At 62.6% G+C, this 57,671-nt stretch carries 48 protein-coding genes, 1 tRNA gene and 1 pseudogene (2 of these 50 only partly in view); 30 read left to right on the forward strand and 20 right to left on the reverse strand.

The features are described 5' to 3' along the window. The 3 genes in view from NKH04_RS16790 to NKH04_RS16800 are tightly spaced (each overlapping or abutting the next) and all read left to right on the forward strand, a layout consistent with a single transcriptional unit that may run on beyond the window. A protein-coding gene (locus tag NKH04_RS16790; protein ID WP_353044611.1) for a sugar ABC transporter ATP-binding protein crosses the window boundary here: on the forward strand, nucleotides 1-951 show its 3' portion. Its footprint begins 558 nt before the window's first position; 951 of the gene's 1,509 nt are visible here — the last part of the coding sequence; the start codon falls outside the window, past its left edge; its stop codon occupies nucleotides 949-951. Beyond that, entirely contained in the window at nucleotides 948-1,913 is a 966-nt protein-coding gene (locus NKH04_RS16795) for an ABC transporter permease (protein WP_352503472.1), read from the forward strand. The genes NKH04_RS16790 and NKH04_RS16795 overlap by 4 nt, the downstream gene beginning before the upstream one ends. Further along, nucleotides 1,910-2,881: an ABC transporter permease gene (locus tag NKH04_RS16800; protein WP_352470930.1), complete on the forward strand. Its 972-nt coding sequence runs from the start codon at nucleotides 1,910-1,912 to the stop codon at nucleotides 2,879-2,881. The genes NKH04_RS16795 and NKH04_RS16800 overlap by 4 nt, the downstream gene beginning before the upstream one ends. Here the strand turns inward: NKH04_RS16800 and NKH04_RS16805 are convergent. Continuing rightward, nucleotides 2,855-3,796, reverse strand: coding sequence for an amidohydrolase family protein (locus tag NKH04_RS16805; RefSeq protein WP_352503470.1), 942 nt, complete (start codon nucleotides 3,794-3,796; stop codon nucleotides 2,855-2,857). The genes NKH04_RS16800 and NKH04_RS16805 overlap by 27 nt on opposite strands. A gap of 77 nt (nucleotides 3,797-3,873) precedes the next feature. Between NKH04_RS16805 and NKH04_RS16810 the strand changes: the two genes are divergently transcribed. From NKH04_RS16810 to NKH04_RS16835, 6 genes are all read left to right on the forward strand, one after another. After that, nucleotides 3,874-5,193 carry a type III PLP-dependent enzyme domain-containing protein gene (locus tag NKH04_RS16810; RefSeq protein ID WP_353044612.1) on the forward strand — a complete coding sequence of 440 codons (1,320 nt, stop codon included), beginning with the start codon at nucleotides 3,874-3,876 and terminating at the stop codon, nucleotides 5,191-5,193. Nucleotides 5,194-5,242: 49 nt separating this feature from the next. After that, entirely contained in the window at nucleotides 5,243-5,587 is a 345-nt protein-coding gene (locus tag NKH04_RS16815) for a RidA family protein (protein WP_353044613.1), read from the forward strand. A 9-nt stretch (nucleotides 5,588-5,596) separates the two neighbouring features. Then, entirely contained in the window at nucleotides 5,597-6,604 is a 1,008-nt protein-coding gene (locus NKH04_RS16820) for a succinylglutamate desuccinylase/aspartoacylase family protein (protein WP_353044614.1), read from the forward strand. A gap of 55 nt (nucleotides 6,605-6,659) precedes the next feature. Beyond that, the gene (locus tag NKH04_RS16825; protein WP_353044615.1) at nucleotides 6,660-7,838 is read left to right on the forward strand and encodes a hypothetical protein; all 1,179 of its coding nucleotides are present in this window, start codon (nucleotides 6,660-6,662) and stop codon (nucleotides 7,836-7,838) included. A gap of 135 nt (nucleotides 7,839-7,973) precedes the next feature. Continuing rightward, complete coding sequence (locus NKH04_RS16830; protein ID WP_502913405.1) at nucleotides 7,974-8,357, forward strand: helix-turn-helix domain-containing protein; 384 nt, start codon at nucleotides 7,974-7,976, stop codon at nucleotides 8,355-8,357. Continuing rightward, the gene (locus tag NKH04_RS16835; RefSeq protein ID WP_353044616.1) at nucleotides 8,357-9,664 is read left to right on the forward strand and encodes a type II toxin-antitoxin system HipA family toxin; all 1,308 of its coding nucleotides are present in this window, start codon (nucleotides 8,357-8,359) and stop codon (nucleotides 9,662-9,664) included. Before NKH04_RS16830 ends, NKH04_RS16835 begins: the two co-directional genes overlap by 1 nt. A 287-nt stretch (nucleotides 9,665-9,951) precedes the next feature. On the opposite strand, the gene NKH04_RS16840 is transcribed toward NKH04_RS16835, so the two are convergent. Next, a complete protein-coding gene (locus NKH04_RS16840; RefSeq protein WP_352470937.1) occupies nucleotides 9,952-10,395 on the reverse strand; it encodes a MarR family winged helix-turn-helix transcriptional regulator in 444 nt (147 codons plus the stop codon). Between the two features lie 97 nt (nucleotides 10,396-10,492). Here NKH04_RS16840 and NKH04_RS16845 point away from each other — a divergent pair, with 97 nt between their 5' ends. Then, nucleotides 10,493-12,094 carry an FAD-dependent monooxygenase gene (locus NKH04_RS16845; protein ID WP_353044617.1) on the forward strand — a complete coding sequence of 534 codons (1,602 nt, stop codon included), beginning with the start codon at nucleotides 10,493-10,495 and terminating at the stop codon, nucleotides 12,092-12,094. A 96-nt stretch (nucleotides 12,095-12,190) separates the two neighbouring features. Here the strand turns inward: NKH04_RS16845 and NKH04_RS16850 are convergent, their stop codons facing one another. The 3 genes from NKH04_RS16850 to NKH04_RS16860 form a co-directional block, all read right to left on the reverse strand. Beyond that, nucleotides 12,191-13,267 carry a tartrate dehydrogenase gene (locus tag NKH04_RS16850; protein ID WP_353044618.1) on the reverse strand — a complete coding sequence of 359 codons (1,077 nt, stop codon included), beginning with the start codon at nucleotides 13,265-13,267 and terminating at the stop codon, nucleotides 12,191-12,193. A gap of 79 nt (nucleotides 13,268-13,346) precedes the next feature. Further along, complete coding sequence (locus tag NKH04_RS16855) at nucleotides 13,347-13,820, reverse strand: phosphatidylglycerophosphatase A family protein (protein ID WP_353044619.1); 474 nt, start codon at nucleotides 13,818-13,820, stop codon at nucleotides 13,347-13,349. Between the two features lie 90 nt (nucleotides 13,821-13,910). Next, nucleotides 13,911-14,090 carry a hypothetical protein gene (locus NKH04_RS16860; protein WP_353044620.1) on the reverse strand — a complete coding sequence of 60 codons (180 nt, stop codon included), beginning with the start codon at nucleotides 14,088-14,090 and terminating at the stop codon, nucleotides 13,911-13,913. A gap of 8 nt (nucleotides 14,091-14,098) precedes the next feature. Between NKH04_RS16860 and NKH04_RS16865 the strand changes: the two genes are divergently transcribed. The 3 genes and pseudogenes from NKH04_RS16865 (at nucleotide 14,099) to NKH04_RS16875 (ending at nucleotide 15,742) form a co-directional block, all read left to right on the forward strand. After that, nucleotides 14,099-14,794 (forward strand): CDP-alcohol phosphatidyltransferase family protein, encoded by a 696-nt coding sequence (locus NKH04_RS16865; RefSeq protein ID WP_353044621.1) that lies wholly within the window; start codon nucleotides 14,099-14,101, stop codon nucleotides 14,792-14,794. A 39-nt stretch (nucleotides 14,795-14,833) separates the two neighbouring features. Continuing rightward, a pseudogene (locus tag NKH04_RS16870) lies at nucleotides 14,834-15,263 on the forward strand (antitoxin Xre-like helix-turn-helix domain-containing protein). Further along, nucleotides 15,260-15,742: an RES family NAD+ phosphorylase gene (locus tag NKH04_RS16875; RefSeq protein ID WP_352503465.1), complete on the forward strand. Its 483-nt coding sequence runs from the start codon at nucleotides 15,260-15,262 to the stop codon at nucleotides 15,740-15,742. The pseudogene NKH04_RS16870 and the gene NKH04_RS16875 overlap by 4 nt, the downstream one beginning before the upstream one ends. A 38-nt stretch (nucleotides 15,743-15,780) precedes the next feature. Here NKH04_RS16875 and NKH04_RS16880 read toward each other — a convergent pair whose 3' ends face one another. From NKH04_RS16880 to NKH04_RS16905, 6 genes are all read right to left on the reverse strand, one after another. Further along, entirely contained in the window at nucleotides 15,781-16,800 is a 1,020-nt protein-coding gene (locus NKH04_RS16880) for an LLM class flavin-dependent oxidoreductase (RefSeq protein ID WP_353044622.1), read from the reverse strand. Nucleotides 16,801-16,962: 162 nt separating this feature from the next. Continuing rightward, nucleotides 16,963-17,169: a hypothetical protein gene (locus NKH04_RS16885; RefSeq protein WP_352470946.1), complete on the reverse strand. Its 207-nt coding sequence runs from the start codon at nucleotides 17,167-17,169 to the stop codon at nucleotides 16,963-16,965. Between the two features lie 18 nt (nucleotides 17,170-17,187). Then, on the reverse strand, nucleotides 17,188-18,330 hold the full coding sequence (locus NKH04_RS16890; RefSeq protein ID WP_353044623.1) for a DegT/DnrJ/EryC1/StrS family aminotransferase: 1,143 nt from the start codon (nucleotides 18,328-18,330) through the stop codon (nucleotides 17,188-17,190). 254 nt (nucleotides 18,331-18,584) lie between these two features. Continuing rightward, nucleotides 18,585-19,508, reverse strand: a complete 924-nt coding sequence (locus NKH04_RS16895; protein WP_352449104.1) for a carbohydrate kinase family protein — start codon at nucleotides 19,506-19,508, stop codon at nucleotides 18,585-18,587. Beyond that, on the reverse strand, nucleotides 19,505-19,951 hold the full coding sequence (locus NKH04_RS16900) for an RbsD/FucU family protein (RefSeq protein ID WP_352449103.1): 447 nt from the start codon (nucleotides 19,949-19,951) through the stop codon (nucleotides 19,505-19,507). Before NKH04_RS16900 ends, NKH04_RS16895 begins: the two co-directional genes overlap by 4 nt. A gap of 2 nt (nucleotides 19,952-19,953) precedes the next feature. After that, nucleotides 19,954-21,183 (reverse strand): ROK family transcriptional regulator, encoded by a 1,230-nt coding sequence (locus tag NKH04_RS16905; RefSeq protein ID WP_352972291.1) that lies wholly within the window; start codon nucleotides 21,181-21,183, stop codon nucleotides 19,954-19,956. 229 nt (nucleotides 21,184-21,412) lie between these two features. Between NKH04_RS16905 and NKH04_RS16910 the strand changes: the two genes are divergently transcribed. From NKH04_RS16910 to bglA, 10 genes are all read left to right on the forward strand, one after another. Continuing rightward, nucleotides 21,413-22,429 carry a sugar ABC transporter substrate-binding protein gene (locus tag NKH04_RS16910; protein ID WP_352449223.1) on the forward strand — a complete coding sequence of 339 codons (1,017 nt, stop codon included), beginning with the start codon at nucleotides 21,413-21,415 and terminating at the stop codon, nucleotides 22,427-22,429. Nucleotides 22,430-22,518: 89 nt separating this feature from the next. Further along, entirely contained in the window at nucleotides 22,519-23,601 is a 1,083-nt protein-coding gene (locus tag NKH04_RS16915; protein ID WP_352449101.1) for an ABC transporter permease, read from the forward strand. Beyond that, on the forward strand, nucleotides 23,598-24,386 hold the full coding sequence (locus NKH04_RS16920) for an ATP-binding cassette domain-containing protein (protein ID WP_352490791.1): 789 nt from the start codon (nucleotides 23,598-23,600) through the stop codon (nucleotides 24,384-24,386). Before NKH04_RS16915 ends, NKH04_RS16920 begins: the two co-directional genes overlap by 4 nt. Before the next feature lie 175 nt (nucleotides 24,387-24,561). After that, nucleotides 24,562-27,030 carry a glycogen/starch/alpha-glucan phosphorylase gene (locus NKH04_RS16925; protein ID WP_352490792.1) on the forward strand — a complete coding sequence of 823 codons (2,469 nt, stop codon included), beginning with the start codon at nucleotides 24,562-24,564 and terminating at the stop codon, nucleotides 27,028-27,030. Between the two features lie 146 nt (nucleotides 27,031-27,176). Further along, nucleotides 27,177-29,390: a 1,4-alpha-glucan branching protein GlgB gene (gene glgB / locus NKH04_RS16930; RefSeq protein ID WP_353044624.1), complete on the forward strand. Its 2,214-nt coding sequence runs from the start codon at nucleotides 27,177-27,179 to the stop codon at nucleotides 29,388-29,390. Between the two features lie 35 nt (nucleotides 29,391-29,425). Next, on the forward strand, nucleotides 29,426-30,691 hold the full coding sequence (gene glgC, locus NKH04_RS16935; protein WP_353044625.1) for a glucose-1-phosphate adenylyltransferase: 1,266 nt from the start codon (nucleotides 29,426-29,428) through the stop codon (nucleotides 30,689-30,691). A 3-nt stretch (nucleotides 30,692-30,694) separates the two neighbouring features. Continuing rightward, nucleotides 30,695-32,140, forward strand: a complete 1,446-nt coding sequence (glgA, locus tag NKH04_RS16940) for a glycogen synthase GlgA (protein ID WP_353044626.1) — start codon at nucleotides 30,695-30,697, stop codon at nucleotides 32,138-32,140. 3 nt (nucleotides 32,141-32,143) lie between these two features. After that, nucleotides 32,144-33,772 (forward strand): alpha-D-glucose phosphate-specific phosphoglucomutase, encoded by a 1,629-nt coding sequence (locus tag NKH04_RS16945; RefSeq protein ID WP_353044627.1) that lies wholly within the window; start codon nucleotides 32,144-32,146, stop codon nucleotides 33,770-33,772. Further along, nucleotides 33,772-35,805 (forward strand): glycogen debranching protein GlgX, encoded by a 2,034-nt coding sequence (glgX, locus tag NKH04_RS16950; protein ID WP_353044628.1) that lies wholly within the window; start codon nucleotides 33,772-33,774, stop codon nucleotides 35,803-35,805. Before NKH04_RS16945 ends, glgX begins: the two co-directional genes overlap by 1 nt. Beyond that, nucleotides 35,795-37,423 (forward strand): beta-galactosidase BglA, encoded by a 1,629-nt coding sequence (gene bglA, locus NKH04_RS16955; RefSeq protein WP_353044629.1) that lies wholly within the window; start codon nucleotides 35,795-35,797, stop codon nucleotides 37,421-37,423. The genes glgX and bglA overlap by 11 nt, the downstream gene beginning before the upstream one ends. 16 nt (nucleotides 37,424-37,439) lie before the next feature. Here bglA and NKH04_RS16960 read toward each other — a convergent pair whose 3' ends face one another. Together NKH04_RS16960 and NKH04_RS16965 are read right to left on the reverse strand one after the other, a co-directional pair. Continuing rightward, nucleotides 37,440-39,224, reverse strand: a complete 1,785-nt coding sequence (locus NKH04_RS16960) for a pilus assembly protein TadG-related protein (protein ID WP_352470960.1) — start codon at nucleotides 39,222-39,224, stop codon at nucleotides 37,440-37,442. A gap of 1 nt (nucleotide 39,225) precedes the next feature. Next, nucleotides 39,226-39,705 carry a TadE family protein gene (locus NKH04_RS16965; protein WP_084641571.1) on the reverse strand — a complete coding sequence of 160 codons (480 nt, stop codon included), beginning with the start codon at nucleotides 39,703-39,705 and terminating at the stop codon, nucleotides 39,226-39,228. A 381-nt stretch (nucleotides 39,706-40,086) separates the two neighbouring features. Between NKH04_RS16965 and NKH04_RS16970 the strand changes: the two genes are divergently transcribed. From NKH04_RS16970 to NKH04_RS16985, 4 genes are all read left to right on the forward strand, one after another. Continuing rightward, nucleotides 40,087-41,679: a peptide ABC transporter substrate-binding protein gene (locus NKH04_RS16970; protein ID WP_352771877.1), complete on the forward strand. Its 1,593-nt coding sequence runs from the start codon at nucleotides 40,087-40,089 to the stop codon at nucleotides 41,677-41,679. 166 nt (nucleotides 41,680-41,845) lie between these two features. Beyond that, nucleotides 41,846-42,769, forward strand: coding sequence for an ABC transporter permease subunit (locus tag NKH04_RS16975; protein WP_352470962.1), 924 nt, complete (start codon nucleotides 41,846-41,848; stop codon nucleotides 42,767-42,769). Then, nucleotides 42,762-43,880, forward strand: coding sequence for an ABC transporter permease (locus NKH04_RS16980; RefSeq protein WP_353044630.1), 1,119 nt, complete (start codon nucleotides 42,762-42,764; stop codon nucleotides 43,878-43,880). The genes NKH04_RS16975 and NKH04_RS16980 overlap by 8 nt, the downstream gene beginning before the upstream one ends. Nucleotide 43,881: 1 nt before the next feature. Beyond that, complete coding sequence (locus NKH04_RS16985) at nucleotides 43,882-45,501, forward strand: ABC transporter ATP-binding protein (RefSeq protein ID WP_352850270.1); 1,620 nt, start codon at nucleotides 43,882-43,884, stop codon at nucleotides 45,499-45,501. On the opposite strand, the gene NKH04_RS16990 is transcribed toward NKH04_RS16985, so the two are convergent. After that, nucleotides 45,476-46,993 carry a site-specific integrase gene (locus NKH04_RS16990; RefSeq protein ID WP_353044631.1) on the reverse strand — a complete coding sequence of 506 codons (1,518 nt, stop codon included), beginning with the start codon at nucleotides 46,991-46,993 and terminating at the stop codon, nucleotides 45,476-45,478. The two genes, NKH04_RS16985 and NKH04_RS16990, sit on opposite strands and share 26 nt — an antisense overlap. 9 nt (nucleotides 46,994-47,002) lie before the next feature. Next, nucleotides 47,003-47,079: transfer RNA gene (locus NKH04_RS16995), tRNA-Pro, on the reverse strand. Between the two features lie 205 nt (nucleotides 47,080-47,284). Here NKH04_RS16995 and NKH04_RS17000 point away from each other — a divergent pair. Continuing rightward, nucleotides 47,285-48,799 (forward strand): phosphomannomutase/phosphoglucomutase, encoded by a 1,515-nt coding sequence (locus NKH04_RS17000; protein ID WP_502906634.1) that lies wholly within the window; start codon nucleotides 47,285-47,287, stop codon nucleotides 48,797-48,799. 17 nt (nucleotides 48,800-48,816) lie between these two features. Beyond that, nucleotides 48,817-51,087, forward strand: coding sequence for an AGE family epimerase/isomerase (locus NKH04_RS17005; RefSeq protein WP_352540729.1), 2,271 nt, complete (start codon nucleotides 48,817-48,819; stop codon nucleotides 51,085-51,087). Here the strand turns inward: NKH04_RS17005 and betB are convergent. Genes betB through betI form a run of 5 tightly spaced genes read right to left on the reverse strand, consistent with a single transcriptional unit; the run spans nucleotide 51,051 to nucleotide 57,353 of the window. Then, nucleotides 51,051-52,514 carry a betaine-aldehyde dehydrogenase gene (gene betB / locus NKH04_RS17010; RefSeq protein ID WP_352540730.1) on the reverse strand — a complete coding sequence of 488 codons (1,464 nt, stop codon included), beginning with the start codon at nucleotides 52,512-52,514 and terminating at the stop codon, nucleotides 51,051-51,053. The genes NKH04_RS17005 and betB overlap by 37 nt on opposite strands. Nucleotides 52,515-52,573: 59 nt before the next feature. Continuing rightward, the gene (betA, locus tag NKH04_RS17015; protein ID WP_352470968.1) at nucleotides 52,574-54,226 is read right to left on the reverse strand and encodes a choline dehydrogenase; all 1,653 of its coding nucleotides are present in this window, start codon (nucleotides 54,224-54,226) and stop codon (nucleotides 52,574-52,576) included. A 3-nt stretch (nucleotides 54,227-54,229) separates the two neighbouring features. After that, the gene (locus NKH04_RS17020) at nucleotides 54,230-55,237 is read right to left on the reverse strand and encodes a threonine/serine dehydratase family protein (protein ID WP_502901210.1); all 1,008 of its coding nucleotides are present in this window, start codon (nucleotides 55,235-55,237) and stop codon (nucleotides 54,230-54,232) included. After that, complete coding sequence (gene betC / locus NKH04_RS17025) at nucleotides 55,237-56,766, reverse strand: choline-sulfatase (RefSeq protein WP_352470970.1); 1,530 nt, start codon at nucleotides 56,764-56,766, stop codon at nucleotides 55,237-55,239. Before betC ends, NKH04_RS17020 begins: the two co-directional genes overlap by 1 nt. Further along, a complete protein-coding gene (gene betI, locus NKH04_RS17030; protein WP_352454288.1) occupies nucleotides 56,763-57,353 on the reverse strand; it encodes a transcriptional regulator BetI in 591 nt (196 codons plus the stop codon). Before betI ends, betC begins: the two co-directional genes overlap by 4 nt. A gap of 226 nt (nucleotides 57,354-57,579) precedes the next feature. Between betI and NKH04_RS17035 the strand changes: the two genes are divergently transcribed. Further along, nucleotides 57,580-57,671 carry the beginning of an acetyl-CoA acetyltransferase gene (locus NKH04_RS17035; protein WP_352540731.1) on the forward strand. 1,075 nt of this gene lie beyond the right edge of the window, so only the first 92 of its 1,167 coding nucleotides appear in the window; its start codon is at nucleotides 57,580-57,582; its stop codon lies off the right edge, out of view.

Here is a 57,671-nt window from a genome sequence, read left to right on the forward strand (position 1 = left end):
GAGAGGCTTCGGGGCGAGGGCATCGCCATTCTCTACATCTCACACCGACTGAACGAGGTGATGGCGCTGTGCAAGCATGTCACCGTGCTCAAGGACGGGACCTGCACGGCGGACTGCTCGCTGGAAGGAACCGATGCCGCCGGGCTGGTACGGCTGATGGTAGGACGCGACCCCGGCGATCTCTTTCCACGATGGCGGCCTTCGCCATCGCCGGCCGACGCCATCTCGGTTCGTAAATTTTCGGCCGGCCTGATGCGCGACGTCGATCTCGACATCAGGACGGGCGAGGTGCTTGGCATTGGCGGCCTGGTCGGGCAGGGGCAGGAAGATCTGCTGCTTGGCCTCTACGGCGCGATCCCCGCCAGGACGGTATCCGCGACCGTAAACGGTGTTTCGGGTTTGCCCGGCGGCGTGCCGAACGCCAATGCGCTCGGCCTCGCTTATGTCCCGGCTGACCGCAAGCGCGAAGGCCTGCACCTGATCCATCCCATCATCACCAATATGATGCTGCCCGCCTTCGCAAGGCTGCCGGCGCTGAAGCTGCGCAGCCGGCGTGCCGAGCGCGATATGGCAAGGGGTCTCGCCGCCCAGCTTGCCATCAAGGGCGACCTTGACCGCCCGGCACAGGCACTCTCAGGTGGCAACCAGCAGAAGGTCGCGCTGGCGAAATGGATGCCACACGAGCCGCTTGTGCTTCTCCTCAACGACCCGACGCGCGGCGTCGATGTCGAGACCAAGCGTGAGATCTACATGATGCTTCGCAAACTCGCCGCCGCCGGCAAGGCGATCGTGCTGCTCAGTTCCGACACACCCGAACTGGTGCACCTTTGCGACCGCGTCGGCGTGGTCCGCGAAGGCCGCATCGTGGCCATGCTCGAGCGCGAGGCACTGAGCGAGGAAGCCATCGTTTCCGCCGCAATGGGCGCCGAACAGCAGAAAGTTGCGGCATGAGCGCGGTCGCATCCTCAAGCCAAGCCGGCGCGCTCTACTGGCCGGTTCAGCTGCGCCGCAATGTCGGCGTGCGCAGCCTGTTCGCTGTGGTCCTGGCGTTCGTCATTGCTTACGGTTTCCTGTTTCCCGGCCTCTTGACAGCGTCCGGTTTCGCCAAATTCACCCAGAGCTGGTTTCCGCTGGCGCTGGTCGCCATGGCCCAGGCGATCCTCATGCTCACCGGCGGCATAAGCCTGGCCATCGGCGCCATGGTCAGCCTGGGCGCAGTGATCGCTGCGACGACGATGACTGGACCGCTGGGCGTAGCCGGCGGTGCCGCTGCGGTGGCGCTGACCGGTCTCGGCATCGGTGCCGCGATCGGGTTCATCGTCGTGAAACTTCGGTTGCCGGCGATCGTGGTGACGCTGGCTGGCTCCTTCATTATCGGCGGCGCTGCCCTGCTCATCCTGCCGAGGCCAGGGGGCGCCATACCCGAGTGGCTGTCGGACCTGCTTGCCGGCAACACGCCGGCGGCATTCGTGCTGCTGGTACTCATCGTGGTTTTGTGGAAACTCTATCTCGCCACGCCGCTTGGTTTGAGCATCTATGCTGCAGGCGAAAATCCCGTCGGCGCCTACCGCTCCAGCGTGCCGGTCGACGGTGCCCGGATCGCCGCCTACGCGATTAGCGGCCTGCTTTGCACAGGCGCCGGCCTGTTCATCGCCGCGCAAACGGGTTCGGGCGATCCAGTCATCGGCACGGCGTTCACGCTGAATTCCATAGCCGCCGCAGTGCTCGGCGGCATCGGTTTCCTTGGCGGCCAAGGTACCATGCGCGGCGCTCTTGCGGGCAGCCTGCTGCTCAGCCTGATGATCAGTGTCATGTTCTTCCTCGGCTTCACGCCGGTCGCCCAATATGTCGCCCAGGGCCTCATCATCATCGGGGCGGTCGCCATCCCGCAATTCCGCAAGGTGCAGCAATGACAGCACGGAAAGTCAGTGTGAGCGGCAGGCGCGCCGTGACGATTTTGCGCAGCCGGCCCTTCCTTACGATCGCTATAGTTGCGGCGGTATGGATCGCGGCGAGCTTCGCTTCACCTGGCTTCGGCGCTTATGGGCATTTGCGCTATTTGGTTGAATTGGGCGCGGTGGTCGGCCTGGTCGCGGCGGGCCAAACTTTCGTGGTGATTGCCGGCGGAATCGACCTTTCCGTCGCGGCGATCGTCACGGTTAGCGCTGTCAGCCTGCCGCTGCTTTCATGGCAGGCGGATCCGACAGGGCTCACCGCCGTTCTTGCAGTTCTCACGTTGACGAGCGCAATCGGTCTGGTGAACGGGCTGGGCGTGGCGCTGTTGCGCGTTCATCCAATGATCATGACGCTGGCGATGGCGACATTCCTGCAAGGTCTGCTGATCATCATCGCCGGCGGCAGTGCCGTGACCGCCGAGAACCCGCTGGTCCGCTGGCTCGGCAATGCGCGGCCGGTCGGTATTCCGGCAGGCGTGCTTTTGTGGGTGGTCATTTCAGTGATCGTTCTGACCACGATGCATGCGACATCCCTTGGCGCCCGGATATTCGCGATGGGCGCCAATCCGCTCGCCGCGGCGCTGTCCGGGGTTCCCGTCGCCTCGACCACGCTGGCGGTCTACGGCATCAGCGGCTTCTGTGCGGGACTTGCCGGTGTGTTGGTCCTCGGCATGAACGGACAAGGCTATGTCGGTATCGGCGATCCTTATCTGCTCGCCTCGATTGCCGCCGTGGTGCTTGGCGGCACCTCGATCCTCGGCGGGCTCGGCACCTATGCCGGCACCATCCCCGGCGCCATCCTGCTGGTTACGATCACGGCGCTGATCACCGTGGTCAACGCATCGCCTGGCTGGCGCAGCATCCTGTTCGGGTCGCTGATCCTGGGGCTGCTGCTTCTCTCAGGCAGAGAGCAGGCCCGCCGATGACATATCGTCCAGCCGATAAATGCGCCGTGCATTGCCGTAGAACAGTGCCGTCTGCTCGTCCGCGGAAAGCTCTCCTGCAATGGCCTTGAAGCTGTCATACACCGCATCGAACGATGCATGCAGGCCGGCGACCGGAAAGTCGCTGCCGAACATCGCGCGCCGCGTACCGAAACAGTCGATGCAATGCATGACAACCGACCTTAGGCTGTCGAGCGTCCAATCATGATCGTAGGCGACCAGATCCGATATCTTGATGGCGACGTTCTCGCGCTCCGACAAAAGCCGCAGCCCCTCGCGCCACACCCGCATTCCGTCCGCATCGCGATCGATCGGGCTGCCGCAATGGTTGAGAACAAAGAGCTGGTCTGGAAATGCCGCTGCGAGGCGCGCCGCGCCGGTGAGCTGGCGCGGAAACACCATCAGGTCGAAAACCAGCCGGCGGCGCCCAAGCAGGGACAGGCCGGCACGCCAGGCCGGATCGTCCATGATGCCGTCGCGGGCGGCAAAACGACGGGCGGGATCAGGATCCCAGCTCAGTATGTCGCGTACGCCGACGACACGGTCGAATGCCGCCTGCGCCTGGACCAGCGCCGGCGCTTGGCGGTTCGCCAGAGGTACGTGAACGACGTAACGGGCGGCCACGCCGCGCGACTTGTCGAGGGTTTCAAGCCACCGCGTTTCACCCACGCAGTCATCCCCGGCCCAACCGGCTTCAATATGGACGGTGGCGACGACACTGTGCTGGCCGGCGTCGCGCAAATAATCTTCAGGAAGGTAGTTTCGCCGCAAGGGGCCAAGCTCGCCCAGACCGCCGCGTTCGCCAGCCGTGGGCGCGAGCCAGGGATGGCGGCCGAGGCCGAGATCCCACAGGTGATGGTGGGCATCGATGATCGGTCCGCAGTAACGCTTTGGCACGCATCTCTCTCATGGTGTGGCCGGCATCGGAAATCGATCCGGACTTCATCCTGCGAAAGCGAAAGGACTAGCATCGGATGACCGAAAACTCACCCGTACTGTCGCTCGCGACCCGTGAAAATTTCCTGCTCGACGATCGTATCCGCGGCGTTCCGCCTGGCACCCTCGGCCTGGACAGCAGCTTTGTCGCATCTGAGCGCTGGCATCCAGCGCATGGACGTATGTCGTTGCCGGTGTTGACCCTCGACGAGGAGGCCTTCATCGCCAATCGTGACCTGTTCTTGGGGTATGCGCGAGAACAGGGCGCCGTGATCGCCCCGCATGCCAAGACCCCGATGGCGCCGGACCTTGCCCGGTCCCTGGTCGAGGCCGGAGCATGGGGCACGACCGTCGCCGACATAAGGCAGGCCACAGTGATGCTCAGATCCGGGCTCTCTCGGCTGATCATCGCCAACGAGGTCGGCGGACCAGGTGGTGCGAACCGACTTGCTGTCCTTGTTGGCGCCTGGCCAAGCGCCGAGTTCTACGTTTTTGCCGACTCTTTCGACGCCGTGAATGCGCTTGCTGAAGCTTGGCGCGCCAATGCGACGCTGCCGCCATTGCGCGTGCTCGTCGAACTTGGTGCGGGGAGGGCAGGCGCCCGGACCACCGGCGAAGCCGAGGCGATCGCCGACGCGGTTGTAGCTGCCGGAGGGCGGCTGCTGATCGCCGGCGTCGCAGCCTACGAAGGTGCCGCGGCGCAAGCCGATCCTGGCCGTACCGATGAGGCGATATCCGCGCTGTTGGCAATGACAGCCGATATGTTCCTGCGGCTCCGCGCCCGCGTCGGCGGCGACACCCCGCTGATCGCCACCGCCGGCGGCTCGGTGTACTTCGACAAGGTGGTCGCAGCGCTTTCGCCCCTCGTCTCCAGGGACGGCAATGCCACGTTGGTGCTGCGCAGCGGCGCCATCTTCTTTCACGACCATGGCGTCTACGACAGGTCGCTCGGCGCACTCGATGCCCGCGACGGTTTTGCGATCGGCGGCGTCGGTGCTTCCGCACGAAATTCCTTCCATCCGGCTTTACGTGTTTGGGCCGAGGTACTGTCGCGGCCGGAGCCCGGCCTTGCTATCTGCGGTATGGGCATGCGCGACGTGTCGTTCGACCAGGGTTTTCCGAAGGTCGTGACCATCTTTCGTGCCGGCAAGCAGCTGCCGAAAGCGCGTGCCGAGGTCTTTAAGCTCAACGACCAGCACGCCTTCCTGACAATTGCGTCGGGCGACGATATTGCCGTTGGTGACGTCGTTGAATTCGGCATCTCGCACCCCTGCACCTGCCTCGATCGCTATCGCGTGATCTTCGGCGCCGACGCGGCCGGGTATGTCCGCCACGCCTTTCCTACCTATTTCGGCTGAGCAGATATCGCGGCCACTTCCAAAAAAGAGAACCTCGAAAGGATCTGATATGATCAAGTACTTCCAGGCCGGCTCCCGCATGTCTCAGGCGGTCGTCTATGGCGGCCTCGTGCACATCGCAGGCCAGGTGGCAGACGACCGCAAGGCCGGCATCGAGGGTCAGACGAGCGACGTGCTCTCCAAGGTCGAGGCGCTCCTTGTTGAGGCCGGCAGCAGTAAGTCGAGGCTAGTGGCGATCAACATCTTCCTGCCGCAGATCGCCGACTTCGATGCCATGAACAGCATCTACGATGCCTGGGTGGATCCTGCGCGCCTGCCGGCGCGCGCCTGTGTCGAGGCGCGTCTCGCCGATCCCGACCTCCGCATAGAGGTCACTGCGATCGCAGCTGTCTGAGCCGCCGCCATGCACACCGGCCTCAGCCATACGCTCGACTTCGACCGGGACGGCAAGACACTCGGCCATCTCAGCATTCCGTTTTCGATCGACCGTTCGCCCTATTTCCAGGTCAAGGTCCCGATCTGCCTTGTCCGCAACGGCGAAGGCCCGTCGGTGCTTCTGATGGCCGGCAATCACGGCGACGAATATGAAGGCGAGCTGTCGCTGGCAAAGCTGGTGCGCCGGCTCGATCCCAAGCAGATCAAGGGTCGCGTCACCATCCTGCCGATGGCGAACGTGCCAGCGGTGATCGCCGCAAAGCGCTGCTCGCCACTCGACGGCGGCAATCTCAACCGCGCCTTTCCGGGCGACCCGTCAGGCACGCCAACAAGCCGGCTTGCCAATTTCCTGGAGATGGAACTGTTTCCCCGCCACGACGTCATCTTCGACATTCATTCTGGCGGCACCTCGATGGAGCATCTGCCGACCGCGCTTGTCGAGCACAATACCGATCCCGACCGGCACCGGCGCGGTGTGGAGCTACTGCGGACGCTCAGCATGCCCTATGGGTTCGTGGCCGACAACGGCCAGGCCTCACCGACCTCCATGGGTGCGGCGCGCCGGGCCGGCGCCATCGGCGTCAGCGGAGAGTTCGGCGGCGGTGGCACTGTCACGGTCGATACGATGGAGATTGCCGCCCGCGCACTCGACGCCCTGATGGCCGCCTTGGGAGTGGTTGAAGCGCCGGTTCTTGCACCGGCAACCGGGCCTTCGGCGCCGACGCGGCTTCTTTCGTTGTCTCGGCACAGTCAGGGCCTTTATGCCACAAGCCGTGGTTGGTTCGAGCCGGCAGTCAGGCTGGGCGACAGCGTGAGTTCAGGCCAACTGGCGGGCTGGTACCACGACCTCGAACGACTCGACCTCGCCGAGCAAGCCCTGCGCTTCCTCGAAAGCGGCATTGTGCTTTCGCGCCGGCTGCACACGATGTGCGAGGCGGGAGACTGCCTCATGCAGGTCGCCGAGCCGGTCGACTGATAAGAAGCCCTCCCGACCATACGCCCAGATCAGGATCAAGACTGAGGATAACCGGATGCAACTGTCGATGTGGACCTATCCTTGGGATGTCCAGGATCTGGGCTTGGAGATGGTCGAGCGCGATCTTGTCGAGCGTGCCGGGCTCAACATGATCAGTCTGGCGACTTCCTATCACGCTGGCCGGTTTCTGCAGCCGCGCAGCCCGCGCCGGAAAGCCTATTTTCCGGAAGACGGAACCATCTATTTCAAGCCAGATGCGGCACACTGGGCCGACCTAGCCATCCAGCCCAAGGTGGCGAAGGTGATCATGGAAGGCGGCGATGTGCTTGGCGACCTTGTCCGCCGGCGCGAGGTGGGCGGGCTCGGCGTTTCGTGTTGGACGGTCTGCTTGCACAACACCCGGCTCGGCATGCTTCATCCGCAGGCCGCAACCCGCAACGCCTTCGGCGATGCCAACTACTACAATCTCTGCCCATCACATCCGGAAGCGCGCGCTTATGTCCGCGCGCTGATCGCCGATATCTCGCACAGCTACAGGCCGGACCGGATCGAGCTTGAAAGCCCGTCCTTCATGGGCTTCGCCCACGAATACCATCATGAGAAAGACGGTGTCGGGCTGATGCCGGAAGACGATTTTCTGTTGTCGATATGTTTCTGCCCGTCCTGCCTTGCGCGCGCGGCCGAGGCCGGCGTCGACGGCGAAGTAGCGCGCAAGCTCGTCGGGCAATGGATCGTCGAGACCTGCGAGCGCGCCGTGCCCGAACGGCGCTTTCCAGACTTTCCGGGGAGCGGCCTCGACACTTTTTTGCCATGGCCGGAACTCCATGGCTACCTGCTGTGGCGGTTCGAACCGGTGACCAGCCTGGTCGCCGAACTGCGCGAGGTGGCCAATCCGGCGACCCGCGTTGTCATCATCGATTTGAAAGACGGTTGGCTTGGCGGCTGCGATCTCGCGGCGCTCGGCAAGGTCTGTGACGGGGCAATCCTGTGTGCCTACGACATGCAGCCCGGCGATGTCGCCAGCCTGATGGCGGCCGGACGCGCAGCCCTTGGCGTGAAAAAGTTCCTCGGCGCCGGCTACCGGCTGTTCTATCCGGAAATGGCCGGCCCCGACATCCTCACCGCCAAGGTCAAAGCTGCGATGGCGCCGGATGTCGACGGCATCAATTTTTACAATTATGGCCTTGTCCCTGCCGCACGCCTCGATTGGGTGAGTGCCGCAAGATCCGTTTGAAAAACCGATCCGTTGCCGCAGTCTGCTAGGACTGACCTCACTTTGCCTTGGAGCTTTATGAGCATGCCGGCTATTCGCTTCGGTCACATTGGCCGGCGGCGGCCGGACAAGCTGAAAGCATGGCGGTGACGGTCCATGCGGATCGAAGATCATACGCCGACCATATTGCTGCTTATACGCCTCAAAGTATACAAAATTCGATACGGAAAAGCGTATATTGAAATTTATCTGCGCGAGCGTATAATACCATGGCTAGAGAGGTATGCTGTGGACCAAATCGCCCGAACACCCAAGCAAATTGGAGATGCCGTCCGCCGGCAGCGTCGCAAGCTCCGCCTCAACCAGACCAATGTCGGGGACCAAACGATGCTGCGTCAGGCGACCATCTCGGCCGTCGAGAGTGGCGCGCCTGGGACCCAGCTCGGAACGCTTTGCGATATTCTCGCAGCGCTCGACCTCGAATTCGTCGTCCGCCCTCGGACCAAGGCAAAGCCGGCTGAGATCGAGGACATCTTCTGATGGCTCGTCCGCGGCAGCACATCCCGCTAAATGTCTTCTTGAACAGCCGTCTCGTCGGGCGGCTGAATAGACAATCCAGCGGCGCGATCGATTTTCAGTACGATCTGTCCTGGCTTGCTTGGGAGCACGCGCTGCCCGTCTCGCTATCACTGCCTCTGCGTGAAGATCGTTATATCGGTGCGCCCGTCATCGCCGTCTTCGACAATCTCCTGCCCGACAACGTCCCCATTCGCCGCCGTATGGCGGAGCGTGTTCATGCTCAAGGAATAGACGCTTACGACCTGCTTGCCGCTGTCGGGCGCGATTGTGTCGGCGCATTGCAATTCCTGCCGGATGGTGTCGAGCCAGGCCCCGCCGGTATTGTCAACGGCAAACCCGTTGACGATACCGAGATTGCTCGTCTTCTCCTCGATCTGGCATCGGCTCCCCTTGGGCTTGGCGAGGACGAGGACTTCCGGATCTCGATCGCTGGCGCTCAGGAAAAGACTGCGCTCTTGTTCTGGAAAGGACGTTGGTACAAGCCGCTGGCGACGACTGCCACGACGCACATCCTCAAACCACAGATTGGACGGTTGCCAAATGGCATCGATCTTTCCTTCAGCGTCGAGAACGAATTTTTCTGCCTCAAGCTGACAACCGCCCTAGGGCTCCCGAGCGCCGTCGTCGCAATCGAGGAGTTCGAAGGCAATCGCGTGCTCGCGGTCGAGCGGTTCGATCGCCGATGGACCAGTGACAATCGTCTCCTGCGTTTGCCCCAGGAAGACTGCTGCCAGGCCCTTTCTGTGCCGCCGTCACTGAAATACGAATCCGACGGCGGGCCTGGCGTTCCGGCTATCCTCAATTTGATGAAGGGAAGCGACCAACCGGAGGTAGACCAGGCTGCGGTTTTAAAGGCCGTGGTTGCCTTTTGGCTTCTCGGCGCCACAGATGGGCACGCCAAGAATTTTAGCGTCTTTCTTTCCCCCGGCGGCCGGTTCCGCATAACGCCGCTCTATGATGTGATTTCAGCGCAGCCCAGCCTTGATGCGGGACAGATCAAGCGCAACAAAATGAAACTGGCGATGGCTATTGGTGACACACGCCACTACCTCGTCGACAGCGTCATGCCACGCCATTTTATCCAGACCGCCGCCAAAGCAGGGATCGGTCCGAAACCCGTCAAGGCGATCTTTGATGAGCTGCGCCAACAGGCGCTAGCGGCGGTCGAACTGGTTTCTGCATCGCTCCCAAAGGATTTTCCTGCGGAAGTCGCTGATGCCATCGGCAATGGGGTCAGGGCTCGTGTACGCAGACTGGAAGAGGCGTGATGCTGAAAGTAGAGACGCAACGAGACTGATGTCGCCATTGCAACAACGCTCAAATGGTCTTCTTCAGCAGCAGCAGCATCCAGGCGGCCACGGCCGCCGCTGCGTCGTCCAGATGATGCCGAACCCACCCCTTACCTTCTCATGCGCGATAGGATGGGCCAAGGTTTGACCACGTCAAAAAAACAGGAAAGCAAGGAACCTGCCGACCACCAGAGCGGCTCGAGCGGCAGCATGGAAAGTGTGACGCGGCGCTACCCGATCCTAGCCAGTGCCTTTCCGGGATAGGATCAACTCACGGATTTGCCAGCCTGTAACTTTCTTACGAGGCCGATCAACTGATCCAGATCAGCGCGTGGAAGCGCAAGTATCTCGGGCGGGGGTTTGTGATATTCCTTCATCAATTCCTTGATGGTTGCGGCACCTTTGGGTGTGAGCTTGACAAGCTTCACACGGCGATCGCCTGGCGACGGAATCCGTTCGGCGAGCCCCGCCTGCTCAAGCCGGTCGACCAGCCAGGTCGCCGTCGATGGATCGCACTGCCATTGAGCAGCCAATGCGCCGATCGGCTTGCCCGCATCTTTGTCGAGCGTGAAGAGGGCGCGGGAGTCGTTGGGCGTCAGGCCCAATTTCTGCTGGATCGCCAACCGGTCCGGCGCGGACCGCATCAGGAAATCAAACATCAGGCGCCATGCCTCGGTGGCGTGCTGCAAGCGATCTTGGCTCGGTCTCATTCCACGCTCCTTCGTGTCTTGACACATACTTGGACCAATCATATGATTTGATCAATCAAAATGTTTTTGTGGTCAAAGCAATGAGAGGAGATCCGAGATGACCAATACTACGGTTCTCGTCGTCGGAGGCGGCCTGAACGGTCTGACGGCGGCCGCCCTTTTGGCTCACAACGACATTGCGTGTGTCCTCGTCGAGCGTCATCCCGACACGTCAATCCAGTACAAGTTTGCCGGCATCTCCCCGCGCAGCATGGAGATATTCCGAAGCCTCGGCCTCGAGGAGGAGATTCGTACAAATCGGACGGGGGACCAGCAGGCAGGCGCTATTGCGCGCGCCAGGAATCTCGCCGATCCGCAGATTCAATGGGGCGGACCGGCGTGGCCGGATGCAAGTGCCCTCAGCCCCACGCAACCAGCGACGTGTGATCAGCACGTCCTGGAACCGATTCTGCGCCGCTACGCCGAGCGGAACGGTGCAGACGTGCGTTTCAGCACGGAGCTGGTGACTTTCGATCAGGACGAGACCGTCGTCCGCGCGGAAATTCGCGATATCGCGACCTGCGCAAAGGAGGTCATCTCGGCCGACTATCTGATCGTCGCGGACGGTGCGAACGGTTCCCTGCGAGAGAGGCTGGAGATCAGCCGCAGCGGGGCAGGCGGCCTTCAGCACTGGATGAATGTCGTCTTTGACACGGACATGTCTCCGACGATAGGCGGCAAGCGCTTCACGTCGTGCTTCGTGACGGACCTCAACGGGACCTTCACGCCCAGACAGGGTGGACGATGGCTTCTGGCGCTCCAGTACTTTCCCGAAAAGGGCGAGAAACCACAGGATTTTGATGAAGCCAAGTGCAGGGAACTGATCATACGAGGTGCGGGCCGGCCGGACATCACGACGAGGCTTGTCGATGCGCGCTCCTGGGAAGTGGCCGCCCTCACAGCGCGCCAATTCCGCCGAGGCCGCGCGTTTCTTGTGGGGGATGCCGCACATGTGATGCCCCCAACAGGCGCTTTCGGTGGCAATTCAGGTATCCACGACGCCCATAACCTTGCCTGGAAGCTTGCGATGGTAGCACGCGGGCATGCCGATCCCTCGTTGCTGGATAGCTATGACATGGAGCGCCGGCCGGTCATCGAGGCTACGTTGGCGCAAGCGCTCGCCCGCCTACAGAAATGGTTCGACGATCCGTCGAAGCGGTTGCCTCCTCCTGTTGCGATCGTCGAGGATTACGACGTGGTATTTGGCCAACGCTACGCTGCAGGCATCGTGGCTCTGGAATCCACACCGGACGATCACCCATTCCAAAAATCCACGGAGCTGTCGGGCCGCCCCGGCACGCGTTTGCCGCATTTCGCGGTCGGGCGTGCCGGCCAGCGGATTTCGAGTCTCGATTTGTGCGACCGCGATCTTCTTCTCCTCTGCGCCGACGAAGCATGGTGTCAGGCCGCTGACTCCGTAAGCCAGCGCCTCGGGATGCCGCTGACGTGCCACTCGTTGGGTGCGAATGGGGATCTGCTTGACTTGGACCATCGGTGGCCTTCCGTGCTCGGGGTTAAAAGCGGCGGTTCCGCCTTGGTCAGACCGGACGGATTTGTCGCGTGGCGGTCAACGCACGGTGTGCCTGATCCTGTACAGGTGCTGATCGAAACACTTGATGGGCTCGGTTTCCGCACGGAGGCGCACGAACATCATCGGTGAGCGGCGGCGAGTGCGGATGCCTCCCGCCTTCGGGCATGACTTGCTTGCCGATGCCATCACTGGGAATGACAACGATGCCAGGCGCTTGCTCCTTTCCTACTCGTTGTCGCCGAGTAGGGCCGCGCACACCGCTTCGGTGACCTTATCGGTGGTGGCACTTCCGCCGAGATCGGGCGTGTGCAGTGAGGCGTCCGCCGTCACGCGCTCGATGGCGCGCATCAGGCGCGCCGCGGCAGCCGGCTCGCCAAGATGCTCCAGCATCATCACCGCCGACCAGAACGTGCCGACCGGATTGGCGATGCCCTTGCCGGTGATGTCGAAGGCCGAGCCGTGGATCGGCTCGAACATCGACGGAAACCGCCGCGCGGGGTTGACGTTCGCAGTCGGCGCAATGCCGATCGATCCGGCAAGTGCGGCCGCAAGATCCGACAGGATATCGGCGTGAAGATTGGTCGCGACGATTGTGTCGAGCGAGCGCGGATTGAGCGTCATGCGCACTGTCATCGCGTCGACCAGCATTTTGTCCCATGCGACATCAGGAAAATCGGCCGCGACCTCACGGGCGATGTCGTCCCAGAGCACCATGCCGTAACGCTGGGCGTTCGACTTGGTGACCACGGTCAACAGCTTTCGCGGCCGCGACCGCGCCATCTCGAAGGCGAAGCGCATGATGCGCGTCACGCCGGCGCGGGTGAAGATCGAGACCTCGGTCGCGATTTCCTCAGGCAGGCCGAGATGCGAGCGCCCGCCCTGGCCGGCGTATTCGCCTTCCGAATTCTCCCGAACGATGACCCAGTCGAGATCCCCTGCCGTGACGCCGCGAAGCGGGCTCTCGATACCGGGCAGGATGCGGGTCGGGCGGACATTGGCGTACTGGTCGAAGGGCTGGCAGATCGCGAGCCGCAACCCCCAAAGCGTCAGATGGTCGGGCACGTCTGGCGCGCCGACAGCGCCGAAATAGATCGCATCGAAGGCCTTCAGCCGCTCGGTGCCGTCCTTGGGCATCATCACGCCGTTGAACTTGTAGTAGTCCGAGCCCCAGTCGAAATGCTGCACCTCGAGACTGAAACCGCCGTCGCGCGTGGCGCAGGCGGCCAGCGCACGAAGGCCGGCCGCTACGACTTCCTTGCCGATCCCATCGCCTGGAATGGCCGCGATCCTATAGCTTCGCATTAGTCCAGTCCTCCCCTTGTGGCGCTAAACTAGCAAGGACCATCGTGCTGGCCTTTGGCCGTGAGGCCGAATGCCGCCATTACGGCAAATGGTCAATCAATCCGTTCAGCAGGAGCAGCAGCACCCCGGCGGCCACAGCCGCAGCCGCATCGTCCACCATGATACCGGCCCCACCCCTTACCTTGTCATGTGCGATACGGATGGGCCAAGGCTTGACGACGTCGAAAAACCGGAAAGCAAGGAAGCCTGCTGCCCACCAGAGCGGATCGAGGGGCAGCATGGAAAGGGTTAGGGCCGCGCCGAAGGTCTCATCAATGACGACGATCTGCGGATCCTCCGTCCCGGTACGGGAGATAACATACGATGACGCCCATACGCCGACGGCGAACAGGGCCACGTAGGCAAGCACCGTCAGCCAAGGTGATGCGGGTATCAGAGCCGCGGCAACAGCCACTCCAACCATTGCGCCGGCCGTGCCCGGCCATATTGGAGATAATCCCGCGCCGACAGAGGTCGCGAGCAGGTAGGCGAACTTGGGTGGAAACTTATGCATCGATTTTCGGCCGGCTTCCCACGGATCGCAAGCGATCATAGTCACATCGTTCGGGTGCTGCCGCCAGACTGCTGTTCGATTTGCACCACCTCACAAGGGCATCGCCCAAACCGTGAAAATGCCGTCGGGCAGCTGTCGCAGCGACTGGAAGTTCTGTTTCGCCGCCAGCTCGGCGAGTACCTTAATCCGCCGGCCCCATTCGCCAAACGAGATCGTTTTTGCGGCAAGTTGAGAACGTTGCTGAGCCCGGTCTCGGCCCGCATTGGCCAACCGAAACGGTGGCGACGGTGGAACAAACCCGCAAATTGCTGGTAAACCCGTCAACCGACATCATCAGAGGAGCCGCCATGATCGCCGGTCTCATGAAAAGTCGCATCGACCCGCTATGGGAGCAGGCCGCCTCTCCGCTGATCGGGATCGGCATGACGCCGAACCAGGTTACGGCCAGCGGGCTGGTGCTCGTGGCTTTGTCTTCGGCCGCCTACGCGTTTCATCATTCAAGTCTTGCCTTTGGCCTTTGCCTGGCGTTTGCCTTCAGCTTCGATGCGCTGGACGGTGCGGTCGCCCGCCGGACAAATATGAGCACCAAGGCCGGTGGCTATTTCGACGCCGTCGTCGACCGCTATCAGGAATTGGCCGTCTTTGCGGCTATCGGCTGGGTTGCCGATCTGTGGGCGATCGCAATGTTCGCATTCGCGGGCGGGATCCTCACCAGTTACGCCAAGGCGCGGACGGCGCTGGAAATCCCTGTGAAAAACCACGGTTGGCCGGATTTCTTCGAGCGGATGGAACGTCTGGTGTTCATTTGCGTGCTGCTCGCCGCCGACGGAGTCGCGACCGCGATGGGCGCGGCTTCGCCCTGGATTCTGGCGGGTGGGTTCGCGCTGTACGCAGTGCTGGCCAACGCCACAGCCCTGCAACGGATCAGTCGCGCATTTGCGATGCTGAAACGAGCCGACGGGAAGCAGCCGTGAGACTACGGGGATGCTTGCACTTGGCCTCACCTGAGGCTAATGGCATTTGGAAATATAGCCGATGTGCTGGGGCTGCCGCCCAAGGAGACGGCTGCACGGTCGATTCGGGCTGATGGCTCGAATCGAAGACGGATTGCCGTTGGGTGCGCTTGAACGCGTCTCACAATTGCTGGCACCGGCCGATACGCAATTCAAATATCGCCTCGTCCCAAAGGCAACTTATGAGCGCCGCAAGAGAGGTGCTCTCCGACTCTCTTCGGAAGAGGGCATGCGGGTGGCGCGGGTGGCGCGCCTATGGAACCTGGCCCTCGACGTTTGGCAGATCGAAGGTGAGGCTCGTGACTTTCTGTTTCGGTCTCATCCCATGCTGGAAGACCGACGCCCGATCGACGTGGTCATTCAAAGCGAGATCGGCGCCGAACTGGTGCTCGATATCCTTGCAGGCCTGAAGTACGGCACCGCTGCTTGACGGCACAGATACTCGATCGCATGCTGCAGTGCTTCAGGATCGGCGATCCAGCCGGCACATATCCGATCTTCGACGCGACGGGCTCGACGATAGCGCCTGGCCGCTGGAACACGCCCGGCAGCCCGTTGATCTACACCAGCGAGCATTATTCAACGGCCTTGCTGGAAAAGCTGGTGCACGGCAGCGGCAGACTGCCGCCCAACCAGCCTTACGTCCAGATCATGCTTCCGCGCGGGCTGAGCTACGAAATCTTTTCTCAGCCGTCGTTGCCCGGATGGGATATGATGCCGGCAACGGTGAGCAAGGAATTCGGTGAGACATGGTGTGTCGAGCGCCGCAGCGCGATCCTGATCGTGCCAAGCGTCGTGGCTCGCCCCGACAACAACGTGTTGATCAATCCGGCACATCCGGAGTTTTCCCTGATCACGGCCAGCCTGCATCAACCCGTATACTGGGATAGCCGCCTGTTTGGCTCCTGAGCCGGGCAGAGAGGCAGGTTCCTACTTAACACAACCCGTCAGCGCCAACTCAAGCCTGGAGCGACATGGGTCAGGATCGCCTCGATGGCATGGACATTGTACTCGACGCCGAGCTGGTTGGGGACGGTAAGCAGCAGCGTATCGGCCTCGGCGATGGCTTCGTCGCCCTTTAGCTGCTCGATCAGGACGTCCGGTTCGGCGGCATAGGAGCGGCCGAACACCGCGCGTCTGTCTGCCTCGATGTAACCGAAATGATCTCCGCTCTGGTTGCCGCCGAAATAGGCTCGGTCGCGATCGTCGACCAGCGCAAAAATGCTCCGGCTCACCGACACCCGCGGCTCGCGCGTGTGTCCGGCCGCCTTCCAGGCCTCACGAAAAGCCCGGATCTGTTCGGCCTGCTGGACGTGAAACGGCTTTCCGCCTTCATCGAATTTGAGCGTGGAGCTCTGCAGGTTCATCCCCAGTTTCGCCGCCCATTCGGCGGTGGCGTTTGTGGCGGCGCCCCACCAGATGCGCTCGCGCAGGCCCTCCGAGTGCGGCTCGACGCGAAGCAGGCCAGGCGGGTTGGGAAACATCGGCCGCGGGTTGGGCTGCGCAAAGCCTTTGCCCAGCAACACTTCGAGCAGCACTCCGGTGTGTCCACGGGCCATGTCGGCATCGCTCTCGCCCTCTTGCGGGGCGTAGCCGAAGTAGCGCCATCCCTCGATCACCTGCTCCGGCGAGCCTCGGCTGATGCCCAGCTGCAGACGCCCTCCGGCGATTAGGTCGGCGGCGCCGGCGTCCTCGGCCATGTAGAGCGGGTTCTCATAGCGCATGTCGATCACCGCCGTGCCGATCTCGATTCGGCTGGTCTTTGCGCCGACCGCCGCCAGCAGCGGGAAGGGCGAGGCGAGCTGGCGGGCGAAGTGATGCACGCGGAAATACGCGCCGTCCGCACCCAGCTCCTCGGCCGCGACCGCCAACTCGACGGACTGCAAAAGCGCGTCGGATGCCGTCCGCGTCTGCGATTGCGGCGAGGGCGTCCAGTGCCCGAACGAGAGGAAACCAATCTTCTTCATGAGAACCAGCCTAAAGGGGAGCCAGGTGCAGACTATGCTGCGGCGCGCAGCAAAGCATCGCAAAATCGGTGCCGATGACCGCCTGCCTTGACGCGCAAAGCTTGAATCGGCGGTTGTTGATCAACGATGGCCGACCGTGCCGAGCTGCCGTCGGACGCCAGCCTAGGAAGGTGCCGCGAATGCGAGCGCTATCGCGATGAGGATCAACAGCGGTCCCATCCATTTGAAGCGAGTCCCAAAGTTGGTCCACCATGCTTGCTGCTGGCCGGGGCGAGCTTGGAACGGGTCCGCGAGAAATCCGAAGCCGATGCCAGCCATCCACAACCCGGCGCAGAACATGATGAACTCGTCGATGTATTCCGCGACCATGCTTCGAAGCTTTCGAATTTATGCCGCCGCTACATGCGCCGAATTCGAGCCGATATAGTTACGGATCGTTTCGATGATCCGGTCCTGGTCAGCCTCGCTCAGATAGGGATGCATCGGCAGGCACAGGATGCGCTTCGGCAGCTCTTCCGAAACGGCAAGGCCGGTCGGCGTGCGCGGATAATCGCGATAGGCAATCTGGCTGTGCAGCGGTTTCACATAGTAGATGACCGACGGAATGTCCTTTTCACCGAGATGTGCCTTGAGCCCGTCGCGTTTCGGCGTTTCGATGGCGTATTGCGCCCAGGCCGAGCGGCCGCCGCCCAGATTGCGCGCCGCTTTGACGATATCGCCGAGACCTTCGGCATAGCGATTGGCGACCGCTTGCCGCGCCACCATCTCGTCCTCGAGGATGGCCAGCTTCTCTATCAGGATCGCCGCCTGAAGCGTGTCGAGCCGTGAATTGATGCCGACGCGGACATTGTCGTATTGCGTTTCGCCCTTTCCGTGAAAGGCGAACGAGCGCAGCTGTTCGGCCAGCGCATCGTCATTGGTGAACATCGCACCGCCGTCGCCATAGCAGCCGAGCGGCTTTGCCGGATAGAAGCTGGTCGAGCCCACGGTGCCGAACGAGCCGCACATCTTGCCGTCAGCCGAGCCGCCGGTCGCCTGCGCCGCATCCTCGATGACCATCAGGCCTTCGCGATCGGCGATGGCCATGATCGCCTCGTAATCGGCGGCGAGGCCGAACAGGTCGACGGCAATGATTGCCTTCGGCCTCAGCCGGCCCTCCGCCTTGATCATGGCAATTGCCGCCTCGAGGCTGGCGATGTCGATATTGTAGCTGTCGGCATCGACATCGACGAACACCGGTTCGGCCTTGGTCAGCGCCACCACTTCGGCCGTGGCGGCGAAGGTGAAGCTCGGCACGAACACCGCGTCGCCCGGGCCGATGCCGGCGGCAAACAGCGGCAGCAGCAGCGCATCGGTGCCGTTGGCGCAAGCGACCACGTGCTTGATGCCGATATAGGCGGCGAGCTTGTTTTCGAATTCGGTGACCTGCGGTCCGAGAATATAGCGGCCTTCGTCGACAACCCGGTCGATTGCCGCTTTCAGCCTGTCGCGGATGCGTTCGCGCTGCGCGCCAAGATCGATGAACTGCATGTCGGCCTCAAACGGTTTTAGTCAGATAACCGGCCGCTGGTAGCAGACTTGGTACGGCCGAGAAAGCCGCAGGGCAACAACCCTGAATTGCTCAAGTGTCGCAGCCTGTTACCTCTGATTTCCGATCTGCCCTCTTAAACGCGGGGAAATCCGGGCTTCGGCCGGCCTGATACAGGCTTCGCATCCCGCCCGCCAGGCTGGACGAAACATAAAGTGATCGTCGGTGAGCGGTCCATGGGCTGCGCACCAGCCGGTCAAGCGATTTCATGCCGCCATGGCGGGTTGGCGCCGGCCCGCGATACCGTCACCGCCGCCGCCTTGGCACCGAGCGTCAGCGCCTTGTGGATGGCGTCTTCCGGCAAACTGGCGATTGCCGTCTTCGACAGCAGACCCTGTTCGTGCAAGGAGGCAAGAATGCCGGCATTGAATGTGTCGCCGGCGCCGACCGTATCGACCACCTCGACCTTGTCCGGCACGACGGTGACCCGGTGCTGGCTGCTGTAACCGACCGCGCCTTCGCTGCCGTGGGTGACGACGATCAGCTTCGGGCCGCGATCCAGCCAGTTGCGGACGACGTCCTCATGCGAGCCGGCTTCGCCGAACCAGTTCAAATCCTCGTCCGACAGTTTCACGACGTCGGCCATCGCCATCATGCTGCGGATGCGCCTGAGGTGCCTGGCCTTGTCGGGAATGAAGTTTGGCCGGATGTTGGGGTCGAGCATCATCACGCGGCGCTCATGCTCGCGCCGCATGAACTCTTCATAGGCCGACCCGGCCGGCTCCGAGATCAGGCTGATGGCGCCGAACAGCATGGCCTCGATCTCGCTGCCGAGTTCCGGCAAGTCCTCGATGGTCAGCATGCGCCCGGCGGTGTTCTCGTCGTAGAAGGTGTAGGTCGCCTGGCCGTTGGTGAGCCGCACGAAGGCGAGAGTAGTCGGACGCGGCGAGGTGTGCGCATAGGTGGAACTGACCTTGCTGGCCTTCAGCGCCTCCCTGAGCTGGCCGCCGAACAGATCCGACGACAGGCCGGAGAAAAAGGCAGCGGGCGCGCCGAGCCGGCCTAGCGCAATGGCCGAGTTGAAGACGGCACCGCCGACATAGGGGGCAAAGGCCGGCTCGCCCTCCGTCGTGGTCCGCGGCAGCATGTCGATCAGGGCTTCGCCGCAGCAGAGGATCATGAAGTCTTGCTTTCCGGCGGATAGATCACGCCCTTGCGAATGATGATGTTGGCGTAGAGCCGCGGCTCGCTCGTCGCGACGATCGCGTGCGCGGCCTTGACCCGTGCATAGAAGTCGGCACCGGCAAGCGCAACCACCTTGCGGCCCGGCGCACGCCTGGCGCAGATCGCTTCCATCTCATGGTGAACCGGATCGGCGAGCAGGGGATCGCCTTTGGCCGAGGCGCGAAACAGCGCCTGCGGCACGGCGTCGTCGACCGGCAATACGCTCAATACCGCATCGAGCACGGGGACGAGATGATGACCGTCGGCGCGGACCAGCCGCTGTGCCTGCTGCTCGGCCGGGTAGTTGCCGTCGACCAAGGCGATCTCGTCGCCATGGCCCATGGCGCGCAATATCGCCAGAAGCTCGGGGCCGAGCAGCGCCGGGATGCCGATCAGCATGCTCAGAAGCTCCGGGAAATCGTGGTCGAGCCGATGAGGAAGCGCTCCGACAGCGGCAGGCTGGCGCCACCCAGCGCCCGCGCATGGATGCCGACGGTTCCCTCGCGAACGGCCGGCAGCCTCAGGCCCTCGCCGTCGATCCGGCCGATGGCCTGGATAATGGCATCGACAAGCCGCCTGCGCACGGCAAGCGGCATCCATCCGTCGATCACCGCGGCATCGAAGTCAATGACGGAGGAGGCCGAAACGATGGCATAGGCAAGCGCCTGCGAGGCGCTGGCGATCCAGTCGTCAAGCTCGGCGCCGATCTCGCCCCAGTCCCCCGGTGATGTCCACAGATGCGAGGCCTCGATGCCGCGCGCGTTGAGCGCCTTTTCCAGCATGGCGATCGACGCCACGTCGATCAACTGCGTCGGCTTGCCGTCCGGCCCTGGCACCGGCATCGAGCCCAGCGCGCCGGCATTGCCGGTTGGGCCACCAAACAACCGGCCGTTCAGCACGATGCCGCCGCCGGCAAAGGCACCGATATAGAAATAGACGAAATCGCGTGCCGCACCCGCCGCGTGGCCGAACACGAGTTCGGCGCCGCAGGCCGAGGTGGCGTCGTTCTGCAGATAGACTGGAAATTCGCATTGCGCCTGGATATCGGCGCGGATGTCGCGATGGCGCCATTCGTCCATGATTTCGCGCGGTGCGCCGGCGGTGTCGGCCCAGTTCCACAATTCGAACGGCATGGCGATGCCAAGCCCGGCAATGCGTTTATCCTGCACCGGGGTGAGTTCGCCGCGCATCTTCTTCATGCCGCTTGCGACGAATTCCACCGTTTCGCGCGGCGCCGGATAGCGGTAGGAATGCTGCAGCATAGAGCGCACATTGCCGAGGAAATCGATCAGCACCAACTCGGCGCTGCGGCGGCCGATCTTCAGGCCGATGAAATAGGCGCCGTCGGGATTGAGCGCCATGGGTATCGAGGGCTGGCCGATCTTGCCGCGCAACGGCGCCTGGCGGACGAGCAGGTCGTCCTCCTCCAGTTCGCGCATGATGACTGACACTGTCTGCGCCGAAAGGCCGGTCATACGTGCGATGTCGGATTTGGCCAGGCTGCCGTGCTGGCGCACCAGCGACAGCACCAGCCGCTCATTGTGGTCCCGCATGCCGCTTTGATTGGTGCCGCGGTGCAGGCGGCTTTCGGCCGCATCGGGCGAGCCGTGCCTCGTAATGCCGGTCTCCACCCTGTTCCTCCCGTCGTTTCCCCTCAATGCTTTTGGTCTAGAGTGAGTGAACGATCCTGCGTTGTCAATAATAAATAAGAGTGATTTAATTATTGACAGTGCTGGCGGACTGGTGTCTCTTGAGTGTCGGCGCCGACACTGGGAGATTTCGTCGGACGCGCTGCAGATGCCGGTTGGCCGGCATCCTAAATGGTTCCATGGGAGGAAAATCGTGACCACGTCAAAACTGTTGAAATCCACCGTGTTTGCCGCGGCCGGACTGAGCCTGATGGCCTTTGCGTCGACGGCATCGGCCGCCGGGGTCGGCGCCTGCTTGATCACCAAGACCGACACCAATCCCTTCTTCGTCAAGATGAAGGAAGGTGCCGCCGCGAAAGCCAAGGAAATTGGTGTCGATCTGAAGGCCTACGCCGGCAAGGCGGAAGGTGACAATGAGGGCCAGGTTGCGGCGATCGAATCCTGCATCGCCGACGGCGCCAAGGGCATTTTGATCACCGCCACCGACACTGCGGCCATCGTGCCGGCAGTGAAGAAGGCGCGTGATGCAGGGGTGCTGGTGATCGCTCTGGACACCCAGCTAGAGCCTGCCGACGCCGCGGATGCGACGTTTGCGACCGACAATTTCAAGGCCGGCGAGCTTATCGGCTCCTGGGCAAAGGCCACCTTGGGCGACAAGGCTAAGGACGCGCACATCGCCTACATGGATCTTATCGCCAGCCAGCCCTCCGTCGACGTGCAGCGTGATCAGGGCTTCATGAAGGGCTTCGGCATCGACCTCGGCGATCCCAACAAGATCGGCGACGAAACCGACGCACGCAATGTCTGTCACGATCTGTCGAGCGGCAATGAGGATGGCGGGCACACTGCCATGGAGAATTGCCTGCAGAAGGATCCGGATATCAACGTCGTCTACACCATCAACGAACCTGCGGCCGCGGGCGCCTACCAGGCGCTGAAGGCCGTCGGCAAGGAGAAGGACGTCCTGATTGTCTCGGTCGATGGCGGCTGCCCGGGTGTCAAGAACGTTGCCGAGGGCGTGATCGGCGCCACTTCACAGCAATATCCACTGCTCATGGCCTCACTCGGCATCGAGGCGATCAAGACCTTTGCCGACAGCGGCAAGAAGCCTGAGCCGTCGCCCGGTCTGAACTTCTACAACACCGGCGTGACGCTGATCACCGACAAGCCTGCCGCCGGCATCGAATCCATTGACACGAAGCAAGGCCTCAGCAAGTGCTGGGGTTGATTTGATCCCCTGATCGGCTCAACTTCAAAAGAACAATAGAGAATGTGGAGCGGTTTCGGCCGCTCCACATCACAGGCGGGGAGGCCTACTTGAGCGTCGAAACAACCAGGAGCAAGGGACCGCAGGAATTCGAGACGGTCCTGGCCACTAGCGACACCAGCGTCGCTTCATTCGAGACGCATTCCCGCTCGACGCTCGAGAGCATCCAGCACCGCTTGCACAAAAGCCCTGCCATGGTGCCCCTGATCATCCTGATCATCTCGGTGGGTCTGTTCGCAGTGGTCGTCGGCGGACGCTTCTTTTCTCCTTTCACCCTCACCCTGATCCTCCAGCAGGTGGCAATAACCGGCATGGTTGGCATCGCGCAGACACTGGTGGTGCTCACCGCCGGCATCGACCTGTCCGTCGGTGCCATCATGGTGCTGAGCTCGGTCGTCATGGGCCAGTTTGCCATGCATTACGGTGTTCCAGCGCCGGTGGCCGTTGCCGTCGGGCTGCTTGTCGGCGCGATTTGCGGCTTGATCAACGGTATTCTCATCGCTTGGGTGAAACTGCCGCCCTTCATCGTGACGCTCGGCACCTGGTCGATCTACGCTGCCATCAACTTCATCTATTCCGGTAACGAGACCATCCGCAGCCAGGATCTCGAGACGACGGCGCCGCTGCTGCAGTTTTTCGGCGGATCGTTCAGGATCGGGGGCGCCGTCTTCACCTACGGCGTGCTGTTGGTGCTGATCATGGCGGCAATTGCTTGGTACGTGCTCAATCACACCGCGTGGGGCCGGCACGTCTATGCGGTGGGCGACGACCCGGAAGCCGCGGAACTGTCGGGAGTGCGCGTCAGCCGGATGCTGGTCGCGGTCTACACGCTGACTGGTATCATTTGCGCCATCGCCGGCTGGGCCCTGATCGGACGCATCGGATCGGTCTCGCCGCAGGCCGGGCAGTTCGAGAACATCAATTCGATTACCGCCGTGGTGATCGGCGGAACTTCGCTGTTCGGCGGCCGCGGCTCCATCCTCGGGACCATCTTCGGTGCGCTGATCGTCGGCGTGTTCGCGCTCGGCCTTAGGCTTTGGGGGACAGATCCGCAATGGACGCAATTGTCCGTCGGCGCCCTAATCATCATCGCTGTTGGTATCGACCAGTGGATCAGGAAGATCTCGGCATGAACCAGACTCACGAACCGATCCTTACCGCGCGCAGCCTGGTCAAGCGCTACGGCCGCGTCACCGCTCTCGACAGCGCAGACTTCGACCTCTATCCGGGCGAAATCCTTGCTGTCATTGGCGACAACGGCGCCGGCAAGTCATCGCTTATCAAAGCCATTTCCGGAGCGGTCACCCCCGACGAAGGTGAGATACGGCTTGAAGGCAAGCCTATTGCCTTCAAATCACCGATGGAGGCGCGTGAGGCCGGCATCGAGACCGTCTACCAGAACCTGGCTCTGTCGCCGGCGCTGTCGATCGCCGACAACATGTTCCTCGGCCGCGAGATCCGCAAGCCGGGCTTTCTTGGCAACTGGCTACGCATGCTCGACCGTCCGGCGATGGAAAAGCGCGCCCGCGACAAGCTCACCGAACTTGGCCTGATGACGATCCAGAACATCAGCCAGGCGGTGGAAACGCTTTCGGGCGGCCAGCGCCAAGGCGTGGCGGTGGCCCGCGCCGCCGCCTTCGGCTCGAAGATGGTCATCATGGATGAGCCGACGGCCGCGCTCGGCGTCAAGGAGAGCCGCCGCGTTCTCGAACTGATCCTCGACGTTAAACGGCGTGGCCTGCCGATCGTGCTGATTTCACACAACATGCCGCATGTTTTCGAGGTGGCGGACCGCATCCACATTCACCGGCTCGGCCGTCGCCTCTGCGTCATCGATCCGAAGCAGTATACGATGTCCGACGCGGTCGCCTTCATGACCGGCGCCAAGGTGCCGCCTGAAGCGGCGCTGGCGGCCTGAGCAAGAAACTTGCGGCCTGTCGCGGAGGTCCCAAACGCGCTGTTTCCAAATGCCAAATTGCCGCAGGGCAACCCGGCTTGCGATCACCTGAATCGATTGAACATCCGGTGGGATGTACTAGCATTGGCAGAAATGGTGAAAGCCGCATGATCCTGGCAACGTCACGAGAGGCAGCATGACGCGCGCGATGACAACCGAAGCTCCTCTGCCCACGCTCAAAAACCCGGATCCCAAGACGCTCGCCGAGGAAGTCTTGCAAGCCCTCAAATACAGGGTCGGCAAGGGCACCAACGTTGCAACCCAGTACGATTGGCTCACCGCCTCGATCAAGGTTGTACGCGACCGCATAGTCGATCACTGGATGCAGGCGACCCAAGAGGCCTACGCCCAGCAGGAAAAGCGCGTCTACTACCTGTCACTGGAATTCCTCATCGGCCGCCTGATGCGCGATGCCTTCTCCAATCTCGGCCTGATGGACAATATGCGCGAGGCGCTGTCGTCGCTTGGCGTCGACCTCGACATCATTGCAGCGCTCGAACCGGACGCTGCCCTTGGCAATGGCGGTCTTGGCCGGCTCGCCGCCTGCTTCATGGAAAGCATGGCGACCGTCAATATCCCCACGCATGGCTACGGCATCCGCTACGCCAACGGCATGTTTCGGCAGGAGATCCATGACGGCTGGCAGGTGGAGCTGCCCGAGACGTGGCTCGATCACGGCAATCCCTGGGAGTTCGAGCGCCGCGAACGCTCCTTCGAGGTCGGCTTCGGGGGCTCGGTGGAATCGGTCACGTCGAAGGACGGCAGGCTCGAGCGGCACGTCTGGAAGCCGACCGAACATGTTCTGGCCGTTGCCTACGATACGCCAGTGGTTGGCTGGCGGGCCAACCGCGTCAACACGCTGCGTCTGTGGTCCGGCATGCCGGTCGACCCGATCCTGCTCGACAAGTTCAATGCCGGCGATCACATCGGTGCGCTCGCCGAAAGCAACAAGGCCGATGCGTTGTCGCGCGTCCTTTACCCGGCCGATTCCCACAAGGCCGGCCAGGAGTTGCGGCTCAGGCAGGAGTATTTCTTCTCCACCGCCTCGCTGCAGGACATCGTCCAGCGTCATCTCAGCCAGTATGGCGACCTGCAATCGCTGCCCGACAAGGCGGCGATCCATCTTAACGACACCCATCCGGCCATCGCCGTCCCCGAGTTGATGCGCCTGTTGATGGATGTCCACGGCATGGATTTCGACCAGGCCTGGAGCATCACCAAGCGCACTTTCGGCTACACCAACCACACGCTCCTTCCCGAAGCGCTGGAAAGCTGGCCCGTGCCGCTGTTCGAGCGGCTGTTGCCGCGCCACATGCAGATCGTCTACGCCATCAACGCCGAGGTGCTGCTCGAGGCGCGCGCCTCCGACCAGTTCTCGGACGAGCAGATCAGCCGCATCTCGCTGATCCAGGAAAATGGCGATCGGCGCGTGCGTATGGGCAATCTGGCCTTTGTCGGCTCGCACTCGATCAACGGCGTGTCGGCACTGCATACGGAATTGATGAAGGAGACGGTGTTTGCCGACCTCCACAGGCTCTACCCGGATCGCATCAACAACAAGACCAACGGGATCACACCGCGGCGCTGGCTGATACAGTGCAATCCCGGCCTCACTGCACTCACCCGAGAGGCGATTGGCGACGGCTTCCTCGACGACATCGACGAGATAAAGCGGCTTGATCCTTTCGCTGAGGACGCAGCCTTCCGCGACAAGTTCGCCGCCGTCAAACGGGCGAACAAGATGAGGCTTGCCAAGCTCGTTGCCGACCGGCTCGGCATCAAGGTCGACCCATCGGCGCTGTTCGACATCCAGGTCAAGCGCATCCACGAATACAAGCGCCAGCTCTTGAACATTCTCGAAGCGGTCGCGCTTTACGACCAGATCCGCTCGCATCCGGAGCGCGACTGGATGCCTCGCGTCAAATTCTTCGGCGGCAAGGCGGCGCCCAGCTATCACAACGCCAAGCTGATCATCAAACTTGCCAATGACGTCGCCCGGGTCATCAACCGCGACCCGGCGGTGCGCGGCTTGCTGAAAGTGGTATTCGTGCCGAACTACAATGTCAGCCTGGCCGAGATCATGATGCCGGCCGCCGATCTTTCGGAGCAGATATCGACCGCCGGCATGGAAGCGTCCGGCACCGGCAACATGAAGTTCGCGCTGAACGGCGCGCTGACCATCGGCACGCTCGACGGCGCCAATGTCGAGATCAAGGAATGCGTGGGCGACGATAATATCTTCATCTTCGGCCTGACCACCGATGAGGTCGCCGAGCGGCGCAACAATGGTTACGATCCGCGCGCTGTGATCGAGGGATCGCCTGAATTGGCGCAGGCGCTGGCCGCGGTTTCATCCGGAGTCTTTTCACCTGACGATCCGGACCGTTATCGCGACCTGATCAACGGTCTTTACCAGAGCGACTGGTTCATGGTCGCCGCGGATTTCGATGCCTACGCCGCCACCCAGCGCGACGTCGATGCCGTCTGGCGCAACAGCCCGGACTGGTACGCCAGAGCCATCCGCAATGTCGCGCGCGTCGGCTGGTTCTCGTCCGACCGCACGATCCGCCAATATGCGAAAGACATCTGGCACGTGCCCGCCTGATGTGATTGCATGAGACTACGAACAATGTGGCCCTAGTGGAGTGATTTGACCCTCGCATCCCTTGGAGGGTAAGGCGGCATGGCGAATGTCGAATTCAAAACTCCACTAGAAACATACACTTGGTGCCCGGGGAGGGTCACTGCCTGATGAGCAAGCCGCGCGCGACCGTTGCGACAAACGGGCCGGACGGACTGGCGCCAGCCGGCGATGTCGCGGCGATTGTCGCCGGCACGCACGGCGATCCGTTTGCCGTGCTTGGCGTGCATGAGGCGGGAAAGGGCTTTGTCGCTCGCTGCTTCGTCCCTCATGCCGAGTTCGTCACCGCCTATACGCTGACCGGCAAGAATGCCGGCGAGCTGTCGAGACGCGACGACCGCGGTTTCTTCGAAGGCAAACTGTCGCTGCGCAAACGCCAGCCGCTGCGCTATCACGCCAGGAATTCCGGCGGTGACTGGTGGCTGACCGACCCATATTCCTTCGGTCCCGTGCTCGGCCCGCTGGACGATTATTACATCGCCGAAGGGTCGCATCTCAGGCTGTTCGACAAGCTCGGCGCCCATCTCATCGACCATGAAGGTGCATCGGGTGTGCATTTTGCGGTGTGGGCGCCCAATGCAAGGCGCGTCTCGGTGGTCGGCGACTTCAACGAGTGGGACGGCCGCAGGCATACCATGCGCGTCCGCCGCGATACCGGCATCTGGGAGCTGTTCATTCCCGACATCGGCGCTGGCCGCCCGTATAAGTATGAAATCATCGGGCCGGATGGCGTGAGATTGCCGCTCAAAGCCGATCCGTTCGCCTTCAAGTCCGAACTGCGCCCGGCCACCGCCTCGGTGACGGCGCTGCCGCCGGCGCACGAATGGGGCGACGAGGCGCACCGGAACTACTGGCGCAATGCCGACCACAGGCGCGAAGCCGTATCGATCTACGAGGTCCATGCCGGGTCATGGCGGCTTCACGACGACGGCAGCTTCCTGTCGTGGGACGAGCTCGCCGACAGGCTGATCCCTTACGTGGTCGAGACCGGTTTTACCCACATCGAATTCATGCCGATCTCCGAACACCCTTATGACCCGTCCTGGGGCTACCAGACGACGGGTCTTTATGCGCCGACTGCCCGCTTTGGCGATCCGGACGGTTTTGCCCGCTTCGTCGACGGCGCCCACCGCGCCGGGATCGGCGTCATCCTCGACTGGGTGCCGGCGCATTTCCCGGTTGACGAACACGGTCTGGCAAAGTTCGACGGCACCGCGCTCTACGAACATGCCGATCCGCGCAAGGGCTTCCATCCCGACTGGAACACCGCGATCTACAATTTTGGGCGCCGCGAAGTGATTTCGTTCCTGGTCAACAATGCGCTGTTCTGGGCCGAGAAATATCACGTCGACGGACTGCGCGTCGATGCGGTCGCCTCGATGCTTTATCTCGATTATTCGCGCAAGGCCGGTGAATGGATTCCCAACGAGAAGGGCGGGCGGGAGAACCTCGAAGCGGTCAGCTTCCTGCAGCGTATGAACAAGGAGGTCTACAGCCACCATCCAGGTGTGATGACCATCGCCGAGGAATCGACCTCGTGGCCAAAAGTCTCGCAGCCGGTGCATGAAGGCGGACTGGGCTTCGGTTTCAAATGGAACATGGGCTTCATGCATGACACTTTGGAGTATTTCTCCAAGGAGCCGATCTTCCGCAAGCATCACCACAACGACATCACCTTCGGACTGGTCTACGCCTTCAGCGAGAATTTCGTGCTGCCGCTGTCCCATGACGAAGTGGTGCACGGCAAGGGCACGCTGCTCAACAAGATGGCCGGCGACGACTGGCAGAAATTCGCGACGCTGCGCGCCTATTACGCCTTCATGTGGGGTTATCCCGGCAAGAAGCTGTTGTTCATGGGCCAGGAGTTCGCACAGCGCCGCGAGTGGAGCGAGGCGCGCGCACTCGACTGGAACCTGCTCGATTTCCGGCTCCACCGCGGCGTCTGGCAGACGGTGCGCGATCTCAACTATCTCTACCGCTCGCGCCCCGCGCTGCATGCCCGCGACTGCGAGCCGGAGGGCTTTTCCTGGCTGATCGTCGACGACAGCGCGAACTCGGTATTTGCCTGGCTGCGCAGCGCGCCGGGCGGCAACCCGGTCGCCGTCATTTCCAACTTCACGCCGGTGCCGCGCGACAATTACCGCGTGCCGTTGCCGCACGCCGGAAAATGGCGCGAGATCATCAACACCGATGCCACGGATTATGGCGGTTCCGGCAAGGGCAATAGCGGCGGCGTCGAGGCTCAGGCGGAAGGAGGAGGCATTTCGGCGACGATGCTTTTGCCGCCGCTGTCGACGATCATGCTCGAATTCGTCCCGGACTGAGCTATGTCTGGAGCATCTAACCTGGGAGGATAGGAATGGCTGAAACAAAACGAACACAGCCGCTGGCACGCGACGCCATGGCTTATGTGCTGGCCGGCGGCCGTGGCAGCCGGCTCAAGGAACTGACCGACCGCCGCGCCAAACCGGCGGTCTATTTCGGCGGCAAGACCCGCATCATCGATTTCGCGCTCTCCAATGCGCTCAATTCCGGTATCCGCCGCCTCGGCGTCGCCACCCAGTACAAGGCGCATTCGCTGATCCGCCATCTGCAGCGCGGCTGGAACTTCCTGCGGCCCGAGCGCAACGAGAGTTTCGACATTCTGCCGGCCAGCCAGCGTGTGTCGGAAACGCAATGGTATGAGGGCACCGCCGACGCCGTGTACCAGAACGTCGACATCATCGAGGCCTACGGGCCGGAATACATGGTCATCCTGGCCGGCGACCACATCTACAAGATGGACTACGAAATGATGCTGCGCCAGCATGTCGAGGCCGGCGCCGATGTCACCGTCGGCTGCCTCGAAGTGCCGCGCATGGAAGCCACCGGCTTCGGCGTCATGCATGTCGATCCCAAGGACACTATCATCTCCTTCATCGAAAAGCCCGCCGATCCGCCGGGCATTCCCGACAAACCGGATTTCGCGCTGGCCTCGATGGGCATCTATGTGTTCAAGACCAAATTCCTGATGGAGCAATTGCGTCGCGATGCGGCGGAGCCCGGCTCGAGCCGCGACTTCGGCAAGGACATCATCCCCTACATCGTCGAGCACGGAAAGGCGATCGCCCATCGTTTTGCCAAATCCTGCGTGCGCTCGACCGCCGAGAACGAGGCCTATTGGCGCGACGTCGGCACGGTCGACGCCTATTGGGAGGCCAATATCGACCTGACCGACATCACGCCGGAACTCGACCTTTACGACCGCGATTGGCCGATCTGGACCTATGCCGAGTTGAAGCCGCCGGCAAAATTCGTGCACGACGAGGATGGCCGCCGCGGGTCGGCCGTGTCGTCTCTCGTGTCGGGCGATTGCATCGTTTCGGGCGCTTCGCTGAAGCGAAGCCTGATCTTCACCGGCGCGCGCATCAATTCCTATTCGACGCTGGAGGAGGTCGTCATGCTGCCGGACGTCCATGTCGGCCGCAACGCCAGGCTGAAGCGCGTGGTCATCGATCACGGCGTCAGGATCCCGGAGGGTCTGGTGGTCGGCGAGGATCCCGTCCTCGACGCCAAGCGTTTCCGCGTTTCGGAAAAAGGCATCTGCCTCGTCACGCAGGACATGATCAACAGGCTGGGATCGTAGTGCATGCAGGTTCTGTCGGTGGCGCCCGAGATCTTTCCGCTGGTCAAGACGGGCGGGCTCGCCGACGTGACCGGCGCCTTGCCCGTGGCATTGGCCGGCAAGGGCGTCACCATGCGCACGCTCGTCCCCGGCTATCCTCAGGTGATGGGCGCCTTCAGGAAAAAGAAGCCGGTTCAGCAATATCCATTGCTGCAGGGCGGCAAGGCTTCGGTGTATGCCGCCCAGATCGCCGGGCTCGACCTGTTCGTGCTTGACGCGCCGCATCTTTTCGACCGTCCCGGCGGCCCATACGGCAACGCGACAGGCGCCGACTGGCCGGACAATTGGCGGCGGTTCGCGGCCTTGAGCCAGGTAGGCGGTGATATTGCCGGCGGCGCGATCTCGGGCTACCTGCCCGATATCGTCCATGCCCATGACTGGCAGTCGGCAATGACGCTTGCCTACATGCGCTACGGCAAGGCGGTCGGCACGCCGTCGATGATCACCGTGCACAACCTAGCCTTCCAAGGCCAGTTCGGCGCCGGCATCTTTGGCGAGCTTGGCCTGCCGGCGGCGGCGATGGCGCTCGACGGCGTCGAATATTACGGCGGCGTCGGCTTCCTCAAGGCCGGCCTGCAGGCGGCGTGGGCGATCACCACGGTCAGCCCGACCTATGCGCAGGAAATCCGCTTGCCCGAATTCGGCATGGGCCTCGACGGCCTGATCAACATGCGCTCCGTCGATCTCCATGGCATCGTCAACGGCATCGATACCGAGATCTGGAACCCGGAAACCGACAAGCATCTGGTCTCCAACTACACCGCAAAGACGCTCAAGGCGCGAATGCCCAACAAGGCCGCGGTCGAGGACCGTTTCAGCCTCGATCGCGATGACAGCCCGATCGTCTGCGTCGTCAGCCGGCTGACCTGGCAAAAGGGCATGGACATACTGGCTGCGGCCATCGACGGCATCGTTGCAAGAGGTGCACGGCTGGCGATCCTCGGCTCCGGCGACGCTGGGCTGGAAGGCGCGTTGCTTGCCGCCGCAGCCCGCCATCGCGGCCGCATCGGCGTCGTCGTCGGCTATGACGAGGGACTCTCCCACACCATGCAGGGCGGCTGCGACGCAATCATTATCCCATCGCGCTTCGAACCTTGCGGGCTGACACAGCTTTACGGCCTGCGCTATGGCTGCTTGCCGGTCGTCGCGCGCACCGGCGGCCTTGCCGACACGATCATCGATGCCAACGAAGCCGCCATCTCTGCCGGCGTGGCGACCGGTTTCCAGTTTGCGCCCGCCAATGCCGGCGCCTTGCTGCACGCCGTCCGCCGCCTTGTCGAGGCGCATGCCAATCCGGCGGTGTGGACGTCGATGCAGCGGCAAGGCATGAAGGCCGACGTTTCGTGGGACAAGAGCGCCGAAAAATATGTCCAACTCTATCGCTTGCTGCTTTCGAAAAGGGCTGCCTGACTGATGATCCGCACCGTCGCCACCAAACCCTATCCCGACCAGAAGCCCGGCACCTCCGGGCTGCGCAAGAAAGTCCCGGTGTTCCAGCAGGAGCACTATGCCGAGAACTTCATCCAGTCGATCTTCGATGCGCTGGACGGGTTCGAGGGCAAAACCCTGGTGATCGGCGGCGACGGCCGCTTCTATAACCGCGAGGTCATCCAGAAGGCCATCGCCATGGCCGCGGCAAACGGCTTCGGCAAGGTGATGGTCGGGCAGGGCGGCATCTTGTCGACGCCGGCCGCTTCGCATGTCATCCGCAAATACAAGACCTTTGGCGGCATCATCCTGTCGGCCAGCCACAATCCGGGTGGCCCGCATGAGGATTTCGGCATCAAGTACAATGCCGGCAATGGCGGCCCGGCGCCGGAAAAGCTGACCGACGCGATCTTCGAAAAAACCAAGGCGATTTCAAGCTTCAAGATCGCCGATATCGGGCAGGTCGACATCGACACGATCGGCACGCTCAAGACGGGGGACATGACCGTCGAAATCATCGATCCTGTCGCCGACTATGCCGAACTGATGGAAAGCCTGTTCGATTTCGACGCATTGCGGGCGCTGTTCGGGTCGGGCTTCCGCATGCGCTTCGACGCCATGCATGCGGTGACCGGCCCCTACGCCAAGGAGATCCTCGAAAACCGGCTCGGCGCGCCCAACGGCACCGCCCGCAATTTCATTCCACTGCCGGATTTCGGCGGCCATCATCCCGATCCCAATCTGGTGCACGCAAAACACCTTTACGACGAGATGATGGGGCCGGATGCGCCAGACTTTGGCGCCGCCTCGGATGGCGACGGCGACCGCAACCTGATTATCGGCAAGGGAATTTTCATCACTCCGTCGGATTCGGTGGCGATGCTCGCCGCCAACGCCCATCTGGCGCCGGGCTACAAGGCCGGGCTGAAAGGCATCGCTCGCTCGATGCCGACCAGCGGTGCTGCCGACCGGGTCGCCGAAAAGCTCGGCATCGGCATCTACGAGACGCCGACCGGCTGGAAATTTTTCGGCAATCTGCTCGATGCCGGCATGGCAACGATCTGTGGCGAGGAGAGTGCGGGGACCGGCTCCAACCATGTCCGCGAAAAGGACGGCCTGTGGGCTGTGCTTTTATGGCTCAACATCCTTGCCGTTCGCGGCGAAAGCGCCAAGCAGATCGTCACCCAGCATTGGACGGCCTATGGCCGTAACTATTATTCGCGCCACGACTACGAGGAGGTCGAGACCGATCGTGCCAACGCGCTCGTCGGCGAGTTGCGCGCCAAGCTCGGCTCGCTGCCTGGCACCAGCGTGCGCGGCATGACGATCGCCAGCGCCGATGATTTCGCCTATCACGATCCGGTCGACGGCTCGGTCAGCAGGAAACAGGGCATCAGGGTGCTGTTCGAAGGCGGCTCACGCGTCGTCTTCCGCCTGTCCGGCACCGGCACCTCGGGCGCGACGCTGCGGCTTTATGTCGAGCGCTACGAGCCGGACAAGAACCGCCACGATCTCGACACCCAGGAGGCGCTTGCCGATCTGATCGCGGCGGCCGACGACATTGCGGGAATTCGCAGCCATACCGGCCGCGCCAAGCCGAGCGTCATCACCTGATGTCGTTGGGACTATCCGCCGGCTATCGTCCGCGATTTGGCGGGCTTGCCGGGGAGGGCGGTATCCGCTTCGCCGCATGGTCCTCGTCGGCTCGGCGCATCTGGGTCTCGATTTTCGACGAACACGGCAACCGCGAAATCGACCGGCTGGAACTCCAGCCCGAGGGCGACGGCGTGCATACGCTTTTTATTGCCGGTCTCGCCGCCGGCACCCGATACGGGTTCCGCGCCGATGGCGACTACGCGCCGGAACACGGTCTCTGGTTCGATCCCGACAGGCTGCTGGCCGATCCCTACGCCGTCGAGATCGACAGGCCCTATGCCTATGACGGCCGGCTCGCCGCGCGCCGGGGCGAGGGGGCCGACACTGCGCCGCTGATGCCGAAAGCCATCGCCGGCGCCTTGCCGGGACCCTTGCCCGCCTTGCCGCCGCTGTTTCGGCCCGGCGGCCTTATCTACGAAGTGCCGGTACGCGCCTTCACAAAGCTGCATCCCGACATTCCCGAGAAGCAACGCGGCACCATTGCAGCGCTCGCTCACCCCCTCGTTGTCGAGCATCTGCAAAAACTCGGCGTGGCAGCCATTGAGTTGATGCCGGTGACTGCATCGATCGACGAACGGCATTTACCGCCGCTCGATCTGCGCAACGCCTGGGGTTATAATCCCGTGACCTTCATGGCGCTCGATCCGCGACTGGCGCCCGGCGGTCTGGCCGAGTTGCGCGGAACGGTCGCCGCGCTGCGCGAGGCCGGCATCGGCACCATTCTCGACCTGGTGTTCAACCATACCGGCGAAAGCGACCGGCTCGGCCCGACATTGTCGCTGCGCGGGCTCGACAGCCGCGCCTATTATCGGCACGAGGCCGACGGCGCTCTGGTCAATGACACCGGAACCGGCAATACGCTCGCCTGCGAGCATCCGGTCGTCCGGGAAATGGTCCTCGACACGCTTCGCCACTTTGTCCAGCGCGCCGGTGTCGACGGATTCCGCTTCGACCTGGCGCCGATCCTCGGCCGCGTCGACGGCGTTTTCGACGCCGATGCGCCGCTGCTGAACGCCATTCGCAACGACCCTGTTCTTGGCGACCGGGTGCTGATCGCCGAGCCTTGGGATATCGGACCGGATGGCTATCAGCTCGGCAATTTTCCGCCGCCCTTCCTCGAATGGAACGACAAATACCGCGACGATATCCGCCGCTTCTGGCGCGGCGACGGCGGCATGATCGGTGCGCTGGCGACGCGGCTTGCGGGTTCGTCCGACGTCTTTACCAAAGCAGACCAGACAACGAGCCGCAGCGTCAATTTCATCGCCGCGCATGACGGCATGACGCTGGCCGATATCGTCGCCTACGGGCACAAGCACAACGAGGCCAATGGCGAACAGAACCGCGATGGTCACGACGACAACCTGTCCTGGAACAATGGCGTCGAGGGCGAGACCAGCGACCAGTCAATCGTTACGGCCCGTTTCGATGACCAGCGCGCGCTGCTGGCGACGCTCTTTGCCTCGCGCGGCACGATCATGCTGACGGCCGGCGACGAGTTCGGCCGCACGCAGCGCGGCAACAACAACGCCTACGCGCAGGACAATGACATCACCTGGCTCGACTGGGCCGGGCGCGACCTGGCGCTCGAGCATCATACGGCTCTGCTCGCCAGGATGCGTCGCGCCGTGCCGGCGCTCTTGGACACAGCATTCCTGACCGGAGAACCGCCTGCGGGTTCGGAAATCGCAGACGTAGCCTGGCTGACGGAAACCGGCGTGCAGTTCGACGAGGCAGCCTGGGACGATGCCAGGCGGCACCGGCTGGTCATGGTTCTCGGTGGCGGTGAGAACAGTCGCCTTGCGGTGGTCATCAATGGCGACCGCCGGGCCTGCATGTTCACGCTGCCGGAACGGGCGGGTTTTCATTGGCGCCCACCCATCGAAACGGATAGTAGCGATATCTCGCGGCCGGTGCCTGGGCGAACAGTCCTGTTCATGATCGAAAGCAGGACAGCGCGTGCGGGCGCAGGGGAGAGCCATGATGGCTGACAATGCCGAATGGTGGCGCGGCTGCGTCATCTACCAGATCTACCCGCGCTCCTTCCAGGACACGACAGGCGACGGCAGCGGCGATCTCAGCGGCGTCACCTCGAGGCTGGCCCATGTCGCATCGCTGGGTGTCGACGCCGTCTGGCTCTCGCCTTTTTTCAGGTCGCCAATGGCCGATATGGGTTACGACGTTTCGGATTACTGCGCCGTCGATCCGATGTTCGGCACATTAGAGGATTTCGACGCACTGATTGCGGAGGCGCACCGGCTCGGCCTGAAGGTGATCATCGATCAGGTCTTGTCGCATTCGTCGGATCGGCACGAATGGTTCGTCGAAAGCCGCACGAGCCACGACAACCCCAAGGCCGACTGGTACGTCTGGGCCGATGCGAAGCCCGACGGCACCGCCCCCAATAACTGGCTGTCGCTTTTCGGCGGCCCGGCCTGGGAATGGGACGCAACGCGCAGGCAATATTACCTGCACAATTTCCTCGCCTCGCAGCCGGACCTGAATTTCCACAACCCGCAGGTGCAGGACGCCTTGCTAGAAACGGTGCGGTTCTGGCTGGAGCGCGGCGTCGACGGTTTCCGGATGGATACGGTCAACTATTACGTCCACGACCGCTGGCTGCGCAGCAACCCGCCTTTGGCGGAAAGCGTCGCCGGCACCAATACGGCAACCAGCCCCTATCTCTATCAGGAGCATCTGTTCGACAAGAGCCAGCCGGAAAACCTTGCTTTCCTCAGGCGCTTCCGGGCCTTGCTTGACGAATATGAAGGCCGCGCCGCTGTCGGCGAGATTGGCGACGAAACGCGTTCCTTGCAGACACTCGCCGCCTATACCGGCGGTGGCGACAAGCTCCAAATGTCCTACACCTTCGACCTGCTCGGCCCGCAATTCTCGGCGTCTCATGTGCGTGGCTGTGTCGAGGCCTTCGAGAGTAAGGTGTTCGACGGCTGGGTTTGCTGGGCGTTCTCCAACCACGATGTCGTGCGCCATGTCAGTCGATGGACAAGGCCGGGCGGCGATCCGGACAGGGTGGCGAAATTCTCGATCGTGCTGCTTTCCTGCCTGCGCGGATCGATCTGCCTCTACCAGGGCGAAGAACTCGGGTTGGAGGAGGCCGAACTGGCGTTCGAGGATTTGCGCGATCCTTTCGGCATCCGCTTCTGGCCGGGGATCAAGGGGCGGGATGGGTGCCGAACGCCGATGGTCTGGGAGGCTGGCGCCGACAATGCCGGCTTTTCGACGGGCAAGCCGTGGCTTCCGGTCCCGGCAAGCCATCGCGACCGGACGGTCGACGTCCAGGACGGCGAGCAAACCTCCGTCCTGGCGAGCTACCGGGCGATGCTGGCCTTGCGCAAGCAGCATCCGGCGCTGGTTCGAGGCTCGATCCGGTTCCTCGATGCGGAAGGCGACGTCCTGGCTTTCATTCGCGAAGGCGGTGACGAAAAGCTGCTCTGTGTCTTCAATTTCGCCGACGAGCCGGCCGGCTGGCAATTGCCAACGGATCTGGAAGCGATAGAGCCGAGAGATCTTGGCGGTGCTGCCGGCGTCTTGCAGGAAAGAACTCTGTCGCTGCCGCCGCTGGGCTGCTTCCTCGGCCGGATTGGCTGAGCTCTATTTCATCATCTCATTGAACAAGCACGGAGCGCCCGCAAGTCGCGCCGACAACCCGCACATCGGCCTCGCCGACATGCACGCCGACAGCTGCAAGCACGTTATAGACCAGTTCGTCGACCGGCGCCGTCACGCCGTTCAGAACCGTTACCACCGCCGGCTTAACCGTTCCGAGCAGGGCCGTCACGTCCAGCCCGAGGCCCAGTGCATTGACCGAGAGCGAGAGGCCGCTGACCAGCGATGTCGTGAGTGATTGCGTCAGGTTTTTTGTGGCGACAGTTTTTATCGTCTTGTTGGCGATATCGGTGCTGTCGAACGTCAATGTGGTCGGATCGTTGTTGGTGATGGCAAGTGATGACGAACCCTTCACATCAAGCAGATTGAGGGTAAGCAGCAGAAGCTTCACGCTTACCTGGGCAATCGTGGCATCGGAGAACGATTGCGGATTGCTGAAATCGGCGAAAGCCGATGCGTTGTTGTCGGCGTCGCTGGCGGCAAGGTGCAGCGAGGCCACGCCAGGCTGCGCGGCGATCGAGACCTTGATGCTATCCGGCCGGCCGGTCGGGCAGCTGATGTCGGTTAGCTTGGCTTCCGCATAGGCGACTTCGACATGCAGAGGCAGGTTGACGGACAGCAGACTGATGCCGCCGCCCAGATTGGAATTGCCGATGCCCACGGTGGTGACCAGCTTGATGCGCGTCTGCGCGGTGCGCACCACGGTGCCTTTTTCCCCGACGGCCAGCCAGGGTGAGTATTGCATCGGTTCACCGATGGCGATGGCGAGCGTGGTGGAGGTAAGTCCCGGAATAGTGGCGCCGAGATCGACCTGGACCTGGTTTGAGCCATTGGCCAGCGAGGCGGCGGCACCCAGCATGCCCATCGCGCTTGCGTCGACGGAAAAGCCGGGAGACTTTTGTCCGAGGCCGAGCCTGCCGATCGAGCCAAGATCGATAAGATGACTGAGGGGTATCTTGACCGTGTTGGTGGCCCTCGACGCGATCGTCTGCAGCACAAGTTTGCTGGCGCTACCCGATCCGGACGCATTGGCCATGGCGGTCGCGATCTGGCCTACCGTCGCTTTTGACGCCAGAACGTCGGAATAGCTGACACCTGTCAGTTGCAACTGTACGGCAAGGGCATCGACGAACGAAAGCACGTTGACATCGGCCGAGATCAGCGCGTTGTAGTCCATGACGCTGAGCGAAATGTTGGCGCCCAGCAACTTGCTGAGAAGCGCGTTGAGGATGCCGCCATTGACGCTGAGGAGCCTGGACCCGACCGAGAACATCGCTTGCGGGGTCACGCTGGCAATGGCTTCGGTGCCGACAACCGGAGTAGGGATGAGCGAACTGGCGAAATACCGGGCGGGGATTTTTCGCAGAGTGACGCGAACGGCGTTGTAAGGCGTTTTGCCGGCTTCGAAGCGCTTGTCGACACCAACGGAGGACGCCGCTGAGTATCGGCCGCCGGTGACCGACACGACGGTTTTGCCAACCGTGGGAACGATTGTCTGACCTGCCTTTTGAACAATGATGCCGGGCATTCGGTTGTCACTGAGCGTGGTTACCGCCGCGGCTTCCATATTGTTGATGTTCGACGCCGCGGTGATCGCCGCCAGATCGGTCATCGCCTGGGCTTCCCTGCGCTCCGTGTAGATCGAACCTTCGTCGACAGCGAAGGCAGCCAGCCCCAGCGCGAATGGCGCTGTCAGCGCCGTCATGACGGCAAAGTTCGCCTTCTTGTCGCCAACCATCGAGCGAGCGATCCGCCCGATGCTCCTCAGCAAGAACTGCGACATTTCAAATGCCTCCAATCCTGATGGTAGATCTGCGCGACATCGTGGTTTGCGGCATCGCAAGGCTTGGTAATAGGTTCCAGATCGGCAGGTTGCTGGCATCGTACTGGATCGACACGACGAACTGATTTCCGTCGGCCGTGCTGTCCGTCGCCTGATAGGTCAGCTTGCCGGAATCGACAAACGGGTATCCACTGGCATTGTTTTTGACGAAACTCGCCACCAGCGCCTGGCGCTCGGTTTGATTCAATCCGGCAATTGCGGTGCGGGCGGCATCGGCGGCGATTTGCTGCAAGGAGTTGCTTGCACCAAAATAGATACCATATGCAACCATTCCGAGCAAAAGAAGGATAAAGATTGGGGAAAGCAGGGCGAACTCGACCGCGGAAGTTCCGGACTCTTCTCCAATTTTGCGTAGATTCGTCCGTATGTGGCGCAATATTTTACGCTTCAATGCGACAGTATTACTGTCTATCTTGTTCATTGCCCTTGCCCGTTGGAACCCAAGGTCGATGTGCCGATTCCATCGAAATTTGTAACCCTTGGTTGCCTAAGAACCAATTAATACATTCCGGTAAACTGAAAAGATCGGCCAGATTATTTCCCAGATCGGCGTTCTGGCCAGGAAACCCAGTCAAACTCATGGTTTCGACCATTGATTGGCCGCCCGCAAAACGACTGCCCCGGCCCCCTTACTTTGGGTGACCCCGAGAGTCTGTTGAAATAAAAAATCTCCACGTTACTGTTTGGCCACCAGCTGCCGGAAAGGGAACCGGCTGCGCGCTCGAAAGGAACCAGCCAATCGGTTTCGGGGCGTCAACACTTCGAGACGTGGCCGAAGGGCGACGTCGTTAGGGAGAACTCCATGCTGAAACATGTGCTGAAGGCGACGGTACTCGCCACGACCATGGTCTTGGCTGCCGGTACGTTCTACACGCCGGCTTTCGCCGAGACCGTCTACAACCGCGGAGCCGCCGCCGAAGCGGAGACGCTCGATCCGCACAAGACCTCGACGGTCTACGAAGCCGATATCATACGCGACCTGTTCCAGGGCCTCGTCATGCATGACCAGAAGACGAATCTCATTCCGGGCGCCGCTGAAAGCTGGACGGTGTCCGACGACGGCACTGTCTACACCTTCAAGCTGCGCAAGGACGGCCTCTGGTCGGATGGCAGCCCGGTGACGGCGGACGACTTCGTTTATTCGTTCCGTCGGCTGGAAGATCCGGCCACCGCTGCGGAATACGCTTCCATGCTCTATCCAGTGAAGGGTGCCGAGGAAGTCAACACCAAGAAGGGCAAGCCGGAGGATATGGGCGTCAAGGCGATTGACGCAAATACCCTCGAAGTCACGCTCAAGGCGCCAACGCCTTACTTCCTGGAGATGCTGACCCATCAGGCGACCTATCCGGTTAACAAGGCGTCTATCGAAAAGCTTGGCGCCGACTGGATCAAGGCAGGCAAGCTGGTCTCGAACGGGGCCTTTACAGCGGCAGAGTGGATTCCCAACGACCATCTGAAGCTGGTCAAGAATCCGAAATTCTGGGACGCCGCCAGCGTCAAGTTGGACGTGGTCAACTACATCCCGACCGAGGATCGCTCGTCCGCGATGAAGCGCTTCGAGGCCGGCGAATTCGACAGTTACGGTGACCTGCCGACCGAACAGCTCGCCGATCTCAAGACCAAATTCGGCGACCAGGTCCGTGTCGGGCCATATCTCGGCATCTACTATTACGCGATCAAGACCGACAAGGCGCCTTGGGACAACGTCGAACTGCGCAACGCTATCTCGATGGCGATCGATCGCGACTTCCTCGCTGAAAAAGTCTGGCAGAATTCGATGCTGCCCGGCTATTCGATGGTCCCTCCGGGTATCCAGGGCTACACGCCGGCACTGGCCAAATACGCCGACATGCCGCAGATCGACCGCGAGGACGCTGCCAAGAAGATCCTCGAGAAACTCGGCTATACACCCGAGCATCCGTTGAAGATGCAGATCCGCTACAACACCTCTGAAAACCACAAGAACACCGCTGTCGCCATCCAGGAACAGTTGAAGCCGCTTGGCGTCGAGGTCACGCTGCTCAACACCGACACCAAGACCCACTACTCCTTCCTCGAGCAGAAGGGCGACTACGATGTGGCGCGTGCCGCCTGGATCGCCGATTACAAGGACCCGGAAACCTTCCTCGGCATATCTCGCAAGGCCAGCGGCAACAATTATTCGAGCTATAACAGCCCGAAATTCGAGGCGGCCATGGACAAGGCTGCCGCCGCCGGCGGCAAGCCCGACCAGCGCATGAAGGAACTCGCCGAGGCCGAGCGCATCCTCGTCGACGACGTCGGCGAGATCCCGCTTCTCTACTACAGCTACCACGACATCGTTTCCTCGAAGCTGCACGGCTTCGACGACAATGTGATGGACATCCATCCGTCCCGCTTCATCAGCAAGGACTGATCCTTTAGCCAGGCCGCCGCGCGACTCAATGCGCGGCGGCGCCGGTTTGCCATCGCATCGGCCCGGGAACCGGATTCGATTTTCGACAATGTCGGTGCGAAGATTTGAAGGCTAGAGCGCAATCGTCCAGCCGGACGCGCGCTGCTCTGGATCAAGCGGGGCATCGATGCTGCGATTCGTTTTCCGGCGGCTCCTGACCGCCATCCCGACGCTGTTCGTCATCGTGACTATAGCGTTCTTCCTGATACGCGTCGCGCCGGGCGGCCCGTTCAACCAGGAGCGGGGCCTGAGCCCCGAGATCAGGGCCAATCTCGAAGCCCAGTTCGGGCTCAACGACCCGCTCTGGCTGCAGTACCTCCATTATTTAGGCAATCTTCTGCGCGGCAATTTCGGCCCCAGCTACAACATGCCGGATTTCACCGTCGGCGAGCTGTTCAGGGAAGGCCTGCCGATCTCGATCCAACTTGGCGCTTCGGCGCTCGTTCTGGCGCTGCTCCTCGGCAGCGTGCTCGGCACTGTTGCCGCGCTCAACCAGAACAAGCTTGCCGACTATTCGGTGATCGCGCTGGCGACCGCCGGCAGCACCATACCAACCTTCGTCATCGCCCCGATAATCCAGCTTGTATTCGGATTGACCTGGAAGCTGCTGCCGATCGGCGGCTGGGGCGATGGAGCCCTCATCAACAAGGTCGGCCCGGTACTGACGCTCGCCCTGCCGCAGATCGCCATCGTTGCCCGCCTGATGCGCGGCTCGATGATCGAATCGCTGCACTCGCATCACATCCGCACCGCGCGCGCTCTCGGCCTGTCCGACTGGTCGGTCGTCGTCAAGCATGCGCTGCGCGGCGCCATCCTGCCGATCGTCTCCTTCACCGGTCCGGCAGCCGCAGCCCTTCTCACCGGCTCGGTCATCGTCGAGACCATCTTCTCTATCCCGGGCATCGGCCGCCATTTTGTCGTTGCTGCACTCAACCGCGACTACACGCTGGTGATGGGGACGGTGGTGGTCATCGCGCTCTTCACCATTGTCTTCAACCTGATCGTCGACGTCCTCTATGGGGTCGTCGATCCGAGGGTGCGCTATGACTGATATCGCAGTTGCCGCACCGGTCGTCGGCCGGTCCCTTTGGGGTGACGCCTGGGCGCGCCTCAAGGCCAATCGCGCGGCCATGTTCAGCCTCTATTATCTTGCCTTCATCGCCGTCATCAGCGTGTTTGGGCCCTATCTCGTGCCGCACCAATACACCACCATCTATGCCGACTATGTCCGTACGCCGCCGAGCTTCTCCGCCTATCCGAAGGCCGACATGATCGAAGGCGCTCTCGATGAGGCGATCAGGCGTATGCGCGTCGACATTACGGAGTGGCGGCAGGAGGACAGCCGTGTGTTCGTTACCGTCAAATCGTCCAAGCCGATCGACGACCGCAACATTCGCTACCTTGATCGTTCCGATACCTTTGATGGCACAAAGATCGAGAGCAAATCGCCGGACGGTCTCGAAATGGTGATGAGTGCCTCGATCAAGCAGCAATATTTCCTGTTCGGCACCGACAATACCGGCCGCGATCTCCTGTCCAGAACGCTGATGGCCGGGCGCATATCGCTGGCCATCGGCCTGCTTGCCGGCATTGTGGCCGTGGTCATCGGCGTGCTCTATGGCGCCACCGCCGGCCTTGCCGGCGGCAGGGTCGACGAGGTGATGATGCGTGTCGTCGACGTGCTTTATTCTTTGCCGTTCATCTTCTTCGTCATCATGCTGGTGGTGTTCTTCGGCAGGAACTTCGTGCTGATGTTCCTGGCGGTCGGCGCGGTGCTGTGGCTCGACATGGCGCGCATCGTTCGCGGACAAGCGCTGTCGATCCGCCGGCAGGAATATGTCCAGGCGGCGGAAGCGATGGGCGTCGGCCAGCGAGGCATTCTGCTGCGCCATGTGATCCCCAATTTGCTCGGGCCGGTGGTGATCTACATGACGCTGCTGGTGCCGCAGGTCATTATACTGGAGAGTTTTTTGTCGTTCCTCGGGCTTGGCGTCCAGGAGCCGATGACCAGCTGGGGCGTGCTGATCTCGGTTGGCGCCCAGAACATCGGCTCGGCCAACTGGCTGCTTCTTTTCCCGGCCTTCTTTCTCGTCTCTACGCTGTTCGCGCTGAACTTCGTCGGCGATGGGCTGCGCGATGCGCTCGACCCGAAGGATCGTTGAGATGGCTGCTTCCGATACCATTCTCAGCGTCAAGGACCTTCGAGTCCGCTTCCGCACCCTCGACGGTGTGGTGGAGGCGGTGAAGGGCATCAATATCCACGTCAAATCAGGCGAAACCGTCGCCGTCGTCGGCGAATCCGGTTCCGGCAAGAGCCAGACGATGATGGCGGCGATGAGCCTGCTCGCCTCGAATGGCGAAGCCACCGGCACCGTCGATTATCGCGGCCGCAATCTTTTGACGCTGGGCAAGCCCGAGCTCAACAAGATCCGCGGCCGCAAGATCAGCATGATCTTCCAGGAGCCGATGACTTCGCTCGACCCGCTCTATTCGATCGGCAACCAGCTGATCGAGCCGATCCGCAAGCATCGCGGACTTGGCGCCGCCGCGGCGCGCGAGGAGGCGCTCAAGCTGCTGCGGCTGGTCCATATTCCCGATCCGGAGCGGCGGATGAAATCCTATCCGCACGAGTTGTCGGGCGGTCAGCGCCAGCGCGTCATGATCGCCATGGCGCTGGCCAACGACCCCGACATACTGATCGCCGACGAGCCGACGACCGCGCTCGACGTCACCATCCAGGCGCAGATCCTCATGCTGCTCGCCGAATTGCAGCGCAAGCTCGGCATGGCGATCGTCTTCATCACCCACGATCTCGGCATCGTCCGGCGCTTTGCCGATCGGGTCTATGTGATGCGCTATGGCGAGGTGGTCGAGGAGGGCGAGGCGGAAGCGATCTTCGCCAACCCGCAGCACGGCTACACCAAGATGCTGCTTGCCGCCGAGCCGACCGGCACCAAGGCGCCGCCGCCTCCGAATGCCCCTGTCCTGCTTGAAGGCAGGAACGTCGAGGTGACCTTCAAGATCGGCGGCGGATTTCTTGGCGGCGAGCCGCTGCTGCTGCGCGCCGTCGATCACATTTCGATACGGCTGAAGCGCAACCAGACGATCGGCATCGTCGGCGAATCCGGCTCGGGAAAATCGACGCTCGGCCGCGCCTTGCTGCGGCTCCTGCCCAGCGACGGTATCATCCGGCTTGGTGACCGCGACATTTCCCACGCCGACCGCCAGGCGATGCGGCCGCTGCGGCGCGAATTGCAGCTGGTTTTCCAGGATCCGTTCGGCTCGCTGTCGCCACGCATGACCGTCGGCCAGATCATCACCGAGGGGCTCCTGGTCCATGAGCCCAATCTGTCGGGCAGGCAGCGCGATCTCCGCGCGGTCGATGCCTTGCTCGAAGTCGGGCTCGACCCGAACACGCGCAACCGCTATCCGCATGAATTCTCCGGCGGTCAGCGGCAGCGCATCGCCATTGCGCGCGCCATGATACTCAAGCCTAAAGTGGTGGTGCTGGACGAGCCGACCTCGGCGCTGGACCGCTCCGTGCAGAAGCAGATCGTCGAATTGCTGCGGAAGCTGCAGGCCGACCACGAACTGTCCTATCTGTTCATCAGCCACGATCTCGCCGTCGTGCGCGCCATGGCCGACTACATCATCGTCATGAAACAGGGCAAGATCGTCGAGGAGGGGCCGGCCGAGGCGATCTTCAGCAATCCGCAGGCAACCTACACACAGACACTGATGGCCGCGGCCATCGATGTCACGCGATTTCGCCTGAGCGCATAGCCTTGCTGGCGATCCGCCACATGTCGACGTCGCACAGCACAGGCCACATGGCGCGGGTATAGCGAAGCACATTCGGGGTGACATCGTCGCCGAGCCCGGCTTCCACGCGGCAGGTGCGGAACGCCTTCTCGATGCGCTTTGTCGGTTCGCCCAGGCTGTCATGGACGACCGGCCCGCAGTCGCAATCGATACGCTTCCAGCGGCGCATATGGGCGATCAGCCGTGACGGCAGTCGCGTCGGCGGACGCCATTTCTTGCTTTTTTTCGCGTGCTGATCTTTGCAATAGAGCACGCCGCGGCCTAGGTCCGGCCAAGCTTCTGCGGCCTCGCCATCCCAATTGAGTTGCAGGATTGAACGATGTCGGCAGCCAGTGTAGAGCCCCACAATGATAAAGCGGCAGAGATGAGCGTACTGACCGTGCTTCCGGCGCAGCCGCAATGCCGCGCGCAGCAGTCCCGCTGCTTCCTCGCGCGTCAGCCAGCGCTCGCGCGCTGCTGGTTTGTCTGGCAAGGTGACGGACGGCTTCGGATCGAGACCGTATTCCTTGGCCCAAAAGTTGATCGCCGAGCGGAGGTCCTCAAGATCGCGACGCGGGCCTGATGTAAAGTCCTTGTCTCGCCACGCCGGGAGTAACGCACGGCGGGTCTCCATCGCCGCAGCGTTGAGCTTGGCGATTCGCTCACGCTCTACCCGATTGCGCTCGCGCGAACGGTGCTCGACATAGGCGCGGCAGCGATCTCCATTGATGTTGGCGACCGGCTCGGTGCCGAAGAATTCGTTCAGAAAACGCATCCTGGCGAGAAATTCCTTGCGACCGGCAATCTTGGCCTGGCGTGCTTCGGTATAGGCGGCGAGGATGTCACCGACAGTCAGGCGGCGGGCATCGGCTCTGGAGATCGGGGGCTGATATTTGCCGGCGGCGGCAGGCCCGAGTTGAGGGTGCAGCATACCTGAAGCGCTAGACACCGCTCCCGTGCGGGCATGATGATGGGTCGTCACGATGGTCCCCTTTTTTGCTCCGAAGTTGTTCCGCCTGCGGACGGGGATCATTAGAAGAGGCAACAAGACCGGCTTTGCAACAAGCAAAATGGGCGATAGTGCCGTGAGATGCAAAGACTTGCGAAAGGCGGCGCAGAATCTCGCCGGCTTGGCTTTCCCGCCGGATGACGAGTCTTGGTGCATTCCCGGAGGGCGGCTGACAGCCGCATCAAAATGGTGGCTCGGGCTATCCCATGTTCCGGTTGCAACCGAGGTGTAAATCTCACGCCGGCCTTCACGGGACGATTTGGCATTTCGAAGCGGGGGAGGTTTCCGGTGCCTTGGAAATCTCGCTTTTTTCGGTGACGAACATGCGTTAGCAATAGCCGCGATCCGATGCCACTGCGGGCACCGCGTAGCCTCTCCTCGGCCAAACCTCTTTTTGTCGAATGTACAGGCGCAACTTGGAAGAGCCCCTACGAGCCCTGAGCCATTGCCTCCCGGGTTGGACAATGTTTTTTCTGGTCGGAGTGGCAGGATTTGAACCTGCGACCCCATCGTCCCGAACGATGTGCGCTACCAGGCTGCGCTACACTCCGTGACCAGACCGCGGGCTTATAGCCGCCGAGTTTGGTTACTGCAAGCGCCAATGGCAGCGCTTCTGTCGCATTTCTTTCGCTTTCGCCGCCACGTCATACAGGTTTCAGTTTCCTGTCGCACAAACACGGCTTAAAGGGCATCTGGGTAACCGTCCACTTGCCTCGAAGCACCTGATTCAGCCGCCTGGAGTTTGCAGCCTTGTCGATGAAGATCGTTAGCGATGCCAGACCAAACACATTCGAGTTCGAAACCTCGGCGCTCGTCATGCCGTCCGGGTTTCGCGAATATGATGCGCGCTGGTGGTTCGGCCATCCCGGCTCGAACGAAACGCCGGAACTCAATCTAATCGGCGTCCAGGCGCTCGGCATGGGGCTCGGCACGCTGATCCGTCGCCTGGGTGCCGGACCCGACATCGTCACCGGTCACGATTTCCGCTCCTATTCGCTTGCCATCAAGCTGGCGCTGGTTTCCGGGCTGATGGCGGCCGGCGCACGGGTCAAGGATGTCGGGCTTGCCCTGTCGCCGATGGCTTATTTCGCCCAGTTCGCGCTCGACACGCCGTCCGTCGCCATGGTCACTGCCTCACACAACGAGAATGGCTGGACCGGCGTCAAGATGGGCGCGGCGCGTCCGCTGACCTTCGGTCCGGAGGAGATGAGCGCGCTGAAGGCGATCGTGCTGTCAGGCGATTTCGACCTTGTCGGTGGTGGCTCCTACGCCTTCGTTGCGGATTTCCGCAAAACCTACCTTGACGATCTGACCGCGGGAAAGCGTATCTCCAGGAAGCTCAAGGTGGTGGCCGCCTGCGGCAACGGCACCGCCGGGGCTTTCGCTCCCGAGGCACTGGAAAGTATCGGCTGCGAGGTCATCCCGCTCGACGTCGAGCTCGATCATACGTTTCCCAATTACAATCCCAACCCCGAAGACATGCAGATGCTGCACGCCATTCGCGACAAGGTGCTGGAAACGGGCGCCGATGTCGGGCTAGGCTTCGACGGCGACGGCGATCGCTGCGGCGTGGTCGACAATGAAGGCAACGAGATCTTCGCCGACAAGGTCGGCGTCATGCTGGCGCGCGACATTTCGCACCTCTATCCCGGCTCGACTTTCGTCGTCGACGTCAAGTCGACCGGATTGTTCATGACTGACAAGGTGTTGCGGGAAAATGGCGCGGTCACCGACTATTGGAAAACCGGTCACTCCTATATCAAGCGGCGCGTGGCCGAACTCGGCGCTGTCGCCGGTTTTGAGAAATCGGGCCACTTCTTCTTCAATCCTCCGATCGGCCGCGGCTATGACGATGGCCTGGTCACGGCCATCGCCATCTGCCAGATGCTGGATCGCAGCCCGCAAAGCAGCATGGCTGACCTCTATCGCGATCTGCCGCTGACCTTTGGCACGCCGACCATGTCGCCACACTGCGCCGACGAGCTCAAATACGGCGTCGTCGAGCGCGTCGTAGGCGACTTTCGCAAGATGAAGGACGAGGGCACGGTCTTCGCCGGCCAGAAGATAGGCGAACTGATCACCGTCAACGGCGTCAGGGTCGTGGCGGAGGATGGTACATGGGGGTTGGTGCGGGCATCATCGAACAAGCCGGAGCTTGTGGTGGTGGTGGAGAGCCCGGTATCGTCCGAGCGGCGGCGGCAGATGTTCGAAGCCGTCGATGCGGTGCTGCGCCGCAGCCCCGAAGTCGGCGCCTACAATCAGACTTTTTGAACGCGGGGCTTGTTTTCATGATCGAACGGATCGTCAGTTTTGTGATGAGCGGCGGCGTCGGCTCGCGGCTGTGGCCGTTGTCGCGCGAGGACAATCCCAAGCAGTTCCATGATTTCTCGGGCGACGGCTCAATGCTGGCCAAGACGCTGCGCCGGCTAACCGCGCGGCCGGAAGGCGAAACGCCGGTTTTCCTGATTGCCTCGGAAAGGCATGCCGACCGCGTTCATGCCGACATTGCCGGTCACGAGCTTTCCGGCGGCGGCCCGCTGTTCGAGCCGACCGGACGCAATACTGCCGCGGCCGTCGCTTTGGCAAGCCTGCGCACGCTGTCGGAATTCGGCGATAGCCTGGTGCTGGTGGTGCCGTCCGATCATGAGATCGCGACGCCACAGCAATTCTGGCGGAGCATCGAGGCCGGCACGGCGGCCGCGCGCCAAGGCAGGCTGGTGGTGTTCGGCATCAAGCCGGCCCAACCCGAGACCGGTTACGGCTACATCGAGGTGGCCGGCGAGCGCGATGGCATCTGCGATGTCTCGCGTTTCGTCGAAAAACCCGATCTCGCCACGGCGCAGAGCTATCTCAAGGCTGGCAATTTCTACTGGAACACCGGCATCTTCCTGTTTCGCGCAAGTGCCATGCGCGACGCGTTCATGGCCTTCCAGCCCGACATCTGGAGCGCCACAGAGGCTGCCTACCAGGCTGCGACATCGGATCTTTCCGGCCTCTACATGCCTCTGGATCTCTATGCCGCCATCCCATCGACATCGATCGACTATGCGATCATGGAGCGCGCCAGCGGCATCGCCATGGTGCCGGCCGGCTTTCGCTGGAACGATCTCGGCTCCTGGCAATCGCTGCTCGACGTCGGCCCCTCCGACACGCAGGGCAATGTCATCGTCGGCGATGTCGTCGCCATCGATTGCGAGAACTCCTATATCCGCAGCGACGGCCGCCTGCTGTCGGCCATAGGCCTGAAGGACGTCGCCATCGTGTCGACCGCCGACGCCACTTTCGTCGCCCCGGTCAGCCACAGCCAGAACGTCAAGAAGATCGTCGAGCAGCTCGAAAAAAGCGGCCGCCTTGAGACCAGGTTCACGCCCGCCGACGACCGCGTCATCGAAAGCGGCGCCTGGCAGCGCCGCGTGCACCATTGGCTGTTCGAGGAGACGGTGCCGTTGTGGTCGACGGTCGGCGTCGATGAGCGCCACGGCGGGTTCCACGAGGCGCTCGGCTTCGATGCCGCCCCTCTGATGAAACCCAAGCGCATGCGCACGCAGGCCAGGCAGATCTACGCCTTCGCCGTCGCCAAGGCGCGCGGCTGGAACGGCCCGGCCGATCGGCTGATCAGCCACGGCCTCGAATTCATGGCCAGGCACGGACGTACCGACAATGGCGGCTGGGTACGCACGCTCAACGTCGACGGCACCGTCGCCGACGCCGCCGAGGATGCCTATGACCATTCCTGCGTGCTCCTGGCGCTGGCACATGCCCATATGTGCGGCAATCCCGATGCGTTGCGACTTGGCCAGGAGACCTTTGCGTTCATCGACGCGCATCTCGAGGACGAACGCCTGACCGGCTTCCGCGAGACCTCGAGCGGCGAGGGCGAGCGCCGCTCCAACCCGCACATGCATCTGCTCGAGGCATTCCTGGCCTGGCATCAGGCGACCGGCGAGCGCGCCCATCTTCGTCGCGCCGCGCGCATCGTCGATCTGTTTCGCAGCCATTTCTTCGACCCGGAAAGCTGGACGCTGGGTGAGTATTTCGACCATGAATGGCGGCCGACCCCTGGTGAGAAGGGCACGTGGACCGAACCCGGCCATCATTTCGAATGGGCCTCGCTGCTGGTCGACTTCGCCGGCCGCAGCGGCCAGAGCGGCTTGACCGGCCTTGCGCGGAAGCTCTACGCGTCGGCGATCGCCAATGGCCTGAACCGCGCCACGGGCCTCGCCTACGGCGCCGTCTCGCGGCAAGGCCTGCCGCTCGACCGCGTCTCGCGCAGCTGGCCGCAGGCCGAAGCGATCAAGGCGGCGATCGCGCTGGACGGTTCGGGCGGTCCCGACCTGAAGCCGGAGATCGAAGCACGGGTCGGCCGGCTGTTCCGCTGGCACATCAATCCGGCGCCGCTCGGCCTGTGGATCGACCGCATCGACGAGCGTGGCCGCTCCTTGGCGAGCGAGGTGCCGGCCAGCATCTTCTATCATCTCGTCTGCGCGCTGACGCAGTATCTGGACGGCACGGCGCCCAAGGATCAGTACGGGCTGGCGACATCCCCGGTCTCGACATAGACCGACTTCAGCTGCGAATAGAGCGCCAGTGCCGCGAGCGAATTCTCGCGGCCGATGCCGGATTGCTTGAAGCCGCCGAAGGGGATTTCGACCGGCGTCAGATTGTAGGCGTTGATCCAGCAGGTGCCGGCCTGCAGTTCGGCGATGACACGATGGGCGCGCGCCAGGTCTCGCGTGAACACGCCTGCGGCGAGGCCGAATTCGGTGTCGTTGGCGCGCTCGATCACCTCGTCCTCGCTGTCAAACTTCAGCACGCTCATAACCGGCCCGAAAATCTCCTCGCGGGCGATGCGCATCGTGTCGGTGACACCGGTGAACACCGTCGGCTCGACGAAGAAGCCATCCTGGAAACCCTGCAGCGAAGGCACATTGCCGCCGCAGGCGAGCACCGCGCCATCCTGCTTGCCGGCCTCTATGTATGAGACGACCTTGTCGTGTTGCGCCTTCGAGACCAGCGGCCCCATCTGCGTGTCCGGATCGAGCGGATCGCCGATGCGGATTTTCTTCGTCCGTTCGGTCAGCCTCTCGACGAAACGGTCATGGATGCCGCTCTGCACGAAGACCCGCGTGCCGTTGGAGCAGATCTGGCCGGTCGAATAGAAATTGCCGAGCATCGCGCCGCCGATGGCATTTTCGAGGTCGGCGTCTTCGAAGACGATCAGCGGCGACTTGCCGCCGAGCTCCATCGTCGCGTGCTTCATCTTTGAGCCGGCGAGCGACAGCACTTTGCGGCCGGTTGGCACCGAGCCGGTCACCGAGACCTTGGCGACGACATTGTGGCCGACAAGGCCGGCGCCGACATCGCCAAAACCCTGCACCACGTTGAACAGCCCGTCGGGCAGCCCGGCCTCGGTATAGATTTCGGCGAGCGCCAGCGCTGATAGCGGCGTGTTTTCCGATGGTTTGAAAACCATCGCATTGCCCATGGCGAGGGCGGGTGCGGATTTCCAGCCGGCGATCTGGATCGGATAGTTCCAGGCGCCGATGCCGACGCAAACGCCGAGCGCCTCGCGCCTGGTATAGGCAAAGGGTCCGCCGAGATCCACGGCCTCGCCATTAAAGGCGGCGACCGCGCCGCCGAAATATTCCAGGCAGTCGGCCGCCGACGGGGCGTCCGCAACCAGCGTCTCCTGGATAGGCTTACCGGTATCCAGCGTCTCGATGCGCGCCAGATCGGCATTGCGCGCGCGCAAAATGTCGGCGGCGCGGCGCAGGATGCGGCCGCGTTCGACCGCCTTCAGCCGCGCCCAGGCCGGTTGTGCTGCACGCGCCGCCTCGATCGCGAGCTCCAGCACGTTCGGCGTCGCCGAGCGCAGCATGGCGATGGTCTCGCCGGTTGCCGGATAGATAACCGGCAGCGCTGAGCCGCGCTCGTCGTCGATATAGCGGCCGTTGACATAATGCGATGCCGTTGGCTGGGCGCGCATGACTGTTCTCCAAATCGTCTTGTCGCGGCATGCGGAATATGCGTCCGCCGGATCATGGCCTATCTGTCCGACACCTGCCAGCGCGGATTGATCCATGGTTCCTGGTTGGAAGGTGGCAGCGGCGTACGCCCGAGAATGTGGTCGGCGGCCTTCTCGCCGGTCATGATCGACGGAGCGTTGAGATTGCCATTGGTGACGCGCGGGAAGATCGAGGAATCGGCGACCCGAAGCCCTTCGACGCCAATGACGCGGCATTCTGGATCGACGACGCTCATCGCATCGTCGGCACGGCCCATCTTGCAGGTGCCGCACGGGTGATAGGCGCTTTCGACGTGGTCGCGGATGAAGGCGTCGAGCTCCTCATCCGATTGCACATGTGAACCTGGCGACAGTTCCTTGCCGCGGTACGAATCGAAGGCCGCCTGCCCGAAGATCTCGCGGGTCAGCCGGATGCAGTGGCGGAACTCCGTCCAGTCGTCCGGATGCGACATGTAGTTGAAGCGGATCACCGGCTTCGATTTGGGATCGGGCGAGCGCAGCGTGACCGAACCGCGCGACTTCGACCGCATCGGCCCGACATGCGCCTGGAAGCCGTGCGCCTTGGCCGCCGCCTTGCCGTCATAGCGGACCGCGGCCGGGATGAAATGATACTGGATATCGGGATAGTCGACGCCGGCGCGCGAGCGTACGAAGGCGGCCGCCTCGAAATGATTGGTGGCGCCGAGGCCGGACTTGAAGAACAGCCATTGTGCCCCGATCAGCGCCTTCGAGAACGGGTTCAAGACGGAGTTCAGCGTGATCGGCTTTGTCGATTCCTGCTGGATGTAAAGTTCCATATGGTCCTGCAGATTGCGGCCGACTCCGGGCCGGTCGGCGATCACCGGGATGCCGTTCTCCCTAAGGTGCTGGCCGGGGCCGATGCCGGACAGCATCAGGATCTTGGGCGAGTTGATCGAGGACGCGGCAACGATCACCTCGCGCCGCGCTCTGACCATCTGAATCCGTTTGCGCACTTCGATCTCGACGCCGGTGGCGCGTTGATTCTCGATAATTACCCGCCGGGCGAAACCCTTGACCAGGCTGACATTTTTCCGCCTCAGCGCCGGCCTCAGATAGGCGCTCGCGGCCGACCAGCGACGGCCGCCGCGGATGGTCTGCTCCATCGGCCCAAAGCCTTCCTGCTTCGCGCCGTTATAGTCGTCGGTCAGCTCGAAACCGGCCTGACGGCCTGCCTCGACGAAGGCGCCGTAGAGTGGGTTCGTCCTCGAGCCGCGCTGCACAGTCAGCGGGCCGCCGTGGCCGCGCCAGCCATTCTCGCCGCCATTGCTGTCCTCCATGCGCTTGAAGTACGGGAGCACATCGGCAAAGCCCCAGCCGGTCGCGCCCTGTTCGGCCCAATGGTCGAAGTCGCGGGCATGGCCGCGCACATAGACCATGCCGTTAATCGAGGATGAGCCTCCGATGACTTTGCCGCGCGGCGTCGCCAGCACGCGGCCGCCGAGATGCGGCTCCGGCTCGCTGGCGAAGCCCCAGTCGTAAAGGCTCATATTGAGCGGGATCGACAGCGCCGACGGCATCTGGATCAGCGGCCCGATATCGCTGCCGCCATATTCGATGACGATCACCGAATGCTTACCGTCCTCCGACAGCCGGTAGGCCATGGCCGAGCCGGCCGAGCCGGAGCCGATGATGACGAAATCCGCTTCAAGCATGGTTCATGCGCGCCCGTGGTTCATATGCGCAATGAAATCGGCCAGCGAGACGTTGCCGCCGGTTGCCATCACCAGAACGGTCTTGCCGGTTATGTCGACCTTGCCGCCGAGCACCGCCGCCAGCGAGGCAGCGCCGGACGGCTCGAGCACCAGCTTCAGCCGCTCGAAGGCGAGGCGCATGGCGCGCCGCACCGAAGCATCGTCGACGGTGACGCCGCGAACGCCGGCGGCCTTCACCGCTGCGAACGGCGCGTCGCCGGGCCGCCGCGACATCAGCCCGTCGCAGATCGATTTCGGTCCGATCGGCATGGTTTCGATGGCGCCATGCGCGAGCGACGAGCCCATGCCGTCAAAACCTTCCGGCTCGACGCCGATGATCTCCGTGGCGGGCGACAGATAGTGGAAGGCCAGCGAAACGCCACCGATCAGCCCGCCACCGCCGACCGAACAGAACAAGCCATCGGCCTCCACTTGCCTGGCGGCGAGCTGGTCGAGTGCCTCCAGTCCGGCGCCGGCCTGGCCGGCGACGATCTCCGGATCGTCGAACGGGTGCAGCAGCGCCAAGCCATCGCTCGCGGCGATCTCACGCGCTCTGGCGGCGGCGACTTCCTCACGCGCGCGTTCGCCATGGTCAGTCAGCACCACGCGCGCGCCATACCCTGACGTGGCATCGCGTTTGGCGGCCGGCGCGTCGATCGGCATGACGATGGTGACGGGAATGCCAAGGGCTTGGCCAGCCGCCGCTAGCCCCTGCGCAAAATTGCCGGAGGAGTAGGCGACGACGCCCTTTTTGGTTTCGTCAGGCGAGAGCTTCTTCAGCCGCCAGTAGGCGCCGCGCACCTTGAACGATCCTGCCCATTGCAGCGATTCGGCCTTGACGAAGACGCGGGCGGCGCCGGTCTCGCGGGCAAGTGCCGCCGATTCCAGGAGCGGCGTGACCTGCGTCGCCTTGGAGGTGACGGCATAGGCCTGCCTGAGATGGTCGAGCGAGGGGACGAGACTATCTGCCATCATTCGCCTCGCGGAAAGCGCTTCTGCTCTTCGAGCAGGTCGAGGTTCATGTGGTTGCGCATGTAGCGCTCCGATGCCTTCTGCAGCGGCTGGAATTCCCAGGGATAATGGGTGCCGTTGCGCAGCGCCGGGTAGACTACCCAGCGGCGTGCCTGGCTGGCACGCACCGCTGCATCGAACGCCGCCATGTCCCAGCGCGCCCGCACCTTGTCGGAGAAAGCGGTCACCAAAGCCGCATTGGCCGGATCGGCGGCGAGGTTGGTCGATTCCAGCGGATCCGATTCAAGATCAAACAGTTGCGGCGGATCGATCTCGCAATGGATGAATTTGTAACGGCCCTCGCGCAGCGCCACCATCGGCGCGTTCGAGCCTTCGGCGGCATATTCCATCAGCACCGGCGCGGAGCGCTTCTTTCCATTCAGCAGCGGCAGCAGCGACTGGCCGTCGGTCCACGGCGCAATCGCGCTGATGTCGATGCCGGCGAGGTCGCAAAGCGTCGGCGTCACGTCGAGGTTGGAGACCGGCGTGTCGATCAGCCCGGCGGCGATGCCTTTGCCGGCGATCATCAGCGGCACCCGCGCCGAACCTTCGAAGAAGCACATCTTGAACCACAGGCCGCGCTCGCCGAGCATGTCGCCGTGATCCGAGCAGAACAGGATGATCGTGTCGTCGAGCATGCGCGTGCGCTCGAGCACCGACAGCAGCTCGCCGAGCTTGTCGTCGAGATATGAGATGTTGGCGAAATAGCCGCGCCGTGCGCGGCGTATCTGCTCAGCGGTGATGTCGAACCTGTCATAGTCGCTGGCGCGGTAGAGCCGCTGCGAATGCGGGTCCTGCCTGTCGTAAGGAATGAAGCCGACCTCAGGCTCGAGCGCCGGGCAATCCTCGTAGAGGTCCCAGTATTGCCGCCGTGCGACGTAAGGATCGTGCGGATGGGTGAAAGAAACCGTCAAGCACCAGGGCCGATGTGCGGCATCGTCGGAGACGCGGGCAAAATCATAAAGCTTCTGCACGGCATGGAAGGCGACCTCGTCGTCATATTCCAGCTGGTTGGTGATCTCAGCAGTACCGGCGCCGCTGACGGAGCCGAGATTGTGATACCACCAGTCGATGCGCTCGCCGGGTTTGCGATAGTCGGGCGTCCAGCCGAAATCGGCCGGATAGATGTCGGTGGTCAGCCGCTCCTCGAAACCGTGCAATTGGTCCGGCCCGACGAAATGCATCTTGCCGGAGAGGCAGGTGTGATAACCGGCGGCGCGCAGATGATGGGCAAAGGTCGGGATCGAAGACGCGAATTCGGCGGCGTTGTCATAGACCCCGGTGCGTGACGGCAACTGGCCGCTCATGAATGCGGCGCGGCCCGGCGCGCAGAGCGGCGAGGCCGTGTAATTGTTGCAAAAACGCGCCGAACGCGCGGCGAGCGCCTTCAGATGCGGCGCGTGCAGGAAGTCCGCCGGCCCATCCGGAAACAGCGTTCCGTTGAGCTGATCGACCATGACGATCAGGATGTTGGGTCGCTTGGATGTCACTGCTTCTGCCGTCCGCTGAGCTTCGTTTCGAGATAGTCCTCGACCAGTGCGATCGCGGTCGCGGCATCGGGAACACCGTCTTTCAGCGCGCGCCTGATATAGAGCCCGTCGATCAGCGCCGCCGTCGCTTCGGCGACCCGGTCGGCCTCGCTTCTCGGCAGGATCCCGGCCAGCCCGCTGAGCAGATTGGAATGCAGCCGCCGCGCATAGACCTTGAGCAGCCGTCGAAGCGCTGCCGATTTCTGCGCCTCGACATAGAAGGCGAGCCAGGCGGCGATCGTTTCGGGCTGGAACTGGATGTCGGAGAAATTGACCGCGACCACCGCCGAGACGCGCTGGCGCGCCGTGCCGGCCGCGCGAAGTGCACGGCGCGTATCGGCGGTGAGCTCGCTCAGGATGTGCCGCATCGTCGCCAACAGCAATTCGTCCTTGACGCCGAAATAATGGTGGGCAAGCGCCGAGGACACGCCGGCGCGCCCGGCGATTTCCGACATCGTCACATCAAGCGAACCGCGCTCGCCGATCGCCGAGATCGTTGCATCGATTAGCGCCCTGCGGCGCAACGGCTCCATTCCGAGTTTCGGCATTCTTGCTCCGGCCTGTTGGGGCAAGATTATTTTTTATTGACGCATCAATCAACAAAAATCCGGCCTGATTTGCTGGCAAAAGCCAGGCACTATGACCAGATGATCAAGATCAAGCGATTGTGCGGTTCTGGCCCCTTCACGAAGCCGGCGGAACGGTTCATGCTTGAACAATGCTGAGGCGCGCTGCAAGTATCGCGTAGCCCGGGTCCACAGGATGGAGATCGCCATGACAGCATGCATCGTCGGTTGGGCGCATTCGCGCTTCGGCAAGCTCGAAGGCGAGACGCTGGAGGGCCTGATCACCAAGGTGGCAGTCGA

Source organism: Mesorhizobium sp. M1365, assembly GCF_040317865.1.
Classification (GTDB): domain Bacteria; phylum Pseudomonadota; class Alphaproteobacteria; order Rhizobiales; family Rhizobiaceae; genus Mesorhizobium.

Excerpts from the sequence above, each read along its gene's own strand:
- NKH04_RS16795 (WP_352503472.1), top strand. The coding sequence starts at position 948 with ATGAGCGCGGTCGCATCCTCAAGCCAAGCCGGCGCGCTCTACTGGCCG.
- NKH04_RS16800 (WP_352470930.1), top strand. The coding sequence starts at position 1,910 with ATGACAGCACGGAAAGTCAGTGTGAGCGGCAGGCGCGCCGTGACGATT.
- NKH04_RS16810 (WP_353044612.1), top strand. The coding sequence starts at position 3,874 with ATGACCGAAAACTCACCCGTACTGTCGCTCGCGACCCGTGAAAATTTC.
- NKH04_RS16815 (WP_353044613.1), top strand. The coding sequence starts at position 5,243 with ATGATCAAGTACTTCCAGGCCGGCTCCCGCATGTCTCAGGCGGTCGTC.
- NKH04_RS16820 (WP_353044614.1), top strand. The coding sequence starts at position 5,597 with ATGCACACCGGCCTCAGCCATACGCTCGACTTCGACCGGGACGGCAAG.
- NKH04_RS16825 (WP_353044615.1), top strand. The coding sequence starts at position 6,660 with ATGCAACTGTCGATGTGGACCTATCCTTGGGATGTCCAGGATCTGGGC.
- NKH04_RS16830 (WP_502913405.1), top strand. The coding sequence starts at position 7,974 with ATGCGGATCGAAGATCATACGCCGACCATATTGCTGCTTATACGCCTC.
- NKH04_RS16835 (WP_353044616.1), top strand. The coding sequence starts at position 8,357 with ATGGCTCGTCCGCGGCAGCACATCCCGCTAAATGTCTTCTTGAACAGC.
- NKH04_RS16840 (WP_352470937.1), bottom strand. The coding sequence starts at position 10,395 with ATGAGACCGAGCCAAGATCGCTTGCAGCACGCCACCGAGGCATGGCGC.
- NKH04_RS16845 (WP_353044617.1), top strand. The coding sequence starts at position 10,493 with ATGACCAATACTACGGTTCTCGTCGTCGGAGGCGGCCTGAACGGTCTG.
- NKH04_RS16850 (WP_353044618.1), bottom strand. The coding sequence starts at position 13,267 with ATGCGAAGCTATAGGATCGCGGCCATTCCAGGCGATGGGATCGGCAAG.
- NKH04_RS16855 (WP_353044619.1), bottom strand. The coding sequence starts at position 13,820 with ATGCATAAGTTTCCACCCAAGTTCGCCTACCTGCTCGCGACCTCTGTC.
- NKH04_RS16880 (WP_353044622.1), bottom strand. The coding sequence starts at position 16,800 with ATGAAGAAGATTGGTTTCCTCTCGTTCGGGCACTGGACGCCCTCGCCG.
- NKH04_RS16885 (WP_352470946.1), bottom strand. The coding sequence starts at position 17,169 with ATGGTCGCGGAATACATCGACGAGTTCATCATGTTCTGCGCCGGGTTG.
- NKH04_RS16890 (WP_353044623.1), bottom strand. The coding sequence starts at position 18,330 with ATGCAGTTCATCGATCTTGGCGCGCAGCGCGAACGCATCCGCGACAGG.
- NKH04_RS16895 (WP_352449104.1), bottom strand. The coding sequence starts at position 19,508 with ATGATCCTCTGCTGCGGCGAAGCCCTGATCGACATGCTGCCGCGGACC.
- NKH04_RS16900 (WP_352449103.1), bottom strand. The coding sequence starts at position 19,951 with ATGCTGATCGGCATCCCGGCGCTGCTCGGCCCCGAGCTTCTGGCGATA.
- NKH04_RS16920 (WP_352490791.1), top strand. The coding sequence starts at position 23,598 with ATGAACCAGACTCACGAACCGATCCTTACCGCGCGCAGCCTGGTCAAG.
- NKH04_RS16925 (WP_352490792.1), top strand. The coding sequence starts at position 24,562 with ATGACGCGCGCGATGACAACCGAAGCTCCTCTGCCCACGCTCAAAAAC.
- glgB (WP_353044624.1), top strand. The coding sequence starts at position 27,177 with ATGAGCAAGCCGCGCGCGACCGTTGCGACAAACGGGCCGGACGGACTG.
- glgC (WP_353044625.1), top strand. The coding sequence starts at position 29,426 with ATGGCTGAAACAAAACGAACACAGCCGCTGGCACGCGACGCCATGGCT.
- glgA (WP_353044626.1), top strand. The coding sequence starts at position 30,695 with ATGCAGGTTCTGTCGGTGGCGCCCGAGATCTTTCCGCTGGTCAAGACG.
- NKH04_RS16945 (WP_353044627.1), top strand. The coding sequence starts at position 32,144 with ATGATCCGCACCGTCGCCACCAAACCCTATCCCGACCAGAAGCCCGGC.
- glgX (WP_353044628.1), top strand. The coding sequence starts at position 33,772 with ATGTCGTTGGGACTATCCGCCGGCTATCGTCCGCGATTTGGCGGGCTT.
- bglA (WP_353044629.1), top strand. The coding sequence starts at position 35,795 with ATGATGGCTGACAATGCCGAATGGTGGCGCGGCTGCGTCATCTACCAG.
- NKH04_RS16960 (WP_352470960.1), bottom strand. The coding sequence starts at position 39,224 with ATGTCGCAGTTCTTGCTGAGGAGCATCGGGCGGATCGCTCGCTCGATG.
- NKH04_RS16965 (WP_084641571.1), bottom strand. The coding sequence starts at position 39,705 with ATGAACAAGATAGACAGTAATACTGTCGCATTGAAGCGTAAAATATTG.
- NKH04_RS16970 (WP_352771877.1), top strand. The coding sequence starts at position 40,087 with ATGCTGAAACATGTGCTGAAGGCGACGGTACTCGCCACGACCATGGTC.
- NKH04_RS16975 (WP_352470962.1), top strand. The coding sequence starts at position 41,846 with ATGCTGCGATTCGTTTTCCGGCGGCTCCTGACCGCCATCCCGACGCTG.
- NKH04_RS16980 (WP_353044630.1), top strand. The coding sequence starts at position 42,762 with ATGACTGATATCGCAGTTGCCGCACCGGTCGTCGGCCGGTCCCTTTGG.
- NKH04_RS16985 (WP_352850270.1), top strand. The coding sequence starts at position 43,882 with ATGGCTGCTTCCGATACCATTCTCAGCGTCAAGGACCTTCGAGTCCGC.
- NKH04_RS17000 (WP_502906634.1), top strand. The coding sequence starts at position 47,285 with ATGAAGATCGTTAGCGATGCCAGACCAAACACATTCGAGTTCGAAACC.
- NKH04_RS17005 (WP_352540729.1), top strand. The coding sequence starts at position 48,817 with ATGATCGAACGGATCGTCAGTTTTGTGATGAGCGGCGGCGTCGGCTCG.
- betB (WP_352540730.1), bottom strand. The coding sequence starts at position 52,514 with ATGCGCGCCCAGCCAACGGCATCGCATTATGTCAACGGCCGCTATATC.
- betA (WP_352470968.1), bottom strand. The coding sequence starts at position 54,226 with ATGCTTGAAGCGGATTTCGTCATCATCGGCTCCGGCTCGGCCGGCTCG.
- NKH04_RS17020 (WP_502901210.1), bottom strand. The coding sequence starts at position 55,237 with ATGGCAGATAGTCTCGTCCCCTCGCTCGACCATCTCAGGCAGGCCTAT.
- betI (WP_352454288.1), bottom strand. The coding sequence starts at position 57,353 with ATGCCGAAACTCGGAATGGAGCCGTTGCGCCGCAGGGCGCTAATCGAT.